The 57,671-nt window shown below is 39.8% G+C and carries 50 protein-coding genes (2 of these 50 cut by a window edge); 9 read left to right on the forward strand and 41 right to left on the reverse strand.

Going from position 1 to position 57,671, the window contains the following annotated elements; genetic code table 11:
• The 8 genes from AC6CHV_RS06535 to AC6CHV_RS06570 all read right to left on the reverse strand — a co-directional run.
• Positions 1 to 1,748, reverse strand: the 5' portion of a protein-coding gene (locus tag AC6CHV_RS06535; protein WP_498078379.1) for a histidine kinase. The gene continues 1,006 nt to the left of window position 1, outside the view; 1,748 of the gene's 2,754 nt are visible here — the first part of the coding sequence; the start codon lies at positions 1,746 to 1,748; the stop codon falls past the left edge of the window.
• A 25-nt stretch (positions 1,749 to 1,773) separates the two neighbouring features.
• Positions 1,774 to 3,354, reverse strand: coding sequence for a response regulator (locus AC6CHV_RS06540; protein ID WP_498078380.1), 1,581 nt, complete (start codon positions 3,352 to 3,354; stop codon positions 1,774 to 1,776).
• A gap of 274 nt (positions 3,355 to 3,628) precedes the next feature.
• Entirely contained in the window at positions 3,629 to 3,937 is a 309-nt protein-coding gene (locus tag AC6CHV_RS06545; RefSeq protein ID WP_498078381.1) for a monooxygenase, read from the reverse strand.
• 14 nt (positions 3,938 to 3,951) lie between these two features.
• Positions 3,952 to 4,536 (reverse strand): NAD(P)H-dependent oxidoreductase, encoded by a 585-nt coding sequence (locus AC6CHV_RS06550; RefSeq protein WP_498078382.1) that lies wholly within the window; start codon positions 4,534 to 4,536, stop codon positions 3,952 to 3,954.
• Positions 4,537 to 4,738: 202 nt separating this feature from the next.
• A complete protein-coding gene (locus AC6CHV_RS06555; RefSeq protein ID WP_341330079.1) occupies positions 4,739 to 4,969 on the reverse strand; it encodes a hypothetical protein in 231 nt (76 codons plus the stop codon).
• Positions 4,966 to 5,466, reverse strand: a complete 501-nt coding sequence (locus tag AC6CHV_RS06560; RefSeq protein ID WP_498078521.1) for a sigma-70 family RNA polymerase sigma factor — start codon at positions 5,464 to 5,466, stop codon at positions 4,966 to 4,968. Before AC6CHV_RS06560 ends, AC6CHV_RS06555 begins: the two co-directional genes overlap by 4 nt.
• 13 nt (positions 5,467 to 5,479) lie before the next feature.
• Positions 5,480 to 5,857 carry a hypothetical protein gene (locus AC6CHV_RS06565; protein ID WP_498078383.1) on the reverse strand — a complete coding sequence of 126 codons (378 nt, stop codon included), beginning with the start codon at positions 5,855 to 5,857 and terminating at the stop codon, positions 5,480 to 5,482.
• Between the two features lie 79 nt (positions 5,858 to 5,936).
• On the reverse strand, positions 5,937 to 6,473 hold the full coding sequence (locus tag AC6CHV_RS06570) for an NAD(P)H-dependent oxidoreductase (protein ID WP_498078384.1): 537 nt from the start codon (positions 6,471 to 6,473) through the stop codon (positions 5,937 to 5,939).
• A gap of 597 nt (positions 6,474 to 7,070) precedes the next feature.
• Here AC6CHV_RS06570 and AC6CHV_RS06575 point away from each other — a divergent pair.
• The 5 genes from AC6CHV_RS06575 (at position 7,071) to AC6CHV_RS06595 (ending at position 10,110) form a co-directional block, all read left to right on the forward strand.
• Complete coding sequence (locus AC6CHV_RS06575) at positions 7,071 to 8,132, forward strand: M42 family metallopeptidase (RefSeq protein ID WP_341330075.1); 1,062 nt, start codon at positions 7,071 to 7,073, stop codon at positions 8,130 to 8,132.
• A 141-nt stretch (positions 8,133 to 8,273) separates the two neighbouring features.
• Positions 8,274 to 8,570, forward strand: coding sequence for an HNH nuclease-like protein HlpB (hlpB, locus tag AC6CHV_RS06580; protein WP_498078385.1), 297 nt, complete (start codon positions 8,274 to 8,276; stop codon positions 8,568 to 8,570).
• Between the two features lie 62 nt (positions 8,571 to 8,632).
• Positions 8,633 to 8,944: a DUF3892 domain-containing protein gene (locus AC6CHV_RS06585; RefSeq protein WP_498078386.1), complete on the forward strand. Its 312-nt coding sequence runs from the start codon at positions 8,633 to 8,635 to the stop codon at positions 8,942 to 8,944.
• 346 nt (positions 8,945 to 9,290) lie between these two features.
• Positions 9,291 to 9,521, forward strand: coding sequence for a hypothetical protein (locus tag AC6CHV_RS06590; RefSeq protein ID WP_498078387.1), 231 nt, complete (start codon positions 9,291 to 9,293; stop codon positions 9,519 to 9,521).
• Positions 9,522 to 9,639: 118 nt separating this feature from the next.
• On the forward strand, positions 9,640 to 10,110 hold the full coding sequence (locus AC6CHV_RS06595; protein WP_341330070.1) for a DUF1648 domain-containing protein: 471 nt from the start codon (positions 9,640 to 9,642) through the stop codon (positions 10,108 to 10,110).
• Positions 10,111 to 10,353: 243 nt separating this feature from the next.
• Here AC6CHV_RS06595 and AC6CHV_RS06600 read toward each other — a convergent pair whose 3' ends face one another.
• On the reverse strand, positions 10,354 to 11,547 hold the full coding sequence (locus AC6CHV_RS06600) for a PDZ domain-containing protein (RefSeq protein WP_498078388.1): 1,194 nt from the start codon (positions 11,545 to 11,547) through the stop codon (positions 10,354 to 10,356).
• A gap of 751 nt (positions 11,548 to 12,298) precedes the next feature.
• Positions 12,299 to 13,741, reverse strand: a complete 1,443-nt coding sequence (locus tag AC6CHV_RS06605; protein ID WP_341332919.1) for a S41 family peptidase — start codon at positions 13,739 to 13,741, stop codon at positions 12,299 to 12,301.
• A gap of 376 nt (positions 13,742 to 14,117) precedes the next feature.
• On the opposite strand from AC6CHV_RS06605, the gene AC6CHV_RS06610 reads away from it, so the two are divergent.
• Positions 14,118 to 14,546, forward strand: a complete 429-nt coding sequence (locus AC6CHV_RS06610) for a GNAT family N-acetyltransferase (RefSeq protein ID WP_498078389.1) — start codon at positions 14,118 to 14,120, stop codon at positions 14,544 to 14,546.
• A 182-nt stretch (positions 14,547 to 14,728) separates the two neighbouring features.
• Here the strand turns inward: AC6CHV_RS06610 and AC6CHV_RS06615 are convergent, their stop codons facing one another.
• A complete protein-coding gene (locus tag AC6CHV_RS06615) occupies positions 14,729 to 16,351 on the reverse strand; it encodes a catalase (protein WP_498078390.1) in 1,623 nt (540 codons plus the stop codon).
• A 336-nt stretch (positions 16,352 to 16,687) separates the two neighbouring features.
• On the opposite strand from AC6CHV_RS06615, the gene katA reads away from it, so the two are divergent.
• From katA to AC6CHV_RS06630, 3 genes are all read left to right on the forward strand, one after another.
• Positions 16,688 to 18,148 (forward strand): catalase KatA, encoded by a 1,461-nt coding sequence (gene katA / locus AC6CHV_RS06620; protein WP_121445824.1) that lies wholly within the window; start codon positions 16,688 to 16,690, stop codon positions 18,146 to 18,148.
• Between the two features lie 104 nt (positions 18,149 to 18,252).
• Entirely contained in the window at positions 18,253 to 18,714 is a 462-nt protein-coding gene (locus AC6CHV_RS06625; RefSeq protein WP_498078391.1) for a transcriptional repressor, read from the forward strand.
• Between the two features lie 205 nt (positions 18,715 to 18,919).
• Positions 18,920 to 19,249, forward strand: a complete 330-nt coding sequence (locus AC6CHV_RS06630; RefSeq protein ID WP_498078392.1) for a hypothetical protein — start codon at positions 18,920 to 18,922, stop codon at positions 19,247 to 19,249.
• A gap of 121 nt (positions 19,250 to 19,370) precedes the next feature.
• On the opposite strand, the gene ftsX is transcribed toward AC6CHV_RS06630, so the two are convergent.
• The 30 genes from ftsX to AC6CHV_RS06780 all read right to left on the reverse strand — a co-directional run.
• Positions 19,371 to 20,264 (reverse strand): permease-like cell division protein FtsX, encoded by an 894-nt coding sequence (gene ftsX / locus AC6CHV_RS06635; protein ID WP_498078393.1) that lies wholly within the window; start codon positions 20,262 to 20,264, stop codon positions 19,371 to 19,373.
• On the reverse strand, positions 20,254 to 20,940 hold the full coding sequence (gene ftsE, locus AC6CHV_RS06640; protein ID WP_341332926.1) for a cell division ATP-binding protein FtsE: 687 nt from the start codon (positions 20,938 to 20,940) through the stop codon (positions 20,254 to 20,256). Before ftsE ends, ftsX begins: the two co-directional genes overlap by 11 nt.
• A gap of 293 nt (positions 20,941 to 21,233) precedes the next feature.
• Positions 21,234 to 21,779 carry a hypothetical protein gene (locus AC6CHV_RS06645; protein WP_498078394.1) on the reverse strand — a complete coding sequence of 182 codons (546 nt, stop codon included), beginning with the start codon at positions 21,777 to 21,779 and terminating at the stop codon, positions 21,234 to 21,236.
• Positions 21,761 to 22,213, reverse strand: coding sequence for an NERD domain-containing protein (locus tag AC6CHV_RS06650; RefSeq protein ID WP_498078395.1), 453 nt, complete (start codon positions 22,211 to 22,213; stop codon positions 21,761 to 21,763). Before AC6CHV_RS06650 ends, AC6CHV_RS06645 begins: the two co-directional genes overlap by 19 nt.
• A 545-nt stretch (positions 22,214 to 22,758) precedes the next feature.
• Entirely contained in the window at positions 22,759 to 23,100 is a 342-nt protein-coding gene (gene cccB / locus AC6CHV_RS06655; protein WP_498078396.1) for a cytochrome c551, read from the reverse strand.
• Positions 23,101 to 23,155: 55 nt separating this feature from the next.
• Entirely contained in the window at positions 23,156 to 24,022 is an 867-nt protein-coding gene (locus AC6CHV_RS06660) for a YitT family protein (protein WP_440272739.1), read from the reverse strand.
• 220 nt (positions 24,023 to 24,242) lie between these two features.
• On the reverse strand, positions 24,243 to 28,001 hold the full coding sequence (locus tag AC6CHV_RS06665; RefSeq protein WP_498078397.1) for a metallophosphoesterase: 3,759 nt from the start codon (positions 27,999 to 28,001) through the stop codon (positions 24,243 to 24,245).
• 296 nt (positions 28,002 to 28,297) lie between these two features.
• Positions 28,298 to 29,101 carry a YfjC family protein gene (locus AC6CHV_RS06670; protein WP_498078398.1) on the reverse strand — a complete coding sequence of 268 codons (804 nt, stop codon included), beginning with the start codon at positions 29,099 to 29,101 and terminating at the stop codon, positions 28,298 to 28,300.
• A gap of 233 nt (positions 29,102 to 29,334) precedes the next feature.
• Entirely contained in the window at positions 29,335 to 29,676 is a 342-nt protein-coding gene (locus AC6CHV_RS06675; protein WP_121445815.1) for a hypothetical protein, read from the reverse strand.
• A 24-nt stretch (positions 29,677 to 29,700) separates the two neighbouring features.
• Positions 29,701 to 30,909, reverse strand: coding sequence for a hypothetical protein (locus tag AC6CHV_RS06680; protein ID WP_498078399.1), 1,209 nt, complete (start codon positions 30,907 to 30,909; stop codon positions 29,701 to 29,703).
• A gap of 78 nt (positions 30,910 to 30,987) precedes the next feature.
• Positions 30,988 to 36,363, reverse strand: a complete 5,376-nt coding sequence (locus tag AC6CHV_RS06685) for an Ig-like domain-containing protein (protein ID WP_498078522.1) — start codon at positions 36,361 to 36,363, stop codon at positions 30,988 to 30,990.
• Between the two features lie 173 nt (positions 36,364 to 36,536).
• Positions 36,537 to 37,094 carry a hypothetical protein gene (locus AC6CHV_RS06690; RefSeq protein ID WP_498078400.1) on the reverse strand — a complete coding sequence of 186 codons (558 nt, stop codon included), beginning with the start codon at positions 37,092 to 37,094 and terminating at the stop codon, positions 36,537 to 36,539.
• A gap of 60 nt (positions 37,095 to 37,154) precedes the next feature.
• Positions 37,155 to 39,095 (reverse strand): protein kinase domain-containing protein, encoded by a 1,941-nt coding sequence (locus AC6CHV_RS06695; protein WP_498078401.1) that lies wholly within the window; start codon positions 39,093 to 39,095, stop codon positions 37,155 to 37,157.
• Positions 39,096 to 39,284: 189 nt separating this feature from the next.
• Positions 39,285 to 40,052 (reverse strand): protein phosphatase 2C domain-containing protein, encoded by a 768-nt coding sequence (locus tag AC6CHV_RS06700; protein WP_498078402.1) that lies wholly within the window; start codon positions 40,050 to 40,052, stop codon positions 39,285 to 39,287.
• 202 nt (positions 40,053 to 40,254) lie between these two features.
• Positions 40,255 to 41,511 carry a DUF6382 domain-containing protein gene (locus AC6CHV_RS06705; RefSeq protein WP_498078403.1) on the reverse strand — a complete coding sequence of 419 codons (1,257 nt, stop codon included), beginning with the start codon at positions 41,509 to 41,511 and terminating at the stop codon, positions 40,255 to 40,257.
• A 127-nt stretch (positions 41,512 to 41,638) separates the two neighbouring features.
• Complete coding sequence (locus tag AC6CHV_RS06710) at positions 41,639 to 41,941, reverse strand: pore-forming ESAT-6 family protein (RefSeq protein WP_099354912.1); 303 nt, start codon at positions 41,939 to 41,941, stop codon at positions 41,639 to 41,641.
• 40 nt (positions 41,942 to 41,981) lie between these two features.
• Positions 41,982 to 42,284 carry a WXG100 family type VII secretion target gene (locus AC6CHV_RS06715; RefSeq protein ID WP_099354911.1) on the reverse strand — a complete coding sequence of 101 codons (303 nt, stop codon included), beginning with the start codon at positions 42,282 to 42,284 and terminating at the stop codon, positions 41,982 to 41,984.
• Between the two features lie 103 nt (positions 42,285 to 42,387).
• A complete protein-coding gene (locus AC6CHV_RS06720) occupies positions 42,388 to 42,579 on the reverse strand; it encodes a hypothetical protein (protein ID WP_099361338.1) in 192 nt (63 codons plus the stop codon).
• Between the two features lie 36 nt (positions 42,580 to 42,615).
• On the reverse strand, positions 42,616 to 43,311 hold the full coding sequence (locus tag AC6CHV_RS06725) for a hypothetical protein (protein ID WP_498078404.1): 696 nt from the start codon (positions 43,309 to 43,311) through the stop codon (positions 42,616 to 42,618).
• A gap of 23 nt (positions 43,312 to 43,334) precedes the next feature.
• Positions 43,335 to 44,732 carry an Mbeg1-like protein gene (locus AC6CHV_RS06730; RefSeq protein WP_498078405.1) on the reverse strand — a complete coding sequence of 466 codons (1,398 nt, stop codon included), beginning with the start codon at positions 44,730 to 44,732 and terminating at the stop codon, positions 43,335 to 43,337.
• Between the two features lie 5 nt (positions 44,733 to 44,737).
• Positions 44,738 to 45,463 (reverse strand): hypothetical protein, encoded by a 726-nt coding sequence (locus AC6CHV_RS06735; protein ID WP_341332940.1) that lies wholly within the window; start codon positions 45,461 to 45,463, stop codon positions 44,738 to 44,740.
• 462 nt (positions 45,464 to 45,925) lie between these two features.
• Entirely contained in the window at positions 45,926 to 46,177 is a 252-nt protein-coding gene (locus AC6CHV_RS06740) for a methyltransferase (protein ID WP_099354906.1), read from the reverse strand.
• Positions 46,170 to 50,780 carry a type VII secretion protein EssC gene (essC, locus tag AC6CHV_RS06745; RefSeq protein ID WP_498078406.1) on the reverse strand — a complete coding sequence of 1,537 codons (4,611 nt, stop codon included), beginning with the start codon at positions 50,778 to 50,780 and terminating at the stop codon, positions 46,170 to 46,172. The genes AC6CHV_RS06740 and essC overlap by 8 nt, the downstream gene beginning before the upstream one ends.
• Before the next feature lie 36 nt (positions 50,781 to 50,816).
• On the reverse strand, positions 50,817 to 51,125 hold the full coding sequence (locus AC6CHV_RS06750) for a hypothetical protein (RefSeq protein WP_133372269.1): 309 nt from the start codon (positions 51,123 to 51,125) through the stop codon (positions 50,817 to 50,819).
• A 205-nt stretch (positions 51,126 to 51,330) separates the two neighbouring features.
• The gene (locus AC6CHV_RS06755; protein WP_498078407.1) at positions 51,331 to 51,675 is read right to left on the reverse strand and encodes a hypothetical protein; all 345 of its coding nucleotides are present in this window, start codon (positions 51,673 to 51,675) and stop codon (positions 51,331 to 51,333) included.
• A 667-nt stretch (positions 51,676 to 52,342) separates the two neighbouring features.
• Positions 52,343 to 53,323 (reverse strand): substrate-binding domain-containing protein, encoded by a 981-nt coding sequence (locus tag AC6CHV_RS06760; RefSeq protein ID WP_498078408.1) that lies wholly within the window; start codon positions 53,321 to 53,323, stop codon positions 52,343 to 52,345.
• A gap of 90 nt (positions 53,324 to 53,413) precedes the next feature.
• Positions 53,414 to 54,448: an aldose epimerase family protein gene (locus AC6CHV_RS06765; protein WP_498078409.1), complete on the reverse strand. Its 1,035-nt coding sequence runs from the start codon at positions 54,446 to 54,448 to the stop codon at positions 53,414 to 53,416.
• A 175-nt stretch (positions 54,449 to 54,623) separates the two neighbouring features.
• The gene (galT, locus tag AC6CHV_RS06770; RefSeq protein ID WP_498078410.1) at positions 54,624 to 56,120 is read right to left on the reverse strand and encodes a UDP-glucose--hexose-1-phosphate uridylyltransferase; all 1,497 of its coding nucleotides are present in this window, start codon (positions 56,118 to 56,120) and stop codon (positions 54,624 to 54,626) included.
• 10 nt (positions 56,121 to 56,130) lie between these two features.
• Complete coding sequence (gene galE, locus AC6CHV_RS06775; protein WP_341332944.1) at positions 56,131 to 57,120, reverse strand: UDP-glucose 4-epimerase GalE; 990 nt, start codon at positions 57,118 to 57,120, stop codon at positions 56,131 to 56,133.
• Between the two features lie 195 nt (positions 57,121 to 57,315).
• Positions 57,316 to 57,671: the final stretch of a galactokinase gene (locus AC6CHV_RS06780; RefSeq protein ID WP_498078411.1), read on the reverse strand. It continues 808 nt past the right edge of the window; 356 of the gene's 1,164 nt are visible here — the last part of the coding sequence; its start codon lies off the right edge, out of view — the gene reads right to left on this strand; it ends in the stop codon at positions 57,316 to 57,318.

Here is a 57,671-nt window from a genome sequence, read left to right on the forward strand (position 1 = left end):
AACACCTTTTCTTTATTATCAAAAACTTTACCGACTTCTAGTGGATTCTGATGAGATATTATCCTATTATTCTTATCAGCAATCAGCATTTCAAGGCCGGTTTGCTGCCAATCCAAATAATATTTTTCCAACTGATTGTTTTCAATATCAACTGAAATAAAGCCTATAATTTTTGAAAAGTCGATTGGGGAATAGATAGGCATTCCAATCACAATCGTCACATTATCAAGACGGTCCTTTTTTAATTTATAGCTAATTTTCTTCCCTGCCCCCGCCAAATCTCGTTTAAAATCTTGATCTAATTTCTGCGGTGCATTATGCATATTAGTATATAAAATTTTTCCGGAAGCATCGTAAATTCTAATGTTTTGCCTTCTTAATTCAAAGAATTGCCTGCTATCTACTAATTCATAGCCTATTTTTTCGTCATCATGTTCCAATATGAGCAGCTGAACTTTGCTATTATGCGCAATTCGTGATATTGTCATCTCCCGTTGATTGATCTCATTGTTTAACAACCGAGCCATTCTTTCATGTAATGAATGGTAGCTCTCCTGTAGATCTGCTGATACGAGCTGGGAGGTTTGTATATAGAGAATCCCGATAAAGAATAATATCGGCAGCAAAACAGTGATTACAAAATAAAAAAAGAAGCGTTCCCTCAAACTTATTTTCATGCCTTTCTTTTTATTTATCTGGAGGAGGTTACTGTAATTTCTGCTTTTTTCATACTTCTTAAGTGATTCAACTAACTGATAAAGTGGCTGAATCACTTTTTGACCAATCACCCTAGAAAAAATAAATGCAACAATTGCCGTACAAACAAATGTTATCGCAATCGTTTTCCATATAAGTTCCATTTGTTTTTGATAAAAACCTAATGGCTCCTCATAAATAAGCTTAAAATTATAATAGGGTATACTCGAATAATAAACTCCTGTATCACCCCAATCTACATTTAGTGCATTTTGATTGCTGAACATTTTCTCAATTTCTGTAGGGATTTTGGTGGTTGCCTGTTCCCCTTTAAAAAACATTTTGCCATTTTGGTCAAACAATTGAATCTTGTCCGCATAGAAGAGAGAATCATCCAATTTTTTTGGGTTGATAAATAGCAAAATGACCCCTTTATGTACGCCATCTGCGGAAATAATATTCGTCCCAAATAATAAATGATTATTTAAATCTTCGGTCTCAATGGACTCTTCTACCGATTTTTCATCTGCTGAAAAAGGTATTTCAATCTTTCTGCTTGCCTCTCCCAAGTTAATAAAATGAAAATTGCGCTCCACTTCCTCTTTTACCTTCATACCATTAAACTTGAAATCTACATATTTTTGATCAGAGCTATATTGAGTGTTCGGTGTAATAATAAGGATATTATCAATAAGTCTGTTATTCTGCCTAATCGTATTCAAATAATCTTCCAGAGCCACAGCCTCGTGATATTTCTCAGATGGACTAAATTCGGAACTACTCAATTCATCTATATATCGGATAACGATCTCGTTTGTTTTCAAATTGTTTGTCGTATTATAGATTTCGTTAAACTCCATTTGTAGCTCATAAGAAATCTGATCCATTCTTAACTGTACAGAAGTTTCTTTCTTTTCTTCAATAAAGCTTTTAATTTTAATATAAAATAAACTGCTTAATAACAATAAAAATATTAAAACTGTGACTAACGAGAACTTTAATAAAAAGGTGTGGAAGTGAATGTTTTTGTTTTTTTCTGTTTTTAATCTCATGATTATCTCCTGAAGACTGATTTTTTTACTGTCTTCTAAACACAACAGGGGTAACACCTGTTTCATTTTTAAATACTTTATTAAAATACGAGTGACTTTGAAAACCGACCATGTCCGAAATCACTTTTACTTTATAATTCGTATTTCTAAGAAGCTTCTCTGCTTCTTCTACTCTAATCTTATTGACATAATCGATAAAGTTTTGGCCTGTTTCCTTTTTGAAAATCGCACTGAAATAGGCTTGATGTAAAAATAGCTTGTTTGAAATATCCTCTAACGTAATACGTTCCTGATAATTTTCTTTCACATATTCCTTGGCCAACAAAACATAGCTGTTAAAATCTTTTTTATCCTTATTGATTAAATCAAAAGATATCGTTTCCAACATTTGAATCAGCCATCTCTTTAATTCTTCTAAAGAATCAATCTCGTAAATTCTTCCTAATACATGCTTTTGATCAATTGATGAGAGTGATAGTCCCTTCTCTTTCAAACGAAACATAAGAATAATAATGAGTTCGGAACACGAACTCCTTATTTCGGCAATCGGTAAACCGCAAACCCGCTTGTATGGTTCAAAGAAATGATTGACCGCATCAGTACTATTCGTTACTGTACCAGTTTTCATTGAATTTATAAGATGAGCTTCGATCGTATTAACATGATCTAACATTGAATTTTGGAGCATTGTTTGATTTTCATTATTTCCATCAACAGCTAAATCTTCGTAAAAAATAACCATTTCATATTCATTGAAATATTTATAGCTATACGCGTATACCGCTTCATTATAGGAACGGTTAATTTCTTGATACTTATATGACGTATTACCGACCCCAACAACAAAATTCTTTTGATTGATAAACAACTCACCGAGATTGTCTCTTAATGTGTCAATGAACAGGAGAAGTTTCGGCCTTAGTTCTTTTTTCGCAATAAGTTTCTTATCTGTTATTAACACAATAAGACTGTTCCCATAGAACAAAATAGGAACCTGATAACGATTCCAAAAGTCCATAGCCAGTTCGGTAACCTTTTGACGAATTGAGAAAGTAGACGTTTCTTTAAACAGTCGATCAAAGGAAAAAATGACTACTCTATAGCTTTGTGCCTGGATATTCGACTTATCAGCATAATTAGATAGATTTGTGCCTTTCATTAAATCTAAAAGCATCAATTCCTCAATATCCCACTGACTATCCAATTGATTTGAATTTTTGGCCGCTTCGTCTTCCCGTAATTCTTCTGCCAACTTCCTGAAAACATTGAAAAAGTCACTTTTCATTAATGGCTTCAACAAATAGCCCTTCACCCCAAATTTAATGGCATCTTGGGCATATTTAAAATCATCATAAGCACTAAGAATAACTACTTTTGTTTCGGGGTAAGATGTGTTGACTTCTGCAGCAAGCTCTAATCCTGTCATCTCAGGCATAAGAACGTCTGTCAAAACGGCATGGGGACATTCTTGTTTTATAAGCTCTAATGCATGAACACCATTTTCTGCAGTACCAACTACTTCAAAACCTACTTCACCCCAAGGAAAAAAATGAGCCAATCTGTCACGGATGTTTTTTTCATCATCAACTATGATTATCTTGTACATAGTACCCCCCCTTTTTCTTTTAATATTCGGAAAAGATAATGTTTTTGTATTAGTATAACAAAATAAAGAATTGTCAAAAAGCTAATCTATCATTTTATGAGAGGTACTTATTGGATTAGAATACAAGATTCATAGTTTCTTCATAATATGAAACACGAATTGTTGGATTTACTTATGCAATATCTTCTGTGTTTTTAGTTAGAATAAAAAAAGTACCTATAGACCAAACACTTTTTACAAGCGTCCTATCTATAGGTACTATTGAATCCAATTCTTATTTATTAACTGGACCTTTTGTGATTTCGGTAAGCGTTGAATTGATTGCAAAGACTTTTCCGTTAACGTCGTTGATGCCAAATCCGCCTAATCGTTTCGTATGCATGTCGAGATATTTTTCAGCAGTTTCTTTTGTCTCGAATAAATAGATTCCACCCGCTTCTTTTGTTTCTGGATTTTCGGTCCAAATTTTCCAGATGAAACCTGGTTCTTCATTAATACTTCTGGCCAAATCAGAAAACGCTACAGCCATTTCATCTCCGAATGGTCCATCCATTTTAAAATCTACCTGTAATACGTATGCCATAGTGACTCTCCTTTTTATACAGTTTGAAGTTCAGATTCTTTTTGTCTGATTCCTTTTAAAGCAGTAGACCACGCGACAACATCGTCTATCGTTTTATGTAAGGAGTCCTCATGGAAAGGGGCAGGATTAAATTTACTCATATCTTGAAAGTCAGTAAATAGACTCATCGCAACGGAAGGCCCAACTGTTGCTACCTTTGGCACTGTTAAAATAAGGCGTAAATCATTTGCTGCTGTCACACCTAAAGTTGATCCATAGCTTACAATTCCCGCTGCTTTATGATTCCACTCAACATAAAGATAATCAATTGCATCCTTCAACCCAGATGTAATAGCCTTATTATATTCCGGAGTGACAAATATAAATCCATCGAGACTACTGATTTTTTCAGACCATGCATGTGCTTCTGGAGCTTGATAGTCCTGTGACATTATCGCCGGAATAGGCTCATTAAATTTCGGTAGGTTATAGTCTTTTATATCTACTAATTCAAATTCTGCATCAGTTCTTTTATCCGCGATTGATTTCACCCATTCTGCGACTTGTAAATTTACCCTTGAGTCTCTTGTGCTACCTGTAAGAATACCAATTTTAATCATGTTTTCTCCTCCTAAATTGAAATGTTTTTCGTATCTACATTTAGTTTAGCAAGGGCGAAAACAATTTGGCACCAACAGTAAATTAGAAATGTTGTTTATCCAACACTTTTAATAAAGTGTATAAAAAGTAGAGTGATCATGGGGCTTATTAGCCCTTGTCCACACACTAGACTGGGACGTGGGATCTGTCCCTGTGTCCCAGTCACAGCATAAAGAGAACGAATGTTAAGGGTAATATTAATACAGGCAGCCATGAGATTGATAGAAAGGCGCCTTTTTTGTAGCCTGCTTCTGGAAACGGAATCGAGGCTGGATTAAAGAACCAGTTTGCTATTCGATTTAGTTTCGACTTTTTCATTGGGAAGTCGGGAACCTCGACCGTGAATTGATCGAGTTTCTCTTTTAATTCTTTGTCAAATTGGTCGTTATTCAATCCTCATTCACCTCTAATTCTACTTTTAGTTTTTTTAGTGCTCGATGCAGCTTTGATTTTACCGTTCCGACTGGGATGTGTAGGATCGTGGAGATTTCATTTTGTGTGAGATCGTGGTAGTAGGTCAGCAACACAATCGCGCGTAAGTCTTCCGGGAGCGATTGGATTGCAGTTTGTACGGTTATTTTTTCGTCGGAGTTTTCATGGTGCGGATAACGTTCTGCCAAAAGCGGCAACAAGGTTCGAAATAGACTCTGTCTCCTTAGACGCGTCATCATCGTGTTATAAGCTATTTGATAGAGATAGGTTTTGAACTGTCCTTTTTCCGGATCAAACTGATGATATTTACGCTGCAGCTTTTCAAACGTGTCCTGAACAAGGTCGATGCTGAGTTGCTCGTTGTTTGTGTACCGAAAAATAAACTGGTAAAGAGGGGCTTTGTACATTTTGTAAATGACTTCTAATGCTTCCTTATCCCCTCGTTTTAATTGAAGAATTGCCTCGTCAACGCTACTGTAACTCATCAGACCACCGCTTTTTAATTCCTTTATATACATATGCCAGCTTTGTAATGAACCACAAAAATGTAATCATACTGAAGACAACCGTCTGATGAATAAAAAATTGAATGAACGGACTATCGATGGTGTCCCCTCGTAAAAGGAAAACCAATAATCCGATAATACATAAAAATGTATACACAGCTGCAATTGTAATAATTGTATCCCATCTAGACCAATAAAAATAGATGTTCGATTTCGTAAAATCAATATCACCCTTATGATCCCGGACCACCTTTTTATTCAATGAGCCAATCACTATTGCAAAAACAGATCCAAGAACGGCAACCACAACAGAACTTACAACCCACCCTATGATTGTTGTCATTTTTCGCACTCCCTCATTTTTGTTCTTACTTCTTATACTAATGAGGGGAGAAAAAGGTTCATTTTTTCTAGAAAGATATCTATTTTTTCATACTTTTTTGGAGAGCGAGCATTTCTTCTGCTAATTTGTGGATACGTTTTTTAAGACCTTGATTGGTGATTTCATTGTCATCATCGAAGTTATCATTATGTATGAAGACTTGATGCACCGGTACTGTCCCTTTTAAGTAGGACAGAATAGGCTTTAAATGGTACTCCGAGACGAGAAAATGCTTTTCCGTACCACCAGTTGTAATAATTCCCGTCACTTTATTCTTGAAGGAATCAACTGGGAAAAAGTCTAACAGGTTTTTTAGCACCCCTGAAATCGACGCCTGATAAATTGGTGAACCAAAAACAAGCATATCTGCCTCTAATATTTTATTTACTACTTTAATTGTATCATCATTGTAATAGCTTAATGGGCTTCCATTCACAAATTCAACCTCAAAATCCTTTAGGTCTAGTAATTCAATTTGAACGGAGTAATCAAGTGATTTAATAGCAGCCAACACTTCATAGACCGCCTTCGAAGTTTTTGCCCCAATCAGAGAACCTGAAATACCAACAACCTTCATATCGTGAACCTCCTAAATGTCATTTGATCCAGTCTTAGCGTTCACTTAAAAATGATCATTTATGATTGTTTTTCAGGCGTTAGTTAATCTTGAAAAACTAAAAGACCACAGTTGTTGGACTGTGGTCTTTCCATGCTGTGCCACTATACTTGATGTTGTCTTTATACTCTGGAATAGTAACGATGAACTTGGACAAGGAATCCTGTATGTCCAAGTTCAAATCATACATTTGGCCTTTAATGACATAGGCTCCGCTTTCAGCGATGTTTGGCTTATCTTAGTATGATTTTCCCAAAGGAAAATATATGATAACAAAACAAAAGTGAGAACTTAGATCCCTTGTCCCACCATTTTTTTTACAGGGGCAAGCTTGATAAGTTATGGGATAGGGACACATCAAAAAACGGGAGATAGTTAGTCCTCTTATTAGAAATGTTAGCTACAAGATTGTTCAGTTTGACTTCGTGAAGTATGCAGCTGAAAATTTTATGTCAGAAAATTGAAATCACTGTTATAATTAAGAACAGTCCTTCCTATTAACTGGAAACTTCAAACAACAAATGATGCACTAGATTACTGACATAAGGGGAGAATATAATGGAACAACTAGTGAAAGAGTTAACTGCAATTCATGGTCCATGCGGCTTTGAAGAGGATGTCGCAAAATACATAGCCAGCCGGTTAAAGGGGAAAGTGGACCATATGGAGGTTGACGGGGCAGGTAATCTTATTGTCTCTAAAAAGGGCAACCAAGTGGGGCCCAAAATTGTCGTTGCAGCTCATATGGATGAGGTAGGCTTTATCGTGAAAAAGATAGAAGAAAATGGACTTATCCGGTTTGAAAAGCTAGGAGGACATGACGATCGAATTCTTCTATCACAACGTGTCCAAATCAAAACATCCAAAGGGTTACGCTCAGGTGTTATTGGAACAATTTCAGCCCATATGATGAAATATGATGACCCCAAAAAGGTTAGACCACATCAGCGCCTATATATCGATGCAGGTGCTTCTTCTAAAAAAGAGGCAGAGGAATTTGGCATTAAAATTGGAGATCCGATTACGTGGTACCCACATTTTGATCATTTGTCAGAAACTCGAATTGTTGGAAAATCATTTGATGATCGAGCAGGCTGTGCTGTATTAATTCAAGCATTAGAGGAATTGGACAAGGATGATTTTTCGGGTGAATTTGTAGGAATCTTTACTGTCCAAGAAGAAGTTGGACTACGAGGAGCACGGGTTGCAAGCCATCAACAAAATGCCGATGTTGCCATTGCCCTTGATACAACAGCCGTTAGCGATACGCCAGAAGAAATGATGGATCAAACATTAGCAATCGGATATGGCACAGGAATAAAGGTACTAGATTTCAGCTTGATAGCAAATAAAAAGGTTCGTGATCACCTAATTGAACTAGCAGATGCTAGTCATATATCATACCAATTAGAGGTTTTCCCTGGAATTGGAACAGATGCAGGAGAATTAAGTCTTGCTCACCAAGGTATTCCTACTGGTGTTTTATCCATACCTTCAAGATATGCACATTCTTCAATTGAAGTAATTGACTTGAATGATCTTGAAGCAACAAAGAATTTATTAGTTGCTTTTGTAAAAAACATGAGATATTCAAACTCTTATAAATTCACGATTGAATAGAAAGCTTTTTAATCCTAGTGTGTATACAAAGTTAGCAATGACTTTGTATACACTCTTTTGTATGAATATTGTTAATGATTCTTGCAAATTGAATAATTCCTTGTAAAGAGTAGAAAGTAAAAAATAAACTACATTGGAGGAATGATTGTGGGTAGATGTGAGCTCTGTGGACGTAGTGAAGTTGAAACAACGATTCATCATCTACTCCCTAAAGAGTTAGGAGGTACCTTTGGTGACACGGCTACCCTCTGCATCCCATGTCATAAACAAATTCATGCATTGTATACAAATAAAGAGATTGCTACTCGGTTAACGACATTACGAGAACTAAGAGAAGACGAAATGCTTTCACGATTTATTAAATGGATACGAAAGCAACCTCCTACCAAAATAATGAAAAGTAGAAAATCGAACGGTCGAAGAATGAAAAAGAAATAGGCTGTTACATAGAAACGCGTCCTCTGAACATACTATACGTACATATGTTTGGAGGGATTACAATGGAAACAACGGATTTTAATCAAATTTATAAAAAATACAAGCAACAAGGTGAAGAGCAGGCTCGTTTAGAAGCTGTAAAAACAGATTCTACAAAGGAAAGTATAGTAGCAGTTCGTAAAAACGAAGATGGCGACATAATCGCGTTTAAGACAGAAAGTGGCAGGGAATTGGATTATATAACAGCTCTAAATGAGGCAAAAGCAGGCATGCTCGCTCATGTAGATGTATTCCATAAATACGGCAGAGATATTCTCCGTAGCGAACCGGATGGAATAAAAGAAAACAACTTAGATAATCTTCCTGATTTTTAGTTACTTTAGAACAATTAATAATCTCATAACCCAGCAGACTACTGTTAATTCTAAAAAAAGGAATCACTACTCTGTAAAATTAAGTACCAATGAATGTACCTTTTTATTTACAGAATAGTTGTTTGACTTTAATATCACACATTAAATAAAAATTAAGTACATCGCTTATATTTAGCGGTGTACTTTTTTATTAACTAGCCCCCCTAAATGACCGTACTTATTGGCGATTATTTGCTATTTTTTTTTGCTTATACGTTATACTATGATCTTTTTTGAAACCTAACCATTTAGTAAATCGTATAAAAAACTAAATGATCAAAGTACCTAATAACGGGGGGGATAAAAGTTGGACTTATTACTCTGGATAACTATTGGTTTCATAATAATCGGCTTTGGTGTTCTCACTTCTATGAAAAAAGGTATGGAAAGTAGGCTCGCTTTTATAACAGCGAATACGGAAGACGTGGAAAGTTCAAAGAAAGCTAAAACCATAATTTTATGGATAATAAGTACCACAGCTTGGGGAATCGTGAGTATGGTTCTTATTGTTTGGTGGTTTCATAATCATTATGGATAACTATTGTACTTTAACAAACGGGGGAGTTGATCAAGAATGGTTACACAGCTTTATGTGAAGTTTTTAAACCAACGGTGTAGGATTGTGCAATAAAGTTTTAAGTATGAGAGGTGATAAGATGAAAATGAAACATTTTAAAGTAACTCTTGTTATAATCTCAATTTCTATCCTTTGCTATCATATTTTTCAGTTATTCTACCTTTGGGCAGATATTCCCGAACGTATCGCAATACACTTTACTAACGACGCTCCAGATAACTGGGGTCCGAAATACATCCTGTATATAATGCCTATTTTGGGTATTTTCATTTGGTTCCTTATTGGTTTATTGGTTAAAAAACCAGAAAAATTAAACTATATCAATTTAACTGAAGCAAATAAAGAAATTCAGTTTTCAAGAACCGGAAAAGTATTGATACTGATTCAAAATCTTAGTTTTATATCCTTTATACTAGCTAACGAAGCATTGCTAAGATATTCAGTCGGAATCGATTCTAGTCTACCTTTTATAATTTCGCTCACTCTTTTGGCTATTTGTTTTATTACTCCCTTTTATCTTTTAATTTGGGCATCAACATTAAAATACTAAATATTTTCAATAAATTATTAGAAAGACGGATGCGTTCGTACAACAACATTGCAATTTCTTGTTGTAGGGCATTTGTAGTAGAAAAAAAGGATAGATAGAGCATATATAATTCTGCTCATCTATCCTTTTTATTTCCCGCCTTATAATGGCTGACAATAAATTAAAATATAATGTTTATAAAGGTACTTGGCTTTTAATAAAATTTTGTCATAATGCTTTTTGGTAATTTATAGAAAATTACACTTACACCGCTTTATGCTTCCACCCTTTGCCCTCTTCAACAAAAAGGATTCCTAACTCGTGATGCTCGCCTTCGTAAAGGGCTCGTTGTACATACCTGACCTCACCGTTAATATCTAACACATCAACCTTACATAAGGCACGATTTTTTTGAAGAGCCATGTAAAATTCCTGAACGGTTTTTACGTGAATGCCGTTCACCTTTGAAATGGTCTCACCAATTTTAATCTGCATTTTGTCAGCTGGTGATTGTGGAATGATGCCTAAGACGAGTAGGCCATGATTTCGTTTTGAAAAGATGGATTGTCTAGCTTCATCGGTAAAATAGTGTTGCAGGTAGATGAGTTCCCGACCTGCCAGTGCAAAACAGGCGGCAATAATCGCCGTAACGGGATACCAAATGCTAGCAAGTGCTAACCCTGAAATTACGATCCCAAGAATGATCACGCGTTTCCCGACAACGGGGATACTCTCGGTTGGGAGCATGCTTTTTACTTTATGATAAAATCCAATTCCAAACGGCACTAAAATGAGCGAGTAAGCTTGTCCAGATACATTGAACACTGGCCACCATTCATATTGAGTGGTGAGTGCCTCACCTGGAATAAGTAAGAATACGGGTGCAAGCCATAGTCGTTGTGAAATATGGATACCGACCGGAAGCCCACGTTTACTTTTTAAAAGATCAGGTGACGTGCCAATATGACCTCTTTTCAGAACCAATATTCCTTCTGCCAGTATAAGGGCGCCAAGCAAGATTGCTATCGCCGCCAGACTTGTATTGCCCATGTCATCTAGTAATCTCGCAATAAATTTATTTTCAACTGATAGATTTGATAATAAGATAATTCCGAAAAACGATACTCCTAAAATATAGGCTGGAGATAGTAGCCGTGTATTGATCGGTAAACTGAGTAGGAAAGTGACAATTGCAATTAATACGATGCTACCAAGTGGAATGACGACACCAGCTGCAAGTGTTACCACTGATATAAGCAGTCCCGCAAGCCAACCGCCCGGAAGTAGTGATCTCAGGTCATATAAGCCATCTTCAACTCTTATATGGAATGCGCGTCGCTCACGTTTAACCCGGAAATAGCCTAAAAGTACACAATATCCTGCAAAATAATAAAACATTGGATTAAGAAAAAAGCGCCCAATCCCCTTTGCAAATTCGAGTAACCATGCTTCAATCATTCTTTTTCACCACCTATGGATATGACTTGATATGTAAAAATTTTCGTTCGATTTACTAACTTTTATTGTACCAAATACTTGATATAAAGTGAAACTCAATCAGCGAGGGATTTTCTTCCTCCCTCACTGATAGTTAGTTGGGTCCCGGAAGGCTTTTAACATGGATGAAAATAGGTTTTGTCCGATAAAAAATGGAGAATGTCCGATATATTCAGAGTTGTGTCCGATATATTTGGATGAATGTCCGATATCCTGGCAACTGTGTCCGATAAAATCGAAATATTGTCCGATAACTAAAACCTATTTAAAAAGCCTGCCTTCCGGGTGAACCGGAAGGCTTTTAATTTTGCCGGAAAATAGGGTATGTCCGATAAAAAGTGGAGATTGTCCGATATATTCAGAGTTGTGTCCGATATATTTGGAATTATGTCCGATATCCTAGCAACTGTGTCCGATAAAATCGAAATATTGTCCGATAACTAAAACCTATTTAAATAGCCTGCCTTCCGGGTGAACCGGAAGGCTTTTAATTTTGCCGGAAAATAGGGTATGTCCGATAAAAAGTGGAGATTGTCCGATATATTCAGAGTTGTGTCCGATATATTTGGATGAATGTCCGATATCCTGGCAACTGTGTCCGATAAAATCGAAATATTGTCCGATATAAGAGTTCACCTGCCTCTCGGATAAAGATCTGAATGCTACTAATGCAAAAAAACACCTCTCCGACTGGGAGAGGTGCACGTAAATTTTATTTAAAGAGTACTTCCATAGCTTTTTGAAGTTGTAGGTCGTTCTTTTTGTCTCGAATGGACTCGATGACTTTTGCTTCAATTGCGCCGGCTGTTTTTTCGTTAATTGTGCCGGTTGCTTCTATATTATTTGCTTGTTGGAAGGCTTTTACCGCAATGACGGTTTCTCCACTGAAGTAGCCGTCCTCACGCCCTGGGTCGAATCCTAATCCCTTCAGCATAATTTGTGCGTTTTTGATTTTTTCATTGTTCATGTTTTGCGTTAGCTCTTTTTCAAATTGAATTGGGTTCGCATAGAAGTATTCAGGTTGCTTTGCCTCGACTGTTGGCTCAATTCCTTTTTTGTGGATCCAGTTGCCATCTGGTGTTAACCATTTGAACATCGTTAACTTCAGGTTACTGCCGTCGCCCATGTCGCGCGCTTGCTGAACAGTTCCTTTTCCAAATGTTTTTTCACCGACGATGTCATAGCCACCTGCTTCTTTTAAGGCACCTGCTAAAATTTCAGATGCGGAAGCACTACCTTGGTTTGTGAGCACGACAATTGGGTATTCTTTTTGTTTTTCAAGAGTGGAGAAGAAGCGCTGCTTTTCACCGTCTCTGTTTTCGATTTGAACATATGGCTTATCCTTTGTTACAAGTTGTTTTAGAATTTCTTCAACACTTTCTAAAAGTCCACCAGGATTGCCACGAACATCGATGACCAGACCCTCAATGCCCTTGTCTTCTAACTCATTCAGACCAACAATGAAATCCTCTGCTGTTTCTTGCGCAAACGATGTGATTTCAATATACCCAAGCTTTTTATTATCATATTCCTTCAAATCTGTGTAGACTGTTTCAATCGGTATAGTATCACGGGTTACTTTTACATTCATAAGCTCGGTTACACCTGGTCTCATGACTTCTAGGGTAACAACTGTTCCTTTTTCCCCGCGAATTTTTAAAACGGCTTCATATAGATCTAGGCCTTCGATGCTTTCGCCGTCAATTTTGATGATTTGATCATTGGGCTTAAGACCTGATTTTTCAGCAGGAGAATCCTTGAATGGAGCGACAATTGTAACCTTGCCTTCCATCATACTTACCTCTGCGCCAATTCCTTCAAACGATGATTCTAATGACTCATTGAACTGGGCAGCTGTTTCTTCATCCATATATGCAGAATACGGGTCATCAAGTGTGCTGACCATCCCCTGAATGGCACCCTCAATTAATTGTTTTTCGTCCACCTTTTCAACATAATTAGATAAAATCATGTTGTATGCTTGACCGATTTTAGATAGATCGTTTTTGTTTTCCTTTGTATTTTCATTGTTTTGGCTTGGTTGCTGAACGAGTGGTTGTTCGTTGTTATCAAGCAACTGAACCACTAAAAACGTGACACTCGCTCCTAATAGTAAGGATAGTACCATGTATAATGCGACAACTTTACGACTCACCTATTTGTTCCTCCTCCGTTACGAATACAAATGCATACCGTTAATTTTTGTAGCTTTTACGTTCTTATTCATCCCTTACCCATGATTAATAGTCGAAAAGTCTTGTTTGATCATTTTGCCTGGCCCTTTTTGACTATCCAGTGAGAGTTGCAGGAAAAGGCACCACACCTGCGTTAGTGCGATGCCTTTGTATAAAAATATGTAATGCTTGTACACTTTATGACAAAAATGAGGCCACGCCTCAACGTGTAATAGGTAAAAATTTTTGTTCCTTTTCCATTATAAAAGTTTTATTAGAATGAAGTAAAGAAAAATGTAGTCAGTTAAGGGCTAGTGCAGTAAGATAGAAGAAATCTTTTTTCTAGGAGTGGTTTTGGTGGCATATGAAATTCGCGAACTAAAGACGGCTGAGGAATGGAAAGTAGCGTTTCCTGTTATGAAGCAATTACGGACACATCTGGACCTCGAGGAGTTTGTTGCATTGGTGACGGGCATGAAGCCACAAGGATATAGAATGTTTGCTTTATTTGATAACGGTAAGGTTGCGGCGGTTACTGGGGTCGCGCAACAGCTCAATCTTAATTACGGAAATCACATGTATGTCTATGATTTGGTGACAGATGAGGCCGGGCGGTCAAAAGGCTATGGTGAAACACTACTTTCTTATATTCATGAACTTGGTCGTGAATTGGGCTGCGGGTTGGTTGCATTGACGTCTGGACTGCAGCGTGTGGATGCGCATCGTTTTTATGAGGAGAAGATGGGATATGAGCGAAAGAGTTATGCGTTTGTGAAGCAATTATAGAGTAGGACGGTCTCGTTAAAAAGTTTTTTTCGCTATCGTCCATAAAACTTTTTTATTGGCCATATTTTCATATTATTAGCCATATTTATGAACTATCAGCCGTATTTCATTATTAGTAGCCATAAGTTGTATTCTCCGGAAATTTCAAAGCATCGATCCCCTTAAGGACCGATGCTTTTATGTTAATATCTGTCTGATTCTTGTCCCATATTTTTAGATTTCTCCACTGCATCTTTTGCAGCAGCTGAACTTGTATCAGTTGTGTCCATTGCTTTTGCGAGACCTTCTCTTACACGTCTGCCATAGTCCTCGTCTGCATTGGTGAAGTACTCCAGCATTTTATTTTGGATTTCTGGTCGACAAACTTTTAAGTTATCAACCAAATTACTGATGAGTTCATCCCTCTCTGCATCCGAAAAGGCACGATACGTCTCACCTGCTTGTCCGAAATCATTTGGGCGATCAATTTTTTCACGAACCAACTTATCATTATAATGAGGCTCATGGATCTTACCCTCCTGCTTCGCTTCCTTCAGACCGCCAATCGTGGACGGTTCATAATTGACGTGCGGATTACCGCTTGGTGGTACATCCACATGGTAAGACATTTGGCCGCCACGCTGGTTGGTCGCAACCCGTTTTTTCGGAGCATTAATCGGCAGTTGCAGATAGTTCGTTCCGACTCGATGTCGCTGCGTATCTGAGTAAGAGAATGTTCTCCCTTGTAGCATTTTATCATCTGAAAAATCAAGTCCATCCACCAGTACCCCTGTACCGAACGCAGCTTGCTCAACCTCGTTAAAATAATTCTCAGGATTCTTGTTTAACACCATTTTTCCAACCTTTAAAAACGGGAACTTATCGGTTGGCCAAAGTTTTGTATCATCGAGCGGATCAAAATCGAGCTCCGGATGGTAATCGTCTGTCATAATCTGCACACAAAGCTCCCACTCCGGATAATCTCCACGCTCGATTGCTTCATATAAATCCTGAGTAGCATGGCTTACATTTGTCGCTTGGATTTCATTTGCTTCTTTTTGTGTTAAGTTTTTAATACCTTGCTTCAGTGGCTCCCAGTGATACTTCACTAATACTGCCTCGCCATCCTGATTTACCCATTTGTATGTATTCACTCCAGAACCTTGCATTTGGCGGTAGTTTGCCGGAATTCCCCATGGTGAAAACAGGAAGGTTATCATATGTGTGGCTTCAGGTGTCTTTGATAAAAAATCAAACATTCTTTCAGGGTTTGATAGATTTGAGACTGGGTCTGGCTTAAAAGCATGAATCATATCAGGAAACTTCATCGCATCCCGGATAAAAAAGATTTTTAAATTGTTCCCTACTAAATCCCAGTTCCCATCCTCTGTGTAAAATTTGACTGCAAAACCACGCGGGTCTCTTGCCGTTTCTGGAGACTCCATCGCCCCTGCGACGGTTGAGAATCGCACAAAAACTGGAGTCTTTTTTCCTGCTTCTTGGAACAATTTCGCACGAGTGTACTTAGAAACCGGTTCGTCGCCAACTTTTCCATATGCCTCAAAATATCCATGTGCACCAGCACCCCTTGCATGAACTACACGTTCCGGAACGCGCTCTCGGTCAAAATGAGACATTTTTTCAAGAAAATCGTAGTTCTCTAGTGTTGATGGGCCTCGGTTGCCGACTGTTCGGATATTTTGATTATCTGTAACTGGATGTCCCTGCCTGTTCGTTAATGAATCAGCCGACTCACCAGTTCCAAGACGGTTATCATGAGGTCCGCCTACCCCTTCCACACTTCCATACTGCTTTTTATCGTCCATGTTGCACTTCCTCTCTTAAACGAAAATTCATTGTCATTATTTCCCTTACAGCATTTTCTATGTATAGTTAGCCATTTTTTCACTCTAATTCTCAAGTATGGACTAAATATGACGTTTAAATGAAAATCAACAGAGTAAAGATGTGGTAAGAATTATTTGTAATACTGTTTAATCTTATGTAAGTCGAGAGTATCAGAGCTTACACATTACCAAATTCCAATACTAAATCTATGAGATCTTTTAACCCACTTTATAATTATTATAAAAAGATATTGATTTTTTATTTATAGGTGTTATTATAATATATGTATTCAAAATTAATACGAGGTGATCAAGTTGACATACAATAAACTCACTACAAGTTGGGGCGCTCCAGTAGGAGACAACCAAAACTCAATCACAGCTGGTTCTAGAGGACCGGTACTCATCCAGGACGTACACCTCCTTGAAAAATTAGCACATTTCAATAGAGAACGTGTTCCTGAACGTGTTGTTCACGCAAAAGGTAGTGGTGCACACGGTTATTTCGAAGTAACAAATGATGTATCCAACTATACAAAAGCAAAACTATTCAACGGAATTGGCAAAAAAACACCTCTATTCATTCGTTTTTCAACGGTTGCTGGGGAAAATGGTTCTGCTGATACTGTTCGTGACCCACGTGGTTTTGCGGTAAAATTTTATACTGAAGAAGGCAACTACGACATCGTTGGAAACAATACACCGATTTTCTTTATCCGCGATGCAATTAAGTTCCCTGATTTCATTCATACACAAAAGCGTCATCCACAAACACACTTAAAGAACCCTACAGCTGTATGGGATTTCTGGTCTCATTCTCCTGAATCCTTACACCAAGTTACGTGGTTAATGGGGGACCGCGGAATTCCAGCGACATGGCGTCACATGCATGGTTATGGAAGCCATACGTTTAAGTGGACAAACGCGGAGGGTGAAGGTGTTTGGATTAAGTACCACTTCCGAACAGAGCAAGGCGTAAAGTGCTTAACAAATGAGGTTGCTACACAAATTGCGGGGGAAAATCCAGATTATCATACTGAGGATCTGTTCAATGCGATTGAAAAAGGTGACTACCCTGCTTGGAAGCTTTATGTACAAATCATGCCGTTGGAGGATGCGAATACATATCGTTTCGATCCATTCGATGTAACAAAAGTATGGTCACAAAAAGACTATCCATTAATCGAAGTGGGTCGCATGGTATTAGACCGCAACCCTGAGAACTATTTTGCAGAAGTTGAACAAGCAACATTCTCACCTGGAACGTTGGTACCTGGTGTTGATGTATCACCTGACAAAATGCTTCAAGGTCGTCTTTTTGCATACCATGATGCACATCGTTACCGTGTCGGTGCAAACCACCAAGCATTACCAATCAACCGTGCAAAAGTTGATGTGAATAACTATCAACGTGATGGTCAAATGCGCTTTGATAACAATGGTGGTCGTTCCGTATATTACGAGCCTAATAGCTTTAGCGGTCCAAAAGAAGCACCAGAAGCAAAGCAGCATGCATTCGCTGTTGAAGGTATTGCCGAAAGTGTAGCTTATGATCATAACGATCATTACACACAAGCTGGTGACCTATACCGCCTAATGAGTGAAGAAGAACGTACTCGTCTTGTTGACACAATTGTGGCAGCAATGAAGCCCGTTGAATTAGAAGAAATTAAACTTCGTCAAATTAGCCACTTCTACAAGGCAGACCCTGAATACGGAACACGTATCGCAGAAGGCCTTGGATTAGCGGTTCCTGGTGAAGTAGTAGCGAAGTAATAGCGAAGTAATAAGCATAGAACATTTCATTTTATTCTCACATAAAATAGGTATCCGCAGCCGGATACCTATTCTTATAAATATGAACAAAGAGGTTGTTAAACGTGGAAGACAAACAAATGGCTGAACTAATCCCTTTTTTAAAAGAACGCGGGTTACGCATTACACCTCAACGAACGTTAATACTACAGACCTTCCTTTCCTTAAAAGGCCATCCGACTGTGGAAGACATACATCGGCAATTACCACAAATTAGCCTTGCCACTATCTACAACAATGTCAAACTATTTGTATCGTTACGGATTTTAAAAGAACTTCCCTATGGGAACGGGTTAAGTAAATATGAACTCGCGAACCAACCGAATCACTATCATATTTTATGTGAATCATGTGGTGAAATAATTGATTTTAATTACCCAACTCTAAGCCAAATCGAGCATGTAGCCCACAAGCTTACTCAATTTAATATTTACTCTCACCAGATGGAAGTGTACGGACTTTGTAAATCATGTCAAAACCAAGAAGGTGACTTTTTAAATGCCAAAAACAATTTGTCCAATATGTAAAACGGAAATCAAAATCCTCAAACACAGTACAAGCTGCGCGTGTGGAATGAAATTAAAGAAAAACAAAAACCGTTATGTAAGTTAAGCTCGACTATGAGGTCGAGCTTTTTTAGTTTGTAAATGATAGGTGTATTACATTCCTCTAAAAGTGTCGTAACGAAACATCGATTGGGTGAATAACCTAATAGTGCAAAGGAGGGATCATATGAACTACAATCCATACGGCATGCAAATGCCACAAGGGCATAATATTCAAGACACTTGTCATCGACTACGGAATTACTATGTCATCGGACAAATGAGCGATGGTTCTCAAATGCAAGGAATCATCGAGGACATAGATGATGAAGGCGTAACAATGTTGGTACCTGAAGATGTGGAAGATACTGAGATGGATCGTCAATTCGGAGGATACGGTGGTTTTGGAGGCTATGGCGGTTATGGACGCAGACGTTTCCGCCGCTTCCGACGTCGTCGTTTTCCATTAAACTTTTTCATATTCCCATTCTTCTACCCTTTCCCATTCTATTATTAAAGCTAAGCTCGAAAAAGCGCACCTTTGCAGATGCGCTTTTTTTAGTTCGTGTTCAAAAAGAAGGATGAAAAGGAACGAGAAATTCGATGTTTCATTTTCACCGGACTTTTTGAACATCAGCTTATACTTTTAAGAACTTACGGACAGACATTAAGCTTCCCCAAACCCCAATGAATGCACCAATTAGCAGCAAGAGTGCTGTTACTTGGAAAGCAAATGGATTAAATGGCAATAGCTCTAGGAATGTTCCGTTTAATTGTGGTTGAATCAAGTCATATAAGTAATTATAGAATCCTAGGATGATTCCAATAGGAATCAAAGAACCCAGAACTCCAAGGAATAGTCCTTCTAGGAAAAACGGCCAACGAATAAACCAGTTCGTTGCTCCTACTAGCTTCATAATTTCGATTTCTCTTCTTCTCGCAAAGATTGTGATTTTAATTGTATTTGAAATTAAGAACATCGCTGTAAAAAGAAGCCCGATGATCAGTCCGATTCCAACGTTTCGTGAAACACCAACTGTATTGAAAATCTTTTCAACTTTTCCTTTTCCGTAGTTCACACTGTAAACATACTCCATTTTTTCAACTTTATCAGCAACCGTCATGATCTCTTGAGGTTTTTTCGTTTCTACGATAAACACATCATGAAGTGGGTTACTTTGTTCGTATAAAGCAAAAACTTTTCCATCTTCTCCAAAGCTATCAATCATTTTTTCTAACTCTTGATCCTTTGATGAGAAGGTGACAGCTGCAACCTCAGGAATTTTTTCAATTTCTGTTTTCAAGGATTCCTGTTGTTCCTTTGTTGAAGTTAGTTCCGTGTGAACACTGATACGAACATCTTTTTCAAGTGATGTCGCCATGCTGTTCAGATTCATCATGATGACTAAAAATACACCTACTAGGAGTAGTGTAACGGTAACGGCGCTGACAGATGCAAATGTCATCCATCCGTTTCGCCCTAAGTTTTTTGTACTTTCACGTAAATGACGGCGGAGTGTGTTAAGCTTCATAACCGTACTCCCCCTTTACCTCGTCACGCGCAATTTTTCCACTTTCAATGGCAATTACACGTTTTTTGATCGTATTCACAATTTCACGGTTATGAGTCGCCATTACAATGGTCGTCCCACGGAAATTGATTTCTTCAAAAATGTTCATAATTTCCCAAGACGTCTCTGGATCAAGGTTACCCGTAGGCTCGTCCGCAATAAGCGCACCTGGAGAATTTACGATTGAACGCGCAATCGACACACGTTGCTGTTCCCCACCAGAAAGTTCATCTGGTAAATGTCGTGCTTTGTGTTTAAGACGAACAAGGTCAAGCACATCCATTACACGTTTTTTGATGTTCTTCGGATTTTCTTCGATAACCTCAAGCGCGAACGCCACGTTTTCATAAACCGTTAGACGTGGTAACAGCTTGAAATCTTGGAACACGACGCCAATATTTCTACGTAAAAGAGGAACCTTCTTTTCTTTTAGTTTAGCAAGATCAATCCCATTAATGATGATTGAACCTTTTGTCGGCTTCTCTTCACGATACATCATCTTAATGAACGTCGACTTCCCCGCACCACTCGGACCAACGACATACACGAACTCACCTTGATCAATTTTTACATTTATTCCATTAACGGCCATGACACCATTCGGATACTTTTTAAAAACGTCTTTCATTTCTATCATTGCTAATCACCTATCATCGTTTTTTTATCCCTCGTTTAACCGGAAGTAAGAACCCCACCGATCTCAGTGGGGATTATATTTTTCTTGTTTAGTAATCTATTTATATTATAATGTAAGCGCTTATGTCCCTATAGACATACTTGTGCTTCTATTGAACTATGCAACTAGAAATTATAAGCCAAAATGAGGATAATTTCATTACTTTTTTCATTATAACATCATTTTTCGTCAAAATACGACTCAATTTTATTACATTTTTATTTCATACTAGTTAATGTTTGATGGGATAGGGGTTAGCTGGTGGGGTGTAAATATTGGAATTGGGGCAAACGGTACATCCTTCCTTTTTTCTCTCCTACATACTCGAGATTCATAGTTTTTATTAATCGAAAGACAAATTTACTTGATGGGATTTGTAAAAAATCACGTATTTCCTCGTTCGTAAATACTGGTTTTATGAGCAAGCTATAATCCTGAAGTGCTTGAATAAACGCATCTTGAGATTTCGTACAACAATTATCACAATACCAATAGCCTCTTTTTCTTTCAATCGGGAGAGCGGAACATTTTGGACAATGAACCCCTCTTAAAATTTCAGTTTGAGAGATAGAAAACTGTACTAGTGGGTCAGGCTTTTTAGGGGTATCGTGTTTTTCAATGGTCCCCGCTATTCTCTTCATTTCCTTCATTGTCAACGATTCTTTCGTATGTCTATTTTGAAATTTTTTAAATGTAAATGGGAGATTTGCACTATGCATTACTTTTGTGAAAATACTTGGTCTTGACGCTTTAATGATTGTCTTTGGATCACTGATAATGACTAAATGTTCGATGGGCAATAGCGGTAACTTCCTTTGAGTGAGCCAGTTTTTGAATTGGCGGGAATGCGGAGCGATTGCAAAATTGGATTATGCATACCCTCTTCTTCATTGTTCAAGGTTCGTATCATTTGATTAGATTCATCTTCAAAATATAAAGTTCTTGTTATATTTTTGATTTCTAGGATTAGATAAAAATAAGGTGTAATTATGAGGGTGTCGATTTGGAAGAAGCTTTTGCCATCTGTAAGTCTGATATCGTGCAAAATGAGGAATTCGGGTGTGTCGATGAGCTCCAAATAATAATTTAACGAAAGTTCTCCTCGGTAACCCTTCTTTCTTTTGACTAATTCGACTTGAATTTGTGGTCTTTTGGGATGATCTTGCGGGATTCTCCGTAATAATGCTTCAAGGATTAAAATTATAATTGGAACTGTACGCACTTTTCTTATCAAATACATCTACTCCTTTCATTTTTATTGGGTATTCGACATTTTTTTCGCCTTTCCTGCAATTTTGATAAAAATATTTCACCTGGTCAATGGAGAAAGTTTTAGATATCGGACATAACACTATTTTGTCCATATTAAAAGCCTTCCGGTACATCCGGAAGGCAGACTATCTAATTAGATTCTTCGATTTCGGACAAAGTTTTGATTTTATCGGACATTGTTGCTGGGATATCGGACATTCATCCACATTTATCGGACACAACTCTAAATATATCAGACATTCTCCACTTTTTATCGGACATAACCTATTTTCGGCAAAATTAAAAGCCTTCCGGTTCACCCGGAAGGCAGACTATCTAATCAGGTTTTTCGATTTCGGACAAAGTTTTGATTTTATCGGACATTGTCACCAGGATATCGGACATTCATCTACATTTATCGGACACAACTCTAAATATATCAGACAATCTCCACTTTTTATCGGACATAACCCTATTTTCGGCAAAATTAAAAGCCTTCCGGTTCACCCGGAAGGCCTGACATACTACTTATTTTTTCTCAGCTAGCCAAGCAGCTACTGCGTCTTTTTCTTCACCTTTAATGATGCCACCAGGCATTGCGCCTTGACCATTTTCGATGATTCCAGCAATTTCATCTTGGCTGTATTTAGATCCAACCTTTGTAAGGTCAGGACCTGCTCCACCTGAAAAGTCTTGTCCGTGACAAGATGCACAGTTTTGTTGAGCGATTTCTTCAGCGTTAACGGTAGCTTCTCCACCGCCATTATCACTTGCTGGTGCTTCTCCTGCATTGTCGTCCCCACCGCCACATGCAGCTAAAGCGAAAACAAGTGATGATCCTAATAGAAAACTAAATAGCTTACGTTTCACAGAATTTACCCCCTGTAATAAATTTTTCCATTATACAATTTTTATTATACCCCTTTTACGCTCTTTTAAAACCCTCTCCTAATACCTCTGAAGCGTCCATAACGACGACAAATGCAGATGTATCAACACTTTGAACCACTTGTTTCAATTTTGTGAACTCTTTTTGATCGACTACACACATGAGCATTGGTCGCTCATCGTCAGTGTAACCCCCATATCCAGAGAGCTTTGTCACACCTCTGTCCAGTTTGTCAAAAATCTCCTGTCGCACTTCGTCCTGACGATTCGTAATAATGAGAGCCATTTTCGAATTACCTAGACCTACCTGTACCAAATCAATCGTTTTACTTGTAACGAAAAGTCCAATTAACGCATAGAGCCCACTCTCAATATCGAACACAATTGCCGCGGTCAGAACAATCAAGCCGTCAATAAAAGCAACACTTTTCCCAAGAGAGATTCCTGTAAACTTATGAACAATCTGAGCGGCGAGGTCTGTCCCACCTGTCGACGCATTGCCGCGGAAAGTAATACCAAGTCCCAAGCCTACTCCAATTCCTCCAAATAAAGCACCAAGCAATGGATCGAATGTTGCGGGTTCCAGATTTCTAGAAAGATAAACAACAAATGGTAAAAAAAGAGTGCCAATTAACGTTCGGGCACCATACACCTTCCCTAGAAAAATGATCCCTGCAATGAATAATGGGATATTAAATGCCCACTGGACATAGGCTGCTTCCCAACCGAAAAGGGAATTCAGGATGGTACTAATCCCGCTCACACCACCAGATGCCACCTTGTTCGGTAGTAGAAACAGATTAAACGATAGAGCCACTGTGGCCGAACCTAGTAGTATGTATATGAATTCCTTTACCTTTTGAAGTGTTGGGTGAACTTCGTGCTGACGTCTTCTTCTATTCATGAAACTACCCCCGTATACAATCCTAGCAATTAGCTTCATTTAAATAATAGATGCCTCTTGCCTTGCCTAATTGCGCCAAAATAACCTTTGGAAGTATAACACGGCTTCAAAAGCAAGTAAACGCCAGCAAAATAACGTGGTAAAGCAACAAAATATACACCTACATCATTAGTTTGTAACGATAAATAAATTATTATTACAAAATAATGATTATTCCCAACTAATCGCTTGAATTATTACGAAATGTCCAAATATCCGAGACTACCCGTCCTGTGAATTTATCTTCAACCACAGCATACCACGAGTATGAACGGTCATTTTCAAGCCCCGTCCACAATGCTTTTGCGATTTTACCACTTTTCGCCTTATCAGTCCCGATTACCCGGTCTGTATAAACATTGACCGTAAAGTAATCAGTTGCGACCCGCTTCGTGACTGGTGCTAAGTCCATTTCAAATACAAATTGGTCTTTCTGCGGATAAATATCTAGGTCATAAAAATTATAGTCATCCATATAAGGTGAGTATGTTTTAACCAAAATGCGATTGTTATCTTGGTCAAAATGCAGGAGCCTTATATAGCCTTGACCACCTTCTGGACCTGCTTGATAATCGGCCAACATTTGCGTAACGGTGCGATCTGGATTACCATCACCATCATCATCAATTTCATCAACAAAGGTTTGTGCCTCATGATAATGACCGCTTAATACCGCCATGACATTTTTGTTTGGTACGACAATTTCATTATAGAGTTTATCTCCCATCGGATGCCTCGTACCTGTCGCAAGCAAATATTCATGGAAGCTTAAAATCGCTTTGCGATCCGGATAGGCTGCAAGCACCTTATTTACCCACTCAATACCTTCATCCGTTACGTCCCAGCCAAGGTAGACCATGATAAAATCATTGCCACCTACCGAAATTAAATCGTAATGGCCACGATTGTTTCGGTACGAACCACCATAATATGGCTTATTGTTAAAACGGTCCTTCCCAAAATACCGATAGAACTCGGAATAATCATTATTCACCTGGTCAACGTCATGGTTCCCAGCTAACACTCCATATGGAATGTTATTCTCATCCAAGACCTTCATATACTTATCCGCATTTCGCCACTGCTTCTTCTTCCTTGATTGATTGACCAAATCACCGGTATGAAACACATATTTGATACCTAGCTTTTTCTTCATTTTTGCAATCCATTCCGTTTGTTCCTTAAAAATCTCCGGATAGCTCTCAGCGTAAAATTGGGTGTCGGACATCCAGACGAAGGTGTAATCAAATTCTTCTGCAATTTCGTCTTGGATCAGGACATTGATTTTCGAATCAAGTACATAGTCACGGACCGTCACATCAGAAGCAAGTTTAAAATCTTTTGAGCCCGCTATCTTAAAATCAAGCAAAACCCATTTTCCCTCATTATGATTCCATGCGTACATCGAAACCTTTCGACCTTCAAGTGAATTCCCTTTCCATAAAAGCTCAACCCTGTCATTGTCACCAAGAGACTCATCAACCGTGACATCAAAACGATGGTACGGGAATTTTGTGTCAGAATCCGTAACTAAATAACGGCCATCTGCTTTTGAAACGAGTGAGATGTCTTCTGTTGTGAAGGCTTCCTCCCCTTCTGGAACCATCCTATTAGGTGGCTCAAGCTCAGTCGCATTTTTAAATCCTTTCACACTCGAAGTTACGTCATGTTTGTAGGCTTCATAAAAGGTAACATCAAGCTTATCCTTTGTCGGATCCTTCACCTTCACTTGTAAAAGTGGATCCCCTTCACTCTTTCCCTTCGGAGAAATCCGCTCTGGTTTTTTTGGATTTTCATTCACCACTTTAAAATAGAAAACATCCTTTGTTTCATTTCCTACTTTGTCAATCGCATGTACTTTGAGCTTATGTTTACCTGGTTTAAGATTTGCGGACGATGTTTCAAACGGAACTTCAATTTCTTCTCCATCCAAGATTACCGTCTTTTTTTCAATACCAGAAAGCTTATCCCTCACGTCAACATTAATTGTAAAGGCCCCTTTGTAAGGTTTCTTTTTCAGATTTGTTTTGATAGTTGGGGCCCTATTATCAACCAAAACTTGTGAACGAACCATTTTGTCACCGGCCTGTACTGTGACGTTATGTTTTTTGTCGTGCACCTCGGTTGTGTTCCATTTATAAGTATACGAACGTGCCTCTTTTTCCGAAATCGTAAAGGTAAAATCGATATGCTTACGCTGATCCCCCATGTTCAAGATGCGAGTTGGGTCGGTGTAAATTGGATCTTTGATCACCGTTCCATCGCCAAGTATGAGTCGAACGTTTCGCAATTGAAAGTCATCGCGATTTTCCCTCGACCAAAGTTCAAAGGGCGAAGCTTTGTTTCCAGAACGAATCGTGATCGTTGTGTTGCCTACAAGAAGTCGCTCAGGCTCAATTGGAATCGTGAATGTCTTCCAGTTCGTAAGCCAATCCTGGTCCATCACATGTAATACTTCCTTACCCATCGTGACAGCATTTTGAAAATACGTATTCAACCCATTTACCTCAAACGCAAAATAGGCGGTGTGTTCAAGTGAACGATAGATGCCTTCCTGAATCTCATTTCCGTTAATCATCAGCTTCAAAGGCGTATTTTCTTCTGAAGTAGCCTTGATCATTTTTTCTCCCCGAAGCATTTCTTCATTTTTCAGATTGAGTCGTAGACTTGAGTGGTCAAGTTCATTCTTGATGTTAATCCGGTAAGTCTTACTTTTCACCTCATTGCTTCCATCGGAAATGACATAGTAATAATCGATATACTCGCGGCCAATTAATGCTGGTGCATCAATCGTGTGATGAAATAGTAAATCATCGTAATTCTCATGTAAAATGACTTCATCGAACTCGTTATCCTGGTCGATTTTATAATGTAATTTAACAGATATAACGGTATGGTCGTCTGTAGCTTTTGCGATGAGCTCCAAGTTGTCTTTTTGATTGACTTCAGAATTTAATGTTAAATCCTCAATACTCGGTGGGACAGAATCTTCCTCAATATGAACAGGCTTTTTCGGTATCTGGTAGCTTTCTACCTTACCAGGAGTCGCATCCTTTGTGCCCATTCTTTTTGAGACCGTGGATTTGTTGGTTGGATATCGGTATATAATTGCCTTGTCAACTTCCGTCTTGTTATAGTATGCAACTGAAATTTCACGATGCGTATTCGTTCCAATCACGACACCCCGCATGCTTTTGTTTGCCATACCGCCACTGTAAACCCGCACAATATCCTGATTTTCCTTCAAGTTAGTTCCATAATGTGCATTAAAATCCTCCACCGTCTGCTCGCTATTTTCGCTATTGATGATCCAGAGCACAAGTGTTTTGCCGCCAGGAATGACTACATTCTCTTTTACAGAAGGCCACATCACATCTGATCGAGGATTCTTGTCGTATCGATAGTAGAGTTTATAGTCCTTGAAATTAATTGCTTTGTTGCTGTTATTGTAGATTTCTACAAACTCAAATCCATCAGCACTGCCCACATTCGTTGAGTCGGGAAGAACCTCCGTCACAAGCAGCTGAGGCATTTTGGTAAAATCAATTTCTTTTTGAACAATTTGAATGGTGTTCTCGTCCGTTTTTTCCGTATTGGTCCCATCACTTGCCTCGATATAATAAGTGATTTCATCATATACGTGAAAGCCCGGGATTTCAGCAATGTATGTTTTTTCCTCGTTCAATTGCATCGGGATTGCTTTGTAGTCATCTGAGTTACCCGTCTTATAAAAAAGTGTTACATGTTGGATGGCGGTGTCATCCGTTACACCAGCCTTAATTTTGATGGGTAATAGTGGCTCACTTGTTGTTTTCGGATTATGTGTGATGACGGGTGAATTTGTGTCCCGTTGTGCAACTACCATGTCTGGGCTTACTGTAGTTGTTAAAAGTAGTAAGAATAGAACAGCTATTTTCAGCACGTGTTGCCAAAAAATCATACAGCATACCCTCCAGAATTATTTTCCAATCTTAGTTTGCCAATTGCTTATAAAATGATGTACAAACTAGAGTGAAATAAGTAAAAAGGACTAGATTCTGGATAAAAAAAAGACGACTTGTGAAAGTCATCTTAAATCAGGTATGTATTGCTGGATCTGCGCCCAGATTTTTTGTCCACACGATGTGGGTCACAAAGACGTGGCACAGGACGTGGCGTTTTTGATCTTTGATCTTATTGTTCGAAAAACTTCAATGAAAAATCTGTGGCATCCGCCGGGGCTTTATTCAAATAAAGTTATACTTCAATAGCAGCAGCCACGCTTCCAACCGCATCAAGCATTTCGTGCCATTCCTCATATGTATTTAGTTTAATGTGGACTGGATTTTTAGCATCCTCTTTATATTCAACGATCCACATCCCTTTTGTTGATGGCAAAAAGAAGACGATGTTTGCAAGGAGAAAATCACCTTCAACGTTTGGGATTTCAAAGTGTGAAATGTTATAAAGGGACCACTCGTGCTCTTCAAGGTCCTTGATGAATAGATTGAAGCTCTGTTCCTCTGTTGGTGTAAACTTTGCTTTCTTACGGACCTTCTCTGTTTTTGACTGGTCACTTAACCAATCGAAAAGTTTGTCTGTGAGGAAGAATTCCTGTGTTCCCTCTATTTTTGTGCCTTCAAAAGAATAAAAATCCTTAATTACCGTTGGAATTTCATCATTTGATAATAACGCGAATTCATGCATGATGTCTTCTGCAATGACGTGGGCAAGCCAAATGTCTTCCTCAAAATGATGGATCATTAATACGCTTCTTCCTGAAATATTCGAACAACGAATCATCCATTTGGATTCCACATACTGCTTAATAAAAGTTTGCATTTCATCACTTAGAGGATGCTCATCCTCTCCGTTTTTATCAGGATCCCACAGCGATTTGATTACCAGCTGGTGGATCGTGGATTCCATGATGGCGTCCCATTCTGCAGGAGACTTTTCTCCGTAAGCAGCCTCTGCGATTCCTTTCGCGACAGTCGGATATCCGCAAACCGTAACCAATAATGCCAATTCCTCTGTCGTGCATGTTAAAGCATGGTTCATGACTGGTACCTCCTTTGTTTTTTGAATGCTATGGTTGTAGCTTTATTTTATGGTGTCTAGCGGTTTTATTGTTTCGTACCCTCTGGGCTTTGTGGGTGGAGTACGATGGAGGGATTTTCTAACCCTGGATCCCTCTGTTGCTTGACTGTGAGGGTACAATTCACAATTTTCGTTAGCATCACTCAATCAATGTCATTCCTACATGAGATAACGACGGCGGTTTACCGTATCAACTATAAAAACACTGCATACAGTGCTGCTTTGATAATGTAGTAGATTAGCATAAACAGAATTCCCATAAAGAGAGTGATAACGAACAAGAGTAACCTTCTTACAATCCATGAAAATCTACTAAGCTTTTTGTATATGAACGGGCCTAGGCCAAACAACAATAATACGATTAATGTAAAAAGTTTGAGAAATGGGTTCTTTGTATTTCTGAAGACTCCCGTTTCCACATGTTCGACAAGCACGTTTCCAAGAAAAATGGTTAAAAAGCTGATTCCGACCTGAAGGGAGAGCCATGCTCCAAAAAATAATGTAACTAAATCTATGATCTCTTTTACATTGTCCATAAAATCATCCTATCAACATTTTAATTAGTCAAACCAGCTACTTACTGATTTGAAAATAGATTTTCCAACCTTCTCTACCCCACCAGCAAATTTTTCACCAACATCCTTAATTTGATCACCAAGCTTAGAGCTGGCTATTCCTCCAACAAGACCGCCGACTGCCCCGCCAACTACAATACCTACCGGGCCTCCTAGACTACCAATCATGGCACCTACCTTTGCGCCACCTGCAATGGCACCGACGCTTGCAACGGCACCAAATGTGAATCTACCCATTTTTTCGGCCCCTGATAGATGGCTATTCTTCGGGTCTACTAGCTCAGTTGCATTTGCCCCAACCGCAATGAGATTTCCTATAATTGGAACTCTTTTCGCGACACTTGTAAAGCCCTTTACTTTTGCAAGATTTGAAACAACTTCCTTTGAACCGATGGTGATCCTCTGATGGAAACGACCCATGAGGGTTGTTCCATGCATAGCAGCATTCACATTTTTCGAGAAACCTGCAGCGTGCTTTAATAGTGCAGCTGGCCCTCTATAGGAACTGATAAAAGAGTGGACACTTTTTAATAGTGGATTAGTTGGTGCTGATCGAGAAAACTTATGGATATAGCTTGCAATCTTCGAACTGTAGCCCGTTCGACTCGTCCAAGATGGTTTGGCAGTTACCGTAAACTTATATTGCCCCCGAAACTTTTGCCACATCGTTGGCTTACCACCTATGTAGTTGACTTTTAGATTTCTCATTAAAAAAGTAGAGGATGCTACAGACAGTAATTGCGAGCCAACCAAAGCAATATCCCAATTTGTTATTTGGGAGCTGACACTGTTTAAGTATGTCAACATTTTATGAACAAGCGCTGTTGTATCGCTGTTTTTCGATTTTGGCGTATCGGCTTTTTTCCCACTTTCTCCGGGTTTAGCCGGAGCCATACCCCGTATTGCCTCCATCGCCATAAAAGAAGTGTTTAAATATCGCTCTGTTGACGAATAGCGAGTTACAGCTAAATTTAAAAAGGACTGTAGCCTTCTTACTTTTGCTTCCAATTGATCCATTGATGAAGTTACCTCTGTTAGTTGCGGCCGGATGGAGATTCTAGCTAAGATTCGATAATCAATGGAATTTCTAACAGAGGTCACACCTCCCTCAATAGAGGATAGTCTAGAAGCTACAGTTCCTACCTGGGGACTTATTCCAATAACTTGATTCGGCTTAATCGTGATTCTGGACAAAACGATGCCTCCTTTTATTCTAACAAACTACTTTTTCTAAAAACAGGCATCCGCAAAATGCGAATGCCTACATTATGGTTACATATCTTTCTCGTCTTTTCTGCGGATGATGGTTCTGCGGAGAGCAACAGCACCTGCTGCTGCAATGCCGACAAGACCGACCATTGCGCCCGCAAATAATGGTTTATTTTCATAGAACTTGACTAGTACGCTTTTTTCAACGATTTCGAATTCAACGACTTCGTTCACTTCGTTACCAGCTTCGTCTTCAGCTAACACTTCTACCTTATATTTATTAATATCAGAAAGTGTTACGGAAATAACTTTTGTTCCGTTTACGTCTTTTACATCACCATTGAAGAGCTCTCCATTAATCTTGACAGACTTGAGTGTATCACTAGGATTATCAAGGCTGATTGAGAGACTTACAGGGTCACGATATGTTTCGTTTTTCTTGACTCCATCGACAATGACTTTCGGAGGAGTTTTATCAATAATAAACTCAACACTTAGCTGTTGGATATTTCCTGCTTTATCCTTCACCTCAAAGAAGAGCACGTGCTTTCCTTCTTCCTCAATCGGATCACCAAGATTATAAGGCTGACCGTTTAAAGTTTGTGAGATGATGTCATATGCATTTAAATCCTCAATCAGCAACTCAGGAAGTAAGCTTTCTTTGAAATACCCTTCAGAAATAGCTTCCTTAAATTTGATCACTGGTGCTGTTTTGTCAATCGTAAACACAATAGTTCGGGATGAAACATTGTTGGCTAAATCATAAATTTCAGCTTTTAGAATGTAGTCTCCTTCTTCACTTAGCTGCACCCCATTTACAAATGGGCGTCCATTTAATGTGACACTTGAACGACTTGAATCGAGGTAACGATCCGAGTAGGTCACAGTCGGCATTTGATTGTTATTGAAGAATCCATCAATAACGCCTGTAATATTCAAGTTCGGCTTTGTCGTATCAAGGATAAAACTGATATCAATGGTCGACTCGTTTCCTGCTTTATCTCGTGCAAGAACACTGAAATCGTACTTCATTTCCAATGTAGCCGTTGGGATTCGACCTGTCACATTCTGACCATTCATTGTGACTGAAACGATGGTGTCTTCCACTTGGTCCAGTGCAAATTCAGGTGTGAATACTTCATTAATATATTCGCCATTCTTGATTACACGGCTTTGACCTTTAAATTTCGGTGTGATGACCGGAGCTGTTTTATCAATTGTAAAAGCAATCTGTCTGCTGAATTGGTTACCCGCTTTGTCAATCGCTTCTACGTTGATCGCATAGTCACCTTCCTGGCTAAAGTTGTGGCTAAGTCGAGCAGTTTGATTTGCTACTCCAAATCCACCAGCGTTATAGCCTCTACCGTTTCGTGTTACGGTGATACGGTTCACATCTAAGTTCACATCACGAATTTCCACACTGACTGGCTTATCGACATTATAGTGTCCTGCATTTTCAACACCTGTAATTTCAATTGCTGGCTTTGTTGTGTCAATTGTGAATGTCTTGTTGGCTGTTATTGGTCCATTGCCAGCCTTATCTTCAGCACTAATTGCAATGGTGTACAAGCCATCATCATTAAAATTGTAGCCTAAACTTGAAAGCTTGTTGTTGTTTTTCCAAGTTCCGATATTAAATACTTTGCCGTCCTTTGTTACAGAAAGTACTACGTAATTTGTACCAAAGTTCAATTCATCAACAGAAACAGTTACGCGCTTGCCAGTTGGATTGAAGGACTGGTGGTCAACACCGTCAATTTTGACAACTGGATTTGTTTTGTCGATGATGAATGCAATTTCCTCATGCGTTGTTTTGTTACCGGATTTATCCGTTGCATTGAAGTAAAGCACATAGCTGCCTTCTTCGGCAAAATTGTATTGTAAGCTCGCTTTTGTTCTCGATTGTTGTAGTGCTGGAATCTCATATTCCTTGCCGTTCTTTGTTACGCGTAATGAAGTTTTGTCAATGTTCGCATCCGTTACTTCAAATGAAACTGGCTTCGTCACATTGTAATTCGTCATGTGGTCGACACCTGTGATTTTGAGGGTCGGGAAGCTTTCATCAACAGTGAACTTCACTTCTTTTGTGTCCGCAATGTTGCCTGCTGCATCCTTTGAAGACACCTTAATCACATAGTCACCGTCTTCGTTAAATGGAATCTCAAGACTTGATTCAACACCTTGGTTTTTCCACTCGTACGGTTTATTGTTTACTTTTACTTCTACTTCATTGTTTGCAAAGTTCAGTTCGTTAACCTTGATCGTAGCTGTTTTCTTTTTATCGTAAAATGTTCCGTCGTTTACATTTTTAATCGTGATAACCGGTTTTACGTTATCCACTGTGAAATTGTGTTTTTTCTCCGCTGCTTTGTTACCCGCAAAGTCTACAGAACGAACCGTTACTTCATATTCTCCATCCTCTGGGAAGCTTTGCTTGAACTGATAACCTTTTGCAGTTTCTTTCCACTGGGCATTCTTTACCGGTTTGCCATTTACAAGGACTTCATTTTTACTTTCGTCAAAATGAAGGTCATTGATGTCTACGATTAACTCATTGTCACCTTTTACAAATCCACCGTTCGGGATATTCCCGCTGATTTGAATTTCAGGTGATGTGCGGTCAATTGTAAAGCCAAGATCCTTTGTGCTTTCAGCGCCAAAGTAGTCTTTTGCTTTTACATGAACGGAGTAAACTCCTTCGTCTTCAAGTTCAACAGTTAGCTCTTGAGTAATTAACCAGACGATTTTTTTCACCCATCCGTCTGTTGGAACCTTGATGTCTTTATCCCCATTTTTCACTGTGATTTCAGGAACAAATGGTGTGTAGTCATCAACAGTTACAGTTAGGTTCACTTTTTTATCATTAAAATACGTACCATCTTTAATCGAGTATTTAATCGCAGGTCCTGTTTTATCGACCGTGAATTTTATAGTTTCTGAGCTTTCGTTTCCTGCTTTATCCGTTGAAACGACGTGAAGCTCGTAAACCCCTTCTTCAGTGAAGGTGTGTTTAGTTGTTGCCATCTTGCCTTCAAGCACAAGTGGGTCAATCTCATATGACTCCCCATTGTACTTAACTGTTGCATTTGACTCACCCATATTTAGGTCAGTTACCGTAATGGATACTTCACGATTATCATTGTATCTGCCATCTTCACCGATGTTTGTCACAACAATCTCAGGCTTGACTTTATCGATTGTAAAACGAACTTGTTTTTCTGCTGAGATATTTCCTGCTTCATCTGTCGACTTTAGTTTTACAACATAAACGCCATCGCCAGTAAATGTATGCTCTGCCTCAGCGTATCGGTTTCTTTGTTTCTTAAATTTGATTCCATCCGTCGGATAAGCTTTCCCATCCTTCGTAATAGTCAGTTCAATATTGTCTATGTTGATGTGTGAGTCCTCAACTGAAAACTTGACTTCTTTGTCTGTATTCGCGAACTCATTTTCATTTACACCCGTAATATCAACTTCTGGCTTCGAGTTGTCAATTACAAATGTGATCTTTGAAAAATCAGCCTTGTTTCCAGCTTTGTCAAAGTAGTCTACATCGATTTCATACACGCCTTCTTGTTTAAAGCTATGTTTCTCGTGTGCCTTTTTACCTTCAAACGTTTCTGATTTTCCATCTTTTGTTACTGTTAAAATGGTGCTGCTATCATCTTTGTTTGTGTCTTTTCCAACAATCTCTATGTCTACTTGGCGGTTGTACTTTTTATTATTTTCAGCGCCAGTAAGTGAAACAGTTGGCTTTGTTTTATCAAGTGTGAAGGTTTTCGTGATTTTGTCTGCAGCATTTCCAAATTGGTCTGTTGCATTTAACTCGATTGTGTATTTGCCTTCAGTTTTAAACGTATGACTTGCTTCAGCCACTGTACCGTTCTGTTTTAATTTGATTTCTTCTGCATAGTCGCTATCGTTGTGCTTTACAACAAGTGTTGTTTTCGCCAAATCAAGTGTAAGATCTTCAACTGAAAAACGAACAGTTTGGTTTTTAGGATAATACTTCCCATTTTCAACTCCAGAAATCTCTAAATTTGGCTTCTTGGTATCAATCGTAAAATTGAGTGCTGGGGATTTTGTTTCGTTCCCTGCTTTATCAAACACACTTAGTTCAACAGAGTATACTCCATCTGTTAAGTTACGTTTTTCAAGAGCTTCTTTTCCAGTGATTGTTTGAACTTTTCCGTTTTTCGTTAGCTTTAAAACGGATTTGTTTTGATCTAAATATGTGTCAGTTGCTGAAATTATGATGTCCTTAGATTCTGTATATTTGCCACCATTTTCAACACCACTAATTGTTAATTCAGGTGCTGTCTTGTCGATAATGATATTTTCATAGGTTCCGAGATCAAACCCAGTTGGTCTCCAATAGTCTGTTATCTTTGCACTAAATTCATATTTTCCTGCTTCAGTTAGAGTGTAAGTTGCTGTCTTAGAAGAAAGGGAATTTTTAATTTCCATATCCACAGTCTGTGGCTCGCCGCCATCCTTCGTATAGGTGAGCTTCGCTGACTCGATAAAGAGTGGATTAGTGATAACGATATTTACTCCATCGTTATAAAAATCATTTTCCGTTTTATTTTTAATGGCCAATTGCGCAACCTTGCTGACATTTGCAAAGGAGATGGACTTAGTGTCACTTACGTTTCCAGCCTTATCCTTAGCGGTTACTGTTACTTCATATTTCCCAACTTGGTCAAATGCAATAGAAGCTTTCTTCCCATCCCATTCGGTTGAAGGCGTTTGGAAATCTGAGCCATCTTTTTTAACCTTTATATCTACTTTATCTTCTGAGAAATTTTCTTCTTTTACATCAATTTGAAGGTTGACTGTATGCTCAAAAAAACCGCCCTCATATGCACCTGATAAATTAACTATTGGTGCCGTAGTGTCTTTTATTACACTAAAAGTAGAATTGTTTGGTGGATCAACTACCCATGTGTCATCTTTAAAGGTGATTTCCATCGGGATTTCACCATCTTTATGATTGGCACCAGAGATGGTTACTTTATACAGACCTTTAAATCCGCCATCTGTGATTGGGGTAATAGTTGCATTTCCAGGTCCTTTCTTTACTTCTACATCAAAAGGTGACCCACCTTCAGGTACCTCGCCAGCTACTGGAGTTGCCGTTTCCTCAGCTGTTTCAGTTCCGTTAGGATTTTCCGGCTCCTCCGGTGTTTCTTTTGGCTTTAGGTAATTCTCATAGTCCTCACTTAAATCAACCTGGACTTGAAAGGTGTCTCCATTTATGTACCATTCATTTGAGAACTTTTTCCCAATTTCCCATTGTTCATTGTTATATTTTATATACTGCTTTGTTTCAACCTGGGATGATACGTTCAGGCTAAACAGTACTACCGAAAGCACCATAACCAATGCAATCGGTAACCAGAGTACCGATTTGTTTTTTCGGTAGCTTTTTGAAATCATTGCTATCACTTTACTACGCTCCTTTTATTATCAAATGCGCCTTGGCGTATTTGCGCCCGATTTTTTTCGAGCTTGATCGAAAAACTTCCTTTAAAAAATCGTGGCATCCGCCGGGGCATTAACTTTACTCAGCCAGGGTTGAACCCCAGCAGTAGTGTTTACTCCTTTTACATTCATCCCCTTATTGAAGAAGCAGGCGACTTCTGCTGAGTAAAGTTAATTACATTATTTGTATGGACGATCATGACATCGACTTCAATTTGGAAATCGGATTCTTCCTCTTTCTCGGTGAGGATTGCGGTTTCGCCATCGCCTTCAAGGAGAATCGTTGTTTCGTCATCCCCGACTAGCAATGTCGTCTCATCGTCGTCCTGTAGTAGGGCCGTCTCCTCTGATAGAAGTGAGGTTTCTTCAACCAACAATTCCGTCGGTGCTTGTGAACTTTCCTCAAGTAAGGCGGTCGGTTCAAGTCCCTGGCTCATGAGGGCTGTACCCTCAACTGATGCTGCAACTGGATCATCTTTTTTCCGAAGCTTGATTTCACTTGTTGTTCGTTTTGTTTCATGAGCCTCAAGGAAAATGCGGCTGTTTTGCTTCTTTCTCATAAACCGGTTTCCCGTGATATCCGCAAAAACCTGAGAGATTTGTAGTTTCATATAGACGATGATGGAGATAATGAGCGTAATCACCGCGCCCGCTAGTCCCCCGTAAAACATGATTTGGTATTCCAATTGAGAGCCCCCTTTCTTTGGAATGCGCCGCTGGGACAAGGGACCTGTCCCTTTGTCCCACTATTTGATATTTAGATTATTCATGCGTCTGGATAGTTTTTTGTAGGCTTCGTTGTCTTTAGCGCCTTCTAGTTTTCCTGCTTTGTCAAAGACTTCTTTCGCCTTGTTGTAGTTGCGCTGGTCTTCTTGCTTTCCTTGCTCAATGTCTAGCAAGAGATTGCCTAGCTTCACGTACGCATTCAGGCTTTTCGGATATTCCTTAATCGTTCCTTCAAATTGCTCAACCGCTTGGGAATGCTCGCCCATCTCCTGATAAATCACACCGATATTGTTCATTACCTCTTCCTTATTCGGTACGTTCAAATCTAGAAGGTTGTTATAGTGCTGTGTCGCCTGTTCGAAATCATCTCGTGCTGCCACTTGATCCTCGGAGTTCACGCCTCTTGAGTAAAAGGCTTGCGCGAGCTTTTGCTCGAACTCAATCTCGTATTTTAACTGGAGCTGCTCATCTGGAGCCAACTCGAGAACCCTCTGCGCCTTCTGAACAACCGTGATCGCCTTCGTATTGGCATCCGCGATTTGACCTTTATAGGAAATGTAAATGTTCGCCAGCGAATTATAGTTATCTACCTTTTTCACGTTGTTCGGAAGATTGTCATTGAATGATTCAAACTCTAAAAGATTCGTAGAGAACTGGTCATAATCAATGTTCATGCCGCCTAATGTTGTTGCAAGCGTGATGTAGTAACTCGCGTCCGGAATCTCTTTTTCATTCACCTGTTTAAAATACTTCAGTGCCACAGGGTAATCGCGTTTCCGGTCAAAATACGTCATCCCCAGTTTAAAAAGTACCTCACTGTTTTTATGGATGTTACCGTATTCGTCATTCACATAGGACTCAATTTTAGCAAGACCTGTGTCCACTTCATTTCGGTTAATGTAAACATCAAGCAGATTGATATAAGCGGAAGCACGGCCCTTATCAACTTTAATTGCTTGTTCTAAAAGCTTGATTGCCTCTGTATCATTGCCTTCGATTAACGAAATACTAGATTCATTGACAAGCCCCATGTAATCCTGGAACTGCTCATTTTGCATCCCTTGATAGCCCAGCACTGACGTCGTTGAAAAACCTATGCACAATACAGCTGGAACCAAAAAGAGATAGAGCCGCTTCATCATTTTTTTCCGGTAGCCTGCTGTGAGCTTGTTAATATTTTCAAGATCGTATAGGAGCTCTTCACTGGTTTGGTAGCGATTTTCAGGTTCTGCCTGGGTACATTTTAAAATGATATGCTCGAGTCCTTCTGGTAAGGTTGGATCCCACTGGCGAATTGGCCTTATCTCATACGGCGGGTCTGCTAGACTTTTACCCGTTATGAGTTGATACAGTGTTAGACCTAAGCTGTATATGTCAGTTCTGGCATCTGTTCGCTTACCTGACAGTTGCTCGGGTGCCGCATAGGTTTTCGTTCCGAGATTCGTCGTATCGGTCAGGCTCTCATCCTTAAATTCACGCGCAATCCCGAAGTCTATCAGTTTGATTTTCCCTTCCGGTGTGAGCATGATATTGTCTGGTTTCATGTCGCGGTAAATAATCGGATGCGGCTTTCTTGTATGTAAATAATGAAGAACCTCTGCAAGCTGCTTTGCCCAGTTAATCACAAGCTTCGCCGAGATAACTTTTTCCCGCTTCAGCTTTTGCTTGAGCGACTCGCCCTCGACATAGTCCATAACCACATAGATGTCACCCTCAGATTCGATGATGTCGTAAATCTTTGGAAGTGAACCGTGATCAAGTTTTTTCAGCATGTTCGCCTCGACAACTAGACTATTAATGAGGAGCTCGTTGTTACTGTTGTCGCGCTTACGGATATCCTTGACGACCAAAGACTTGTTGAGTCGGTTGTCCATCGCCAAATAGACAATACTCATTCCGCCGCGCCCGATTTCCTTCAGTATTTCGTATCTGTCATCTATAAAACTTCCGATTTTAATCAAGATTGATTCCTCCAAATTGAAAAGCGCAATGCGCCAGTTTATCGGCGACAAGCATAAGATAAGCGCTGACAGAAGGTGCATTTTACCTTCCGAAGCGATTAGCTTATGACCTCGAGCCGATGGCGCCTGGAGCTAGACATCGAAATCCATATTCGAATTCCAATTTTTAATGCCCCGAAATTCCACCATTCACACTACATGCGCAAGAACAATAGAGATATTGTCGACCTCTTTTCGTTCTTTCACCGCATCGACGAGTTTAATCGCCTTGTATTTTAATTGCTTTTCATTTAAAAATTGGTTCGGACGAAGCTCCTCAAGTATCTCCTTATCCGTGATCTTATGGTAAAAACCATCCGTACAAAGTAAGAACACGGTTCCTGGCTCTGTCTCACCTGTTAGAATCACGACATCAAGCTCCCTTGTCGCTCCAACACATTGTAAAAGGACATTGCGCCGCGGATCCTTCAAGGCTTGCTCCGGTGTAATGTTTCCGCGTTCCACTTCACGTTCCACCAAGGTTTGGTCCTTTGTCAGCCTTGTCACCTGCTGCTGAATTTGATAAGCACGGCTGTCCCCGATATGTACGATATAATAACGCGAATGAATAATGAGGAGTGCTGTCACCGTTGTTCCGACCTGGGTGTTTGTTTCGTCCCCATATTCTAAGATTTTTTCATTTTGCTCCGTAATACAGGCTTCGAGAGCTTTGCGAATGTCTTCATCCTGTTGATCAGAATGAAGGAGTTCTGGCAGCTCCTGTTCAAACCAGTCCGAGAGCCCTCGAACAACCGTAGCACTGGCGAGTTCCCCGTGATCGAGTCCGCCCATTCCGTCACACACGACGAACATCCCCACATATCCATTCGGCGTTTTTGCCGTCTTGACGAGCAACGCATCCTGGTTTGTTTTCTTTTTAATTCCCACATCAGTGTGGTAAGCATGTATGAACGACACTTATTTCACCTCTTTTGAAATGCGTAAGGCGCCCCCAATTCCAGCTAAAGGCATGCACGTCCTGTGCCTAACGCTGGAATCCTTGCCATCCTGGCATGAGCGACAAGCACAAGACAAGCCCAACCTTCCGAAGCGATTGGCTTGTGACCTCGAGCCGATGGCGCCTGAAGCTAGACAATAAAAACCATTTTATCTTCGTATTCTAAAAAAGCCTAAATACGTATTCTTCGTTCGCTAGCTTGATTTTGTCTTCGTGTTTGATTTTTACCTTGTTATTAGGAACTAGCTTGACGCCATTTACATAGCTACCATTTCGCGATTCCTGGTCGACAATAAAATATTCCCCGTTTTCGGTAATTAACTCCGCATGGACACGCCCAATGACTTTATTGTTGGATGTATAATCAGTAACCCCTGGATCACGGCCAATTTTAAACACTCGCTTGGAAAGGACAATTTTTTCCTGAGTGGACGTTAGTAGGAATGGCTGCTGCTGTTGGAAACTGGTGCCTACACCCAGCGCCGTTGTTCCTTCTTCCTCTTCTGGCTCTTTATAAGCGGTGAGGACAGTTGTCCCCTCTTCCTCATCAGGTTCATCTGTATCAAACGAAATTGGACTTCCCACATTTGGCTTGATGTTGATGGATGTTCCACCTGAAAGAAGTGGATTTCCTTCTCCAAGTTCGGTGCGGGTGATTCGCTTGTACTGAACCTCTTCCTCGATTTCAAGCTTTTGTTTTGTCTTTTTATCAACCTTTTTACTGCTATATTCTGAAGTTATCACGCCGTTTTCTTCAGATGCCTTGATTTCACTGCTAGGACTATAATAGTTTGGTGTTTTGGGTTCTTCATCCTGAATCGGCAGCTTTCTGAAACTTTGAGGTGATGTTGGTTTATTCAAGAGAAACTCATTCAGCTTTTGTTGAAGCGCATATAAGTTGATTTCCTCAGATGTTGCGAAATAATTATGTAGCCGCACAAAAAAAACAAGGTCATCATTTTCATCATAGGAGTGGGAGTGTAAGAAACTGTTGAAGTAGTCCCGGATTGATACCTTTTCAAAAATATTATTTTTAATCGGCATATACAGTAGAATTAATCTGTTTGAAAAATTATCAATAAAGATGTAGTTCTCATCAAAAACAAAGTTGTTCACATTTAACCCAAGTCGCTCAGCTTCGATTAATGTTTCGATGATGTTTGAAAAATAGCTATGGAGCTGCTCCTTTGTGAGTGGGTTTGTTGTCTGGTGGTTAAGAGTCACTTCAGAGACTAAGTCATAGCGAAAATACGCCTCATCTTCCTTGTTAATCACAACACATGGCAAAAGCCCTGGAACCTTGTTGTTTTTAAGCTTATCAGCTTCTGTAAAATCAACACGAATCGCAGGTGGCACCTTGTAAAATATGAACTTCGAAACACCGTAATTTTCAATATGTAAATCAACATGTTTGATCATTTTCTTGCACTCCCATTATTTATCAAATGCGCTATTTGCGTATTTGCGCCCAGATTTTTTTCACGCCATTCCTGAATAAAGCTATGAGTTGAGGACAACCGGCGAGGCCAATTGCCCTCCTCATGGATTATTTAAATGCGCTAGCGTTATTGTTGATTGCAGTTTCTGCAGCGTTGTAGTTTGTAACTGTGTTATCTAGGAATTTCGCATAGCTATCAATAACTTGGCGATACTCCTCAAAACGTGGAGCCAACGCATTGAAGTTTCCGCGAATTGTATTAGAAGCATCGGAGTTCCATGTAGCAGATAAGCCATTCATTTCCTTCTTAATGTCTTCTAGTGCAGTTGCAAGCTGTTGGTTTAGGTTACGGATTTGCCCAGCGGTTTTACTAACCTCGCCAAGGGAAATCTTGATTCCATCAACTGACATCGTGCCACCTCCTTTTTTGGTAGTTTTATAGGTATGGAGATTAGTTAGTTAAGCGACGAGCTTGGTTCACTACCTCGCTTTGTGTTTCACGGTATGTTTTTGCGCTAAGCTTTAAGAACTCAGAGTATTGTCTCATCAAGTTCGTCATTTTTTGGAAGTCATCCATGAAGCCCTTGATTTGAGAAACATATGCCTGGTTATCAGTACCTTGCCACGCAGCACCCATGCCCTCAACCTCTGTGTAAAGAGCCTTGTAAAGTCTCTCATAGTCAGCAGATTGTTGGTCAATTTTTGTAGCCGCAGTGTCTAATTTCGCTGGATCAACTGTGATTGAACGTGCCATTGTTTTTTTCACCTCCTTAAAATGAGATATGTATGAGTTAACTCGGTTTTGGCCGAGAGAACTTTAGCTAGAAGTGGTCTAGTAATCTAGAATTCTATATAACTTAAATCCTTCTAAGGTCATTCCCGACTCTGCGGTATTTGTCGGCTGCACTCTGCAAACTTGATGCACTTTTGGTAGAGCCAATCCCTTTGAATTCACGGTTGAGACCATTTGAGATTTCATCGAGTTCCCTTGAGATGGCATTGATTTCATAAATAATGCTATTAATCTTTCGTCGAACATGGGGTTTCATTGGGTTACCTCCCTTACAATTTAAAATCTCTGATCCTTAGAACTTCTGATAATGTTTTTCTACATCTTCCACATCTTTTAAAATCAAATTAGGGTCTACCAATGTACTAGGATTATCTGCGTTATGTCTTTCATCAATTCCTAATTCTCCGTATACGGTAGCGTCTAAATTTGACCAGCTCATATTATTGACATAAGATGTTTGGATAAACTTTGAAATATCTTCAGAATTATTAACAAACCCAACAGAAATTAAATAATTCTTTAATCCAAGACTTTTTAAGAGATTATATAGATTATAAAGACCTTGACTATATTGATTAATATCAGGTTCTCCCGCTGTCTTAATACCTACAACTAAATCAACACCCATATTCTTGTTTTGCTCTATTAGTTCATTAATACTCATATCAGCCATGGATTCGTTAAAACTTGTTCTACTTAAAACAAGTTTAAATTCAGAATTGGCAGGAAGCTCTTTTTCGATATCAACCTTTAGCTTTTCCTGTAACTCTTGAGCCCATTTTGCTGGCAGGTATGTGTCAACATAACCATTGCCATCTTCTTGGATTGAAAAAACCACATCTGTTTTACCCTTTGGATGAACAGTAACGAGATTATCATTCACCCACATAACCTCAAATTCTTCAGCATATTTATCTTCCAAATACTGAAGTGCTTTTTCTTCAGTGTTACTGCAGCCAACAACTCCCATAAAGAAAAATAGTAACATCGTTATTTTTACTATTTTAATAGCTATTGAATAATCCTTGCCTTTCCGACTAGCTTCGTTTCGTTCGCATCTAGTAACCGGGCAGCCGTATTTAGGTAGTTAATGTTTTGATTGAGCCTGTATGAGAAGGACGTTAAAATATCGGCGCTCAACACATGACGGATATCTAAAAGGTCAACCTCCCAGTATAGAGAGTCAATCTGATTATTAAGTGCATTCACTCGGCGCTTGATACTTTCAAGTCGTTGTGCATAGTAGTAGAGCCTTGCAACATTGACTTTCAGGTATGGTTCAACTGGGAAGTAACCACCAATCTTTGCTGCTACTTTTACAAAAAGTATTGCCGCCTTCGTTGCCACATTCGTGATGAATTGGTTAATTTCGTTTTTCACCTGTTGTGAAAGTTCTTTTACTTTCGCAATAAATTTTGTTGCTTGATCTTTCACCCAGTTAACTGCTTTTTCAAGTCCTCTTTGTGCAGCTTCTAAGATGTATAAAGTAGCATCGCGAATCGCCGCTGCTGCTCTATATGCCAATACTTTTGGATGAAGTGAAACCGCTAGAAAAATGGCTCCAGCAACTGGATTTGCAATATCACGTACTAGTGAAGCACCATCAGATGCATTATTAAAGTCTCCACCTGGGGTAAAATCAACACTATCAAGTCCATGTGCATACATAAGACCTTCTTCAGTGCTATTTAATTTAACTGTTTTATCCACATAAGGTGCGTATCCTAGGGACGAAACGAAGTCACCCTCGTGTACGATAAATGTATTTCGACTACTTAATGCATCTCTTTGCTCCTGTGTTAGAGTCCAATAATATAAAGGGGCTCCGTTCACAATGTAAGAAGTTAATTTTTCATCCTCTAGATTATTGACAAGTACATATTCTGCCAAATTTCCACCCTTCGAGTGGCCAAATACATACTGTTCCCCATCTAGACCTTTAATGTATCGTTCATAAAATTCATTTGCTTCCCTTTGCTGCTGGATCGTTACTCCAAGACCAGCCTCAACATTGGATACCCAGTCTGTTGCGATGTGAGCGACATTTGTTAAATCTTCACTGCCTCGATAAACAGCTGTACCGTTCCCTTCCTTATCGGTAAAAGCATAGCCTACAAATCCGGTATGGGAATTCCCACCTGAATTATTACTTGTAGTAGGGTTATTATTTTGATACCCTACCAGCTTAATGTCATGGAGTGGGGAATCACTATTTTGGTGCAGATACTTCTTTATTTCAGCAAAATTTGTATCCGATGCATCTGGTTTATTCTGATATTCGATCGACTTAATCATATCGTCAATGGTTAGAGGTTTTTTTCCATTAATTGGTGTTCTTGAATCTAGGTCATAGTACGAAAGCTGTAGTAAAAGATATTTTTCCTTTTCACTTAAATTAGTTAGCGACATCTTCCTCACCCCTCAAAAGGCGTGTAATTTTCGACCACGTTATTTTCACTGTTAAGGATTAAAGTAGGGTCAAAACTCTCGCTCGGATTGTCAGGATTATTTCTCTCATCCAAACCAAGTTCACCATAAACCTTAGCATTTAAATTAGACCAGCCCATGTTATTCACATTAATTGTGCGAATATACTCTGAGATATCTTCAGATGAATCAACGAACCCAACTGAAACAATATAGGATTCCACACCAAGTCCTTTTAGAAGATTGTAAAGGTTAAAGATACCTTGACTATAGGCATTCACATCAGGTTCCCCTGATGATTTTATACCCGCAGTCAACACGACTCTTACATTTTTATTCTGTGATAAGTATTCATCCACTGTCATACTAGCCATTGATGGATCGAATTCTTTTGAATTCACATGAAATGTAAGCTTATATGGACTATCCTCAGGCAATTCGTTTTCAATGCTATCTGCAAGCTTGCTCTGCAATTCTTGCCCCCATTTTGCTGGAATATAACTATCCATTAAATCGCCTTCGGTGTTCGCTTCCTCAACTAAGAAAATTGCCTCAGAATCATCCTTGGGGTGAACAACCACTTTATCTCCCCCATATAAATCCTGAAAAAGTTTACTTCCCTCTTTTGCAAACATGACCTCAAATTCTTTGTCATACTTCTCCTCTAAATACTGGATTGCTTTTTCCTCGGTACTCGCATTACTCGAACTCATACACCCTGTTCCTCCTATTATGAGAATGAATAGAAGAAGGAATAAGACTACCCTCTTTTGTAACCTCATTTTGCACCTTCCTTACGTAAAAATGACTTTGATTCCTAGTAAAAGTTGTTTGTTGCACATTGTTGACTTAGGCTGACGGGGTGCGGGACCCTTTTTCGAAGTGGCCCAGGCCCGCTTTTTTGAGATATCGGACATAGTTTTGAGTTTATCGGACATTGAATTGAATTTATCGGACACAATCTTGAATATATCGGACATTTTCGGCCAGATATCGGACAAACTTTTCAATATATCGGACAAAGCCGTCATTTCCGTCTGAGCTGGCGGCGGGGATAGTGCCCGAAATCCGATTAATTGTGCCCTAACTTTCAAGAATTGTGCCCTACCCGTCGGGAATTCTGCCCTAACTCCAACTAATTGTGCCCTAAGCCAAAATTCAGCTCGAACCCCAATCTAAACCAGCATCAATTTCTTCCCGTTCATAAATCCTAATTCTTCCACTGTTTGGTTAATGTCGAAGATTTTACCGGTTTCACGGTCACACACCACGGTGGTGTCGGTTGCGACGAAGTAGCCGTTGGATAGCTCGGTCATGGTGTTTGCGAGTAAAAAGGTTACTTCATAGAGCTTGCTTTGGGCCGGGATGAAGACGTCGTAGGATTCACCGGCGGCTGGAATGAATACTTCAACCAACACTTTATCCATTGAAAACTGCCTCCTCTTCACGAACTGCCGAACCCGTCAATAACTTGACTAACTTTGGTTTTCCTTTAGTGAGCACATATCCGAAGTCTTCTGGAATCTCTTGGTACATGCTGTTTGTGACTTTTGAAACTTTTAATACAAATTGATCAGTAATTCCGTTTCCAACCCAGATGCCGTCGCTGAGTGATACTTGCTTTTTAAACCAAGGCTCAAATGCAACTGAGTTCAGTGCATCGGCGCGGTCTGAGATGATCATAAAGACATTGAGTCCGTCAATTCGTTCTAAGAATACCTTCAACTTATCTTGACCATCCTCAGATAACATCAGCAACATGTCGTTGAAGGAATGAACGATGCAGTAAAGTGGTTCGAACACCGGTGGTGTGGTACCTTCTGCAATTGCATCCTTCGTTGTGTTGTTGCGGAATACTAGTGTGTTAAACAACTCAACGACAGTTTCCTCAATCTCCGTTGGACTAGAAACATGTTTCCCGCTAACTTTAATCAGTTCCCCGTTCGGGTCAAGCACAATCACTTCATTTTTGTCATTCTTCGTAACGATTTCTGAAATTCCCTGCATCACACCTGAGCAGGCATCGCTACTACTGCCAAGGACTAGATTTACAGGCGAATCACCGAAATCAAAATAAGTAATAGCGAGGGACTCTTTTTCAACACCAACCGGCAGTTTACTTGACTTGTTGTACTGAATTTCATCTTGTAGATACTCAATATCTACTTTTTCAGGCAAGACTGGAATTCGTTTCGCAGCACCCTTGCCCCATTTGTCGCGCAGGTTGCGACAGTAGTCCGTAATGTATTGGTACATATCCTCGACACCCTCGGTAATGAGGGCCACTTGGAATTCATATACACTGTCCGCTTTGAAAATACCTCGACCTTTGTGCTTCGATGGGAAGACGCCGTCCACATTTCCAAGCACTGCTGAATATTCGGATGTGTCATTAAGCTGTAACACATACAGTTGCTTGAAGTTTTGCATCAAGCGGTAACGAACCGCACCGGTATGTGCCGCGGTCACGATAAAATAAATGCCATACTTTGTCCCTTCACGGGTGAGGAAAGAGATTGCCTCTTCGTGTGACTCGTACATTTCAGAGAACGCAGCATAGTTGTGAATTACAATTACAATCGATGGTAGGCCATCCTCTGACAGACGATTGTATGTCTGCAAATCACCGCCATAATTGGACAACTGCTTTTTACGTTTCTCAATTTCGCTGTTAAGCATTTTAAAGAGATTATCAATCTTCTCACTATCATGGGATAACAGAACATCCCCGATATGTGGCGCATCACGGAACCAACTTAACGTCTCCGAGCTAAAATCTAGTAAATAGGCATGTAGCTCATCTGGCGTATGGGATTCCATCAACGAGTACATTAACGTTGCAATGAACGTGGTCTTACCGCTACCGGCAACTCCATAGATGATAGTATTGCCATCCTGTGTGATTGGTAGTCTCATAACATTTTGACGTTGGTTCGCCGGATCGTCGTATTCCCCAATCACAGGGTTCAGTTCAAAACGGTTTATTGTTTCTTCACGATATTTTTCAACTAACTGATCTAAATAGATCCGTGCAGGTATCGGCTCGAGCCATAGCTGCTTGACTTTGATATTTTCCTGTTTTGCTAGAGTTTCTAGGTACTTTGTGACTTCATCAATTTGCTTCGGTGGATTCTTCACCATTGTTCTACGGTCGATCTTCGCACTCTTAATGACGCGCCCTAGGTGGTCAATGACACGAATGCTTTCATCCACCCGTTTTTCAATCTTATCCGATGGATAATACGGTGCCCCTGCCCATGCCGATTGACCAAGCTCGAACAACTCGTTATACCCAACTTGCAGGTAAAAACGACCGGTCGTTGATAGCTCGGCAGCATCTGGTCGCTTGATGACTTCCATACTATCGGCTTTTTCCTGTACCTTCAGACTGATTCTGAATTTCGAGTTACTCCAAATTTGATCGTCCACGACACCAGAAGGCTTCTGAGTCGCTAGTATCAAGTGGACGCCTAAGCTTCGTCCGATACGAGCCGCACTCACCAGTTGCTCCATGAACTCAGGTTGCTGGGTTTTCAGCTCGGCGAACTCATCGGAAATCATGAATAAATGCTGAAGCGGCTCACTCACTAAGCCTTCACGGTACAGCTTTTGGTATTTATAAATGTCAATATTACTTGTATTCATACGTCGACTCGTCTCACTGAAAATGGACTGACGACGCTTCAGCTCACTTTGGATTGAAATCAACGAGCGTTTCACCGCTGCCCCATCGAGGTTAGTAATCGTTCCAGCTAAGTGCGGCAGATTTAAAAAGGCATTCGCCATTCCGCCACCCTTATAGTCGATTAAAATAAAGGCAACCTCATCTGGGTGATAGTTCACCGCAAGCGATAAAATGAACGTCATAATGAACTCAGACTTACCAGACCCTGTCATACCGGCAATCAGCCCGTGTGGACCGTGGTATTTTTCATGAAGGTCTAATTTGAACGACTCACCCATCGTGTCGACCCCAATTGGTGTTTCAATGGAGAGCACAGGATTGTTTTCCTTCCAGCGAGTCAATGCGTTCAAGTGCTCGATTTTACTTACACCAAACATCTCAAGGAACGTAATCATGTCTGGTAACGTGTATGCCTCAACGGAGGATGCAAGCTGGATGTTGGCTAGGCGAATCGCAACCTCTTCCGCATCCTCACGCTCATAAAACTCCGCATCAAATGCAGTGTACAAACCGGAAATGTCGTCCTTGTCATAAATTTTGGACATATCATCCGCAAGCTCGACAACCATCGTACATTCCTTCGGTAAATTTTTAAGCTCATCGTATAACGTGACAAGGCTAATTCCAATGTTCTTATTTTCCTCTAAAAGGAGGTTGATCATCTCAGCCCTTGATGCGAGTGACTTACTCATCGAGAAAATCAAATAATGCTGGTCAAGGTCCTTTAATTCTGCCTCATCTAAGCTTGCGCGGTAGGCAATTTCCTTTTCAAAGAAGGAAGACAGCTCCTTCACTTCAGTCGCATCTGTTGCGATAAAACGAATCTGCATCGCTTCATCCCATACATGTGGTAGCCATCTCGCAAACTTCCAATACTCTTCCTCATTTTTGTCGTAAAGAAACACTAGCTTCAGCTCGTCATAACTATGTAAGGCTGTTAATTGAAAAATAAGTCCCTTCACAAAATCCTGCACGCGACTGCGGCGTCCAATCACCCCACTGACATACTCCTCAACAAAACTTAAGGTTACGGGCACCTGTTTTAAAATGTGAGGTGTCTCAACCAATTTATAGAGTTCATCCTGGAGGTTGTCGTCCTCTAGGGTGAATTTCTTCTCAGGGTATTTTAGCTCTGCATTTAATGGAAGATCGCCAATCCCAAGACGAACCTTAAGGAAATCATCTTGACCAATGGCGCGCTCCCACAGATTTCTTTTTCGCATTGTAATTCGTGAAATTAAATTTTGGAGGGCGACATGGTTTTCATGAAGAATTTCACTTTGACGTTGACATTCTTCTTCTATCTCCTGCGCCATTTCTTCAATGTATTTTGAGTATTTTTCCTGACGTTTGCCTTCAAGCTTTATCCGCTGCTTCTTCTCATATTTCTTCGTTAAAATTGGCCAAAGCACTGTTCCGATCAACATACTAAAGGACATGATCAATGTCGGCATCGCGTATGTAAGACTTTCGCCGCGTGCCAATACGTTATTTAGCATAAATATCCCCATGGACAAGGATGCCATTCCCATTGTGAGAGAAGGTCCGAGGATGAACATCAATGGAGTCTCATCGATATTCGGCTTCGAAGGCGGTGGGTCGATTCTAATTTCTGTCCTTTTAATATCCCGCTTAAAACGTGGTGAACGATAAAAGAGGTCATCATTTAATTCCTCGGTTTCGAAATCGTCAAGTGGCTCCTCTTCTTCTATAATCGGCTTTTGCACTTCAAACGGACGAAACGCATTTCGGTCTAAAAATACTAATTGATGTGGGTTATTCAGAGATAAGAGCTTGCCGTTGTAAATGATCTTCAATCCCATGATGTAAATAACATCACCTGTTGAAAGAACTTTCTCCGTCACACGTTCTCCGTTGACATATGTACCGTTCGAACTATTGTTGTCACGAATGATCGCATGGCCTTGTGCATCATACTGAATCACGCAGTGGGAACTAGAGACAAGCTTATTCGAAAATCGGATGTGGCTGTCATTGCCTCGACCAATCCGAATGCTACTTCCCGTCACCTCATGCTTTGTAAACTCATTTCGATCGTTTGTCGGTGGCTCTACATAAAGGAGAGCAGATGCATCATTGTTCCGTGAAATCGAGTATGTTTTAAACGGCTCTATTTCCTGTTTGACAAGTATTTCTTGCTTATCACTTACCAAAAATGCCGACTTGTTCGATTTCAAGAACCATTTGCCATCTTCTGCCTCGATGGCAATTAAATCTTTCGGTTCCCCATGAGCATCTTCAGAGGTTAAGATATAGCGGCCTGTGATGCGCTCTGGCAGTACATATGTAAATGCCTTTTCCCGATCAAATAGAGTTAATATCAAAGCAAATCTCTCCTATCAATAAGTACGTTTAAAAAACTACTTTTTAAACGACTTCTTTTGAAACCTTAGGGACGTATCCCTTTTCCCTTTTTTCTTTCTAAATACTTCTAAAATATTAAAATTCCACCAAAACACAGCAGATATCAGACCAGTTATAAGGATGAAGTAACCTACAACATCGTCAAAAGTACGTCTACCGGTTATGAAAATTAGTAAATAAATGATGAAAATAATACTAATCAGGGTTAATATTCCATTCAAAAAATACAACCCTGGGTATGAGACAGGGTACTTACTCATCCATTTTAAAATCCGATAGTTTAATAGAAATAAGATGATGAGCATAATTAAACCGCCCGTAATATTCCCAACATAGATACTCTCCAAGGCCTCGATATAAAAAATCATCACACAAAATAAGGAGAGGTATTGAACTAATTTTTTGAGTATAAGCAAGGCTTTTTACCGCCCTTCATTGCATGCAATTCAAACGTTTGACTAAGAAAAGCAAAAGAAAACACACATTACCACGACAGCAAAAGTATTAGATTTAACGAAGATGCGGTGCCCTTGCGTCAGCTCTTTTTTGTGCTTCTTCTTCAGCCTTTCTTCTCGCTTCCGCTGCTGCACGAGCAGCTGCTTCTTCTTCTCGCTTAATTTGGTTTGCAACAGATATGATGTCTGGAGCAACAGAGTCTAGTTTAGAGGCAATCGAATTTAACTCTCGGTTAATCTCGGCGATCGCTTGGTTGATATATTGAACCTCTGTTGCCTGCCAAGCTGAATTGATATTTCCTTGAAACCCATTTAAAGAGGCTTTTAGATTCCGAAGCTGCGTGGCATAATTGCGAAGTTGGTTTGCCTGTGAAATTGCTGCCGAAACACTAATTCCCATAAAAATCACCTGCTTATCGTAAATAAGTTTTATATAGTGCAATGCCCTTACACGGGGCAAAATTGACATAGTACGGTCACATTTTTTCCAGATATATACTAAAAATTACTTGATATTTAGGATTAGGTCAATTTTTCCAGAATATTCAACCAACTTAATAACCGAGACGAAAGACCTGTTTATTCTACATTTTTCTACAAATTGTCGTTTCTTTTGGAGTCACTTACTACATAAGGTGTACTACCCCACTAGTACTTTTGAGAAATTGATTAGACTGAAGAACGTTGATATCCCTCGACATAATATCTTGGTTTCAAGCCTCTTGACTCCCTTTATTACAATTAGTAGGAAATTAGTCCTTTTATCATTAATGTTTGTAACATAAATGTAACTTGACGGTATTTGGCGCCTTGTTTTTTCTTGTAAGCACTTTCATTCATGTGAAGGAATAATTTCGTCTTCCTCTTAAAATGAAGTAATGTTTTTGTAAAATAGGATTTTATTTTCGAAGAATGATTATTCGAAGTGGTAAATGCTGGTGAATAGGTAAGGAAAAGGTACGAGAATTCGACTTAATTCTCTAGGAGTTTCGTGGTTGTTATAGGGAAAGTTGGTAATCTTTCTTTCCTATTATATTGGATTGTAAAAAACCTAGTCAGTTGGTTGACTAGGTTTCTCGTATCACTAATTTAGTAGTAATGAATACCTTTTTTGCGATTTGTCTACCAGAAATCCGTTCAAGAATCGTGTCGACGGCGGTTTCACCCATGACTTCGGTATGGACTTTGACCGTTGACAGTGGCGGGAAGACGTATTTGGAGACGCTAATATCATTGACCCCAATTAGACTTACACGGTCCGGCACGGCGAGTTTTTCTTCATTTAATGCACGCAATGCACCGATTGCAATCAAGTCATTAGCCGCAAAAATGGCCGTCGGGAGATTGTCTCCTTTTTCTACGATCGCCTGTTTCATCAACTGGTAACCGTCTTCGACCGTAAAGCTTCCTATATAAATATTGCTCTCATCTAGTAGATTGGCTTCGGCAAGATAGGTTCTAAACGCTTTTTCTCGTATTTCTTCGATTTTCGCAGAGTGATCCTTGAATTCCTCACGGCCACCAAGATAGCCAATATTCGTATGACCATTCTCGATAAAATGCTTCAACACCGTTCGGGTCGCTTTTTCAAAGTCCACAACAACCGCATCGTACACATCCTCATCAGGGTTTGAATCAACAAACACGATGTGCTCGGCCAATTTCGATAGCTCATCAATTTGATTTGTGCTGAACTTACCAACCGCAATGATTCCCTGAAACTCCTCTTGCTTCATGCTGTCAATGCTATTGTAAAAATTCGCTACTTGGATACCATGCTGCTCACAACGCTGCTCAATCCCAAGACGAATCGACATGTAATAGAGATCGTTGAGCTCCTCTTTTTCCGTGTACCAAAGGAGAATGCCAATCCGAGCAGAAGATGACTTTTTAGTGGAACGTTTTTTATAAGAAAGCGCCTCAGCAATCTCAAAGATCCTCTTTTTAGTTTCATCACTGACAGATAAGCTGGAATCATAGTTGAGCACTCTTGATACCGTTGCAATAGAGACACCCGCTTTTTCCGCAATATCTTTTATTGTTGCCATGTTTCATCTCCTTTCTATTAAAAATGTCCTGAGTTTTATGGAAACGCGCTCGGGAAATGGGTTTTAGCCCAAATACAGTTTCACCGGAATTTATTTCACCGAGAATGTGTACTTCGTTTCCCAATTGTATTCTCCACCCTTTTTGACGATCGTGGATGGGAAGTTCGGATGATGGATTGCATCAGGTGGTGCTTGTGTTTCTAGGCAAACGCCAAAATACGGACGTGCACTACCATCGCGCATTTTAAATCCTTTCATTGTGTTGCTTGAGTATACGACAACGGCAGGCTGGTTCGTTTCTACCTTCAATAGGCGACCGGATGCTTCGTCATAAAGCGTAACCAATTTTTCATCGAGCAAAAATGGATGGTCATATCCTTGACCGACAATGGCAATCTGCTCATCAGCTGAATTCGGGCCGTCTGCGATTTTTCGACCTTCTCGAAAATCAAAAACAGTGCCAGTGACATCAAGGAGTTCACCAGTAGGAAGAAACTCTTGGTCTAATTCGAGAAACTTACTACTATTAATTGTAAGTTCATGATCAAGCACATCATTTTTCATGTTACCTGATAGGTTAAAATAAGCATGATTTGTGATATTTAAAATAGTGTCTGCATCAGGAACACCTACTGCAGAGATCGATAATTCATTTTCATTATTGAGTGAATAAGTGACTGTCATTTCAATCGTTCCAGGATAGCCACCTTCACCGTCCATACTGACATACTTAAACTCAACGCCGACATGATTTTCTTTCTTAATAATAGTGGAATCCCACACGACTTTGCTAAACCCTTTTACTCCACCATGGATATGGTTTGGTTTTTCATTTTTATCTAAGGAATATGTTTTACCATTTAGCTCAAATTCGCCACCTCTAATGCGGCCTGCAATCCGACCCACAATCGTCCCTTGATAGGTTTGGTCTGCAAGATATCCATCCAGACTATCGAATCCGAGTACAACATTCTCCTGCGCACCGTTTCGATCTGGAGCGAGGATTTCCGTAATAATGCAACCATAGTCAATGCAGGTAATGCTTAGCCCATGGTCATTTTTTAACGTATAAGCTTGGACTTCTTGGTGATCATACTTTCCGTAGGGATGTACTGTAACTTCCATATTGATAATCTCCTATCTAGTATCAAATGCGCCTTGGCGTATTTGCGCCCAGATTTTTTCGAGCGCGCTCGAAAAGTTTCCATTGAAAATCTGCGGCATCCGCCGGAGGCTTTACCTTTATTCAGCCATTTTTAAGTGCTAAAAAAATATATTCTACAAAATACTTTTTAAGAGATTACTGCCGAATAAAGGTAAAATGGTCTATAAATCTCTTAAATGCTTTTTGGCCAACTTCATCACGTTTGTATACGCCTGCGTCTTCAAGCACACGCATGAACTTTTTACCGACTTCTTGTTGCACAAACTCGTGAGCATTTTCTATTGTTGGGTTGTAAGCTTTCAATTCATCCGCCCATTCTTGGTGGATTGGATTGACTGAGTCTACTTCGCCGATTAGGTATTTTTCAACTTCTTGTAGCTCTGTTTTGAGTCGAGCCGGAAGTACCGCTAATCCCATAACCTCGATGAGACCAATGTTTTCCTTTTTAATATGATGCACATCGGCATGCGGATGGAATATGCCTAGTGGATGCTCATCATTTGTTCGGTTGTTACGAAGAACAAGGTCGAGCTCGAATTTGCCGTCTCGTTGCCTAGCAATCGGTGTAATCGTGTTATGCGGTGTGTCGCCCGTAAACGCGATGATGTCGACTTCAGGGTCGCTGTAGTTGCGCCATGCTTGTAAAATGTGGTCACCCGCTTCTATCAAGACATCCTTATCCAAGCTTCTTAGGCGAAGAACCGACATTGGCCAGTTTACCGTTGAAAACTCGATGGTGTCATAACGGTCCCACGTAAATTTGATATCGTCTTTTGCCTTTGCCATCGCAAAATCATAGTTTCCACCCTGATAGTGATCATGGGTTAAAATCGAGCCCCCCACAATTGGGATGTCTGCGTTTGAACCTATAAAATAGTGTGGAAACTTTTCAACAAAACCAAGCAATCTTGCAAATGTTGCCTTGCTAACTTTCATATCGCGATGCTCTTCGCAAAGCAGGATACTGTGTTCGTTGTAGTACACATATGGAGAGTACTGCAAATACCAGTTTTCTCCCTCAAGTGGCACCGGGATGATGCGGTGATTGGAGCGAGCCGGATGACCGATGCGGCCCGCATACCCTTCATTTTCTACACAAAGCAAACATTTTGGATATTTCTCTCCAGTTGGTTTAGTCTCTTTTTCAAGCGCAATCTGCTTTGGATCCTTTTCAGGCTTAGACAAATTGATAGTAATATCAAGCTCGCCGTACGTTGTTTCTACTTTATATTCAATGTTTTTTTCGATTCGCTTCATTTGAATGTAGTTGCTATTTTGACTCAACTCATAAAAATAGGTGGTTGCTGCAGCCGGGTCTTGTTGATAAAGGTCATAAAACTGGCGTGTCACCGCGGACGGCAGTGGAATCATCACGTTCATGATTTTACTTGCAAGTATTTCTTTTGCGTCAAAATAGTCCTCGATAACACCTTGTTCGCACGCGTATTCAACTAGATCCTCAACCAGAGTTGGAATGTCTTTTTCAGGTGAGACATGTTCGGTTGGGACGAAATCCTCTAAGTTTAATAAGGAAAGGACTTGGTTGCGAACATAAATCTTATCTTCTTTTTCAATAAGTCCAACCTTGATAGCCTGTTCCGTTAGCTGTTGTACAGCCCCGTAGATCGTCAAGTTACTCCCCTCAGCTTTCATACCCATTTGGGTGGTTTACATGCCAGTTCCACGCATCCTTGATGATTTCGTTGATGGAAGTACGCTTTGGCTCCCAGCCTAGCACTTCCTTCGCTTTTCCTGATGATGCGATTAGAATACTTGGGTCACCTGCACGGCGCTCGCCAATATTGACAGGGATATTTCGTTGTGTAACCTCTTTAGCTGCTTCAACCATTTCTTTTACAGAGAATCCACTGTTACTTCCAAGGTTAAAATAGTTACTTTCGCCTCCGTTTTGGAGATATTTAAGCGCTAGAATGTGCGCATTAATTAAGTCCTCAACATGAATATAATCACGGATGCATGTTCCGTCTGGCGTATCATAGTCCTCACCGAAGATTGTGATGGCATCTCTTTTTCCTAACGCCGCTTGTAAAATAACCGGGATCAGATGTGTTTCTGGATCATGATCCTCCCCGATTTCACCAGTTGCGCGAGCCCCAGCTACGTTAAAATAGCGGAGTGAAACAAATTTAATGTCATGCGCAATCTCAGACCACTTCATCATTTTCTCCATCGCAAGCTTTGTTTCACCGTACGTATTTGTTGGAACAGTCGGCATTTCCTCCGTAATTGGCACCTGCTTCGGTTCACCGTATGTAGCTGCAGTAGATGAGAAAACGATATATTTCACATTATTGTTTTTCATTGTTTCAAGTACAATTTGTGTTCCAAACACATTGTTGTCATAGTATTTTAACGGGTCGACCATTGATTCGCCGACAAGTGAATTTGCCGCGAAGTGAATCACCGCGTTAATATCTTCTTTTTCAAAAACAGATTGCATAAACGCACGGTCACGGATGTCACCTTGATAAAACTTCGCTTTCGGGTGAACCGCCTCCTTATGACCTGTTTGAAGATTGTCAACAACCACAACATCCTCATTCGCGTCAATTAACTGATAAACGGCGTGTGAGCCAATATAACCCGCTCCACCTAATACTAAAATACTCATATTCATTCGCTCCTTTTTTTGTTCAGGGGGTTTTCACCCTGGCTCGGTCATGGGCCTGCTGGGTCAGGTGCTTTCACCCTAAATTGGGTCAGAGGGACAGTTCCCTCGTCCCACCATATTTTTACAGGGACAAGGGACCTGTCCCTGTGTCCCACGGACAACCCTTTGCCCCACCCGAACTTGTGTCCTACCCTGTTATAGTTCTTTTGCGCCGTCGCCGATGCTTACTTCATAGAAGGATGCTGGGTAGCCGATGGTTTTTTCGTACAATTTTCCGATGGCATCTATGATTGCTTGCGCTTTGTCTTTTTCGACGAGGGCAATCGCACAGCCTCCGAAGCCAGCGCCTGTCATTCTTGCACCAAGCACACCCTCTTGCGCCCATGCTGCTTCTGCTAACGTATCAAGCTCTTTTCCGGTTACTTCATAATCATCACGCAATGATGTGTGTGATGCATTAAGTAAACGACCAAATTCTACGAGGTCCCCCGATTTTAGGGCTTTTAAAGCCTCTAATGTTCTTTCATTTTCATAAATAGCATGTTTAGCAC

Source organism: Ferdinandcohnia sp. GQ5 (genome assembly GCF_059759275.1).

Coding starts and splice junctions, on each gene's coding strand:
- AC6CHV_RS06600 (WP_498078388.1), bottom strand. CDS start 11,547: ATGATTGAAGCATGGTTACTCGAATTTGCAAAGGGGATTGGGCGCTTT.
- AC6CHV_RS06545 (WP_498078381.1), bottom strand. CDS start 3,937: ATGGCATACGTATTACAGGTAGATTTTAAAATGGATGGACCATTCGGA.
- AC6CHV_RS06670 (WP_498078398.1), bottom strand. CDS start 29,101: ATGAACCATGCTTTAACATGCACGACAGAGGAATTGGCATTATTGGTT.
- AC6CHV_RS06585 (WP_498078386.1), top strand. CDS start 8,633: ATGGAAACAACGGATTTTAATCAAATTTATAAAAAATACAAGCAACAA.
- AC6CHV_RS06615 (WP_498078390.1), bottom strand. CDS start 16,351: ATGGACGATAAAAAGCAGTATGGAAGTGTGGAAGGGGTAGGCGGACCT.
- AC6CHV_RS06550 (WP_498078382.1), bottom strand. CDS start 4,536: ATGATTAAAATTGGTATTCTTACAGGTAGCACAAGAGACTCAAGGGTA.
- AC6CHV_RS06565 (WP_498078383.1), bottom strand. CDS start 5,857: ATGACAACAATCATAGGGTGGGTTGTAAGTTCTGTTGTGGTTGCCGTT.
- AC6CHV_RS06660 (WP_440272739.1), bottom strand. CDS start 24,022: ATGAATAGAAGAAGACGTCAGCACGAAGTTCACCCAACACTTCAAAAG.
- AC6CHV_RS06755 (WP_498078407.1), bottom strand. CDS start 51,675: ATGGGAATTAGTGTTTCGGCAGCAATTTCACAGGCAAACCAACTTCGC.
- AC6CHV_RS06740 (WP_099354906.1), bottom strand. CDS start 46,177: ATGGATAAAGTGTTGGTTGAAGTATTCATTCCAGCCGCCGGTGAATCC.
- AC6CHV_RS06760 (WP_498078408.1), bottom strand. CDS start 53,323: ATGGCAACAATAAAAGATATTGCGGAAAAAGCGGGTGTCTCTATTGCA.
- AC6CHV_RS06575 (WP_341330075.1), top strand. CDS start 7,071: ATGGAACAACTAGTGAAAGAGTTAACTGCAATTCATGGTCCATGCGGC.
- AC6CHV_RS06570 (WP_498078384.1), bottom strand. CDS start 6,473: ATGAAGGTTGTTGGTATTTCAGGTTCTCTGATTGGGGCAAAAACTTCG.
- AC6CHV_RS06685 (WP_498078522.1), bottom strand. CDS start 36,363: ATGATTTCAAAAAGCTACCGAAAAAACAAATCGGTACTCTGGTTACCG.
- AC6CHV_RS06720 (WP_099361338.1), bottom strand. CDS start 42,579: ATGAAACCCCATGTTCGACGAAAGATTAATAGCATTATTTATGAAATC.
- AC6CHV_RS06710 (WP_099354912.1), bottom strand. CDS start 41,941: ATGTCAGTTGATGGAATCAAGATTTCCCTTGGCGAGGTTAGTAAAACC.
- AC6CHV_RS06675 (WP_121445815.1), bottom strand. CDS start 29,676: ATGGACAATGTAAAAGAGATCATAGATTTAGTTACATTATTTTTTGGA.
- ftsE (WP_341332926.1), bottom strand. CDS start 20,940: ATGATAGAAATGAAAGACGTTTTTAAAAAGTATCCGAATGGTGTCATG.
- AC6CHV_RS06730 (WP_498078405.1), bottom strand. CDS start 44,732: ATGTCGCTAACTAATTTAAGTGAAAAGGAAAAATATCTTTTACTACAG.
- AC6CHV_RS06705 (WP_498078403.1), bottom strand. CDS start 41,511: ATGATCAAACATGTTGATTTACATATTGAAAATTACGGTGTTTCGAAG.
- AC6CHV_RS06750 (WP_133372269.1), bottom strand. CDS start 51,125: ATGCTCATCATCTTATTTCTATTAAACTATCGGATTTTAAAATGGATG.
- hlpB (WP_498078385.1), top strand. CDS start 8,274: ATGATTGTGGGTAGATGTGAGCTCTGTGGACGTAGTGAAGTTGAAACA.
- AC6CHV_RS06540 (WP_498078380.1), bottom strand. CDS start 3,354: ATGTACAAGATAATCATAGTTGATGATGAAAAAAACATCCGTGACAGA.
- AC6CHV_RS06595 (WP_341330070.1), top strand. CDS start 9,640: ATGAAAATGAAACATTTTAAAGTAACTCTTGTTATAATCTCAATTTCT.
- galE (WP_341332944.1), bottom strand. CDS start 57,120: ATGAGTATTTTAGTATTAGGTGGAGCGGGTTATATTGGCTCACACGCC.
- AC6CHV_RS06665 (WP_498078397.1), bottom strand. CDS start 28,001: ATGATTTTTTGGCAACACGTGCTGAAAATAGCTGTTCTATTCTTACTA.
- AC6CHV_RS06765 (WP_498078409.1), bottom strand. CDS start 54,448: ATGGAAGTTACAGTACATCCCTACGGAAAGTATGATCACCAAGAAGTC.
- AC6CHV_RS06725 (WP_498078404.1), bottom strand. CDS start 43,311: ATGTTACTATTTTTCTTTATGGGAGTTGTTGGCTGCAGTAACACTGAA.
- AC6CHV_RS06715 (WP_099354911.1), bottom strand. CDS start 42,284: ATGGCACGTTCAATCACAGTTGATCCAGCGAAATTAGACACTGCGGCT.
- AC6CHV_RS06735 (WP_341332940.1), bottom strand. CDS start 45,463: ATGAGTTCGAGTAATGCGAGTACCGAGGAAAAAGCAATCCAGTATTTA.
- ftsX (WP_498078393.1), bottom strand. CDS start 20,264: ATGAAGCTTAACACACTCCGCCGTCATTTACGTGAAAGTACAAAAAAC.
- AC6CHV_RS06630 (WP_498078392.1), top strand. CDS start 18,920: ATGAACTACAATCCATACGGCATGCAAATGCCACAAGGGCATAATATT.